Origin of the sequence: Plantimonas leprariae (assembly GCF_008802405.1) — a bacterium.
GTDB classification, from domain to species: Bacteria; Pseudomonadota; Alphaproteobacteria; order Rhizobiales; family Rhizobiaceae; genus Plantimonas; species Plantimonas leprariae.
The window spans coordinates 1-55155 of record NZ_VZDO01000003.1 but is presented as its reverse complement, the minus strand read 5'-3'; the positions used below and the strand labels follow the sequence as shown (position 1 = coordinate 55155).

The 55155-nt window shown below is 69.5% G+C and carries 59 protein-coding genes (1 of these 59 only partly in view); 22 read left to right on the top strand and 37 right to left on the bottom strand.

Annotation, left to right across the window (positions count from 1 at the left end; all coding sequences use genetic code 11):
* Nucleotides 1-297 carry the 3' portion of a flavin monoamine oxidase family protein gene (locus tag F6X38_RS04875; RefSeq protein ID WP_150968430.1) on the top strand. Its footprint begins 1365 nt before the window's first position, so the window shows 297 of its 1662 coding nt (coding positions 1366-1662); the start codon falls outside the window, past its left edge; it ends in the stop codon at nt 295-297.
* Between the two features lie 11 nt (nt 298-308).
* Here the strand turns inward: F6X38_RS04875 and F6X38_RS04870 are convergent, their stop codons facing one another.
* The 8 genes from F6X38_RS04870 to F6X38_RS04835 form a co-directional block, all read right to left on the bottom strand.
* Nucleotides 309-830, bottom strand: a complete 522-nt coding sequence (locus tag F6X38_RS04870) for an isoprenylcysteine carboxyl methyltransferase family protein (protein ID WP_202617931.1) — start codon at nt 828-830, stop codon at nt 309-311.
* Between the two features lie 16 nt (nt 831-846).
* Nucleotides 847-2676 carry a translational GTPase TypA gene (gene typA, locus F6X38_RS04865; RefSeq protein WP_150968429.1) on the bottom strand — a complete coding sequence of 610 codons (1830 nt, stop codon included), beginning with the start codon at nt 2674-2676 and terminating at the stop codon, nt 847-849.
* 114 nt (nt 2677-2790) lie between these two features.
* On the bottom strand, nt 2791-3246 hold the full coding sequence (locus tag F6X38_RS04860; RefSeq protein ID WP_150968428.1) for a cupin domain-containing protein: 456 nt from the start codon (nt 3244-3246) through the stop codon (nt 2791-2793).
* 238 nt (nt 3247-3484) lie between these two features.
* Nucleotides 3485-5272 (bottom strand): adenylate/guanylate cyclase domain-containing protein, encoded by a 1788-nt coding sequence (locus tag F6X38_RS04855; RefSeq protein WP_150968427.1) that lies wholly within the window; start codon nt 5270-5272, stop codon nt 3485-3487.
* Nucleotides 5273-5382: 110 nt separating this feature from the next.
* Nucleotides 5383-7020 (bottom strand): DNA recombination protein RmuC, encoded by a 1638-nt coding sequence (locus tag F6X38_RS04850; protein ID WP_150968426.1) that lies wholly within the window; start codon nt 7018-7020, stop codon nt 5383-5385.
* 120 nt (nt 7021-7140) lie between these two features.
* Nucleotides 7141-9168 carry a M3 family metallopeptidase gene (locus F6X38_RS04845; RefSeq protein ID WP_150968425.1) on the bottom strand — a complete coding sequence of 676 codons (2028 nt, stop codon included), beginning with the start codon at nt 9166-9168 and terminating at the stop codon, nt 7141-7143.
* Nucleotides 9169-9187: 19 nt separating this feature from the next.
* Entirely contained in the window at nt 9188-10198 is a 1011-nt protein-coding gene (locus tag F6X38_RS04840; RefSeq protein ID WP_150968424.1) for an LLM class flavin-dependent oxidoreductase, read from the bottom strand.
* Nucleotides 10199-10250: 52 nt separating this feature from the next.
* Entirely contained in the window at nt 10251-11471 is a 1221-nt protein-coding gene (locus F6X38_RS04835) for an argininosuccinate synthase (protein WP_150968423.1), read from the bottom strand.
* 71 nt (nt 11472-11542) lie between these two features.
* Between F6X38_RS04835 and F6X38_RS04830 the strand changes: the two genes are divergently transcribed.
* Together F6X38_RS04830 and F6X38_RS04825 are read left to right on the top strand one after the other, a co-directional pair.
* A complete protein-coding gene (locus tag F6X38_RS04830) occupies nt 11543-11968 on the top strand; it encodes an EamA family transporter (RefSeq protein WP_150968422.1) in 426 nt (141 codons plus the stop codon).
* Nucleotides 11969-12029: 61 nt separating this feature from the next.
* Nucleotides 12030-12671, top strand: coding sequence for a LysE family translocator (locus tag F6X38_RS04825; protein ID WP_150968421.1), 642 nt, complete (start codon nt 12030-12032; stop codon nt 12669-12671).
* On the opposite strand, the gene F6X38_RS04820 is transcribed toward F6X38_RS04825, so the two are convergent.
* The 7 genes from F6X38_RS04820 to F6X38_RS04790 all read right to left on the bottom strand — a co-directional run bounded on the left by F6X38_RS04820 (nt 12608) and on the right by F6X38_RS04790 (nt 17538).
* A complete protein-coding gene (locus tag F6X38_RS04820) occupies nt 12608-13090 on the bottom strand; it encodes a hypothetical protein (protein ID WP_202617930.1) in 483 nt (160 codons plus the stop codon). The genes F6X38_RS04825 and F6X38_RS04820 overlap by 64 nt on opposite strands.
* A 45-nt stretch (nt 13091-13135) precedes the next feature.
* Nucleotides 13136-13516: a DUF305 domain-containing protein gene (locus F6X38_RS04815; RefSeq protein WP_150968420.1), complete on the bottom strand. Its 381-nt coding sequence runs from the start codon at nt 13514-13516 to the stop codon at nt 13136-13138.
* Between the two features lie 87 nt (nt 13517-13603).
* Nucleotides 13604-14821: a dual-specificity RNA methyltransferase RlmN gene (gene rlmN / locus F6X38_RS04810; RefSeq protein WP_150968419.1), complete on the bottom strand. Its 1218-nt coding sequence runs from the start codon at nt 14819-14821 to the stop codon at nt 13604-13606.
* Between the two features lie 125 nt (nt 14822-14946).
* Nucleotides 14947-15447, bottom strand: a complete 501-nt coding sequence (locus tag F6X38_RS04805) for an invasion associated locus B family protein (protein ID WP_150968418.1) — start codon at nt 15445-15447, stop codon at nt 14947-14949.
* Nucleotides 15448-15601: 154 nt separating this feature from the next.
* Nucleotides 15602-16045, bottom strand: coding sequence for a YkvA family protein (locus F6X38_RS04800; RefSeq protein ID WP_150968417.1), 444 nt, complete (start codon nt 16043-16045; stop codon nt 15602-15604).
* Between the two features lie 41 nt (nt 16046-16086).
* Complete coding sequence (gene thpR, locus F6X38_RS04795) at nt 16087-16680, bottom strand: RNA 2',3'-cyclic phosphodiesterase (RefSeq protein WP_150968416.1); 594 nt, start codon at nt 16678-16680, stop codon at nt 16087-16089.
* Between the two features lie 201 nt (nt 16681-16881).
* Entirely contained in the window at nt 16882-17538 is a 657-nt protein-coding gene (locus F6X38_RS04790) for an arylesterase (protein WP_150968759.1), read from the bottom strand.
* Between the two features lie 74 nt (nt 17539-17612).
* On the opposite strand from F6X38_RS04790, the gene F6X38_RS04785 reads away from it, so the two are divergent.
* From F6X38_RS04785 to F6X38_RS04770, 4 genes are all read left to right on the top strand, one after another.
* Nucleotides 17613-18299: an ABC transporter ATP-binding protein gene (locus F6X38_RS04785; RefSeq protein WP_150968415.1), complete on the top strand. Its 687-nt coding sequence runs from the start codon at nt 17613-17615 to the stop codon at nt 18297-18299.
* Nucleotides 18300-18397: 98 nt separating this feature from the next.
* On the top strand, nt 18398-20893 hold the full coding sequence (locus F6X38_RS04780; protein WP_150968758.1) for an ABC transporter permease: 2496 nt from the start codon (nt 18398-18400) through the stop codon (nt 20891-20893).
* A gap of 235 nt (nt 20894-21128) precedes the next feature.
* Nucleotides 21129-21905 (top strand): Bax inhibitor-1/YccA family protein, encoded by a 777-nt coding sequence (locus F6X38_RS04775; RefSeq protein WP_150968414.1) that lies wholly within the window; start codon nt 21129-21131, stop codon nt 21903-21905.
* A gap of 100 nt (nt 21906-22005) precedes the next feature.
* Nucleotides 22006-22569: a GNAT family N-acetyltransferase gene (locus F6X38_RS04770; protein ID WP_150968413.1), complete on the top strand. Its 564-nt coding sequence runs from the start codon at nt 22006-22008 to the stop codon at nt 22567-22569.
* On the opposite strand, the gene F6X38_RS04765 is transcribed toward F6X38_RS04770, so the two are convergent.
* From F6X38_RS04765 to rplS, 5 genes are all read right to left on the bottom strand, one after another.
* Entirely contained in the window at nt 22559-23365 is an 807-nt protein-coding gene (locus tag F6X38_RS04765) for an amino acid ABC transporter permease (RefSeq protein ID WP_150968412.1), read from the bottom strand. The genes F6X38_RS04770 and F6X38_RS04765 overlap by 11 nt on opposite strands.
* Before the next feature lie 19 nt (nt 23366-23384).
* On the bottom strand, nt 23385-24179 hold the full coding sequence (locus tag F6X38_RS04760) for a transporter substrate-binding domain-containing protein (protein ID WP_150968411.1): 795 nt from the start codon (nt 24177-24179) through the stop codon (nt 23385-23387).
* A 68-nt stretch (nt 24180-24247) separates the two neighbouring features.
* Nucleotides 24248-25294, bottom strand: a complete 1047-nt coding sequence (locus F6X38_RS04755; protein WP_150968410.1) for a bile acid:sodium symporter family protein — start codon at nt 25292-25294, stop codon at nt 24248-24250.
* Nucleotides 25295-25379: 85 nt separating this feature from the next.
* Entirely contained in the window at nt 25380-26540 is a 1161-nt protein-coding gene (locus F6X38_RS04750) for a GGDEF domain-containing protein (protein WP_150968409.1), read from the bottom strand.
* A gap of 193 nt (nt 26541-26733) precedes the next feature.
* Nucleotides 26734-27189 carry a 50S ribosomal protein L19 gene (gene rplS / locus F6X38_RS04745; protein ID WP_343033189.1) on the bottom strand — a complete coding sequence of 152 codons (456 nt, stop codon included), beginning with the start codon at nt 27187-27189 and terminating at the stop codon, nt 26734-26736.
* Between the two features lie 239 nt (nt 27190-27428).
* Between rplS and F6X38_RS04740 the strand changes: the two genes are divergently transcribed.
* Nucleotides 27429-28184, top strand: a complete 756-nt coding sequence (locus F6X38_RS04740) for a sulfite exporter TauE/SafE family protein (RefSeq protein WP_150968408.1) — start codon at nt 27429-27431, stop codon at nt 28182-28184.
* Here F6X38_RS04740 and trmD read toward each other — a convergent pair.
* The 6 genes from trmD to F6X38_RS04710 all read right to left on the bottom strand — a co-directional run bounded on the left by trmD (nt 28166) and on the right by F6X38_RS04710 (nt 32353).
* Nucleotides 28166-28858 carry a tRNA (guanosine(37)-N1)-methyltransferase TrmD gene (gene trmD, locus F6X38_RS04735; RefSeq protein WP_150968407.1) on the bottom strand — a complete coding sequence of 231 codons (693 nt, stop codon included), beginning with the start codon at nt 28856-28858 and terminating at the stop codon, nt 28166-28168. The two genes, F6X38_RS04740 and trmD, sit on opposite strands and share 19 nt — an antisense overlap.
* Nucleotides 28855-29412: a ribosome maturation factor RimM gene (rimM, locus tag F6X38_RS04730; protein ID WP_150968406.1), complete on the bottom strand. Its 558-nt coding sequence runs from the start codon at nt 29410-29412 to the stop codon at nt 28855-28857. The genes trmD and rimM overlap by 4 nt, the downstream gene beginning before the upstream one ends.
* A 78-nt stretch (nt 29413-29490) precedes the next feature.
* The gene (gene rpsP / locus F6X38_RS04725) at nt 29491-29886 is read right to left on the bottom strand and encodes a 30S ribosomal protein S16 (RefSeq protein ID WP_150968405.1); all 396 of its coding nucleotides are present in this window, start codon (nt 29884-29886) and stop codon (nt 29491-29493) included.
* 58 nt (nt 29887-29944) lie between these two features.
* The gene (gene ffh, locus F6X38_RS04720; RefSeq protein WP_150968404.1) at nt 29945-31510 is read right to left on the bottom strand and encodes a signal recognition particle protein; all 1566 of its coding nucleotides are present in this window, start codon (nt 31508-31510) and stop codon (nt 29945-29947) included.
* 250 nt (nt 31511-31760) lie between these two features.
* Nucleotides 31761-32141 (bottom strand): type II toxin-antitoxin system VapC family toxin, encoded by a 381-nt coding sequence (locus F6X38_RS04715; protein ID WP_150968403.1) that lies wholly within the window; start codon nt 32139-32141, stop codon nt 31761-31763.
* A complete protein-coding gene (locus tag F6X38_RS04710; RefSeq protein ID WP_150968402.1) occupies nt 32141-32353 on the bottom strand; it encodes an AbrB/MazE/SpoVT family DNA-binding domain-containing protein in 213 nt (70 codons plus the stop codon). Before F6X38_RS04710 ends, F6X38_RS04715 begins: the two co-directional genes overlap by 1 nt.
* An 88-nt stretch (nt 32354-32441) precedes the next feature.
* Between F6X38_RS04710 and F6X38_RS04705 the strand changes: the two genes are divergently transcribed.
* The 7 genes from F6X38_RS04705 (at nt 32442) to F6X38_RS04675 (ending at nt 40443) form a co-directional block, all read left to right on the top strand.
* On the top strand, nt 32442-33458 hold the full coding sequence (locus tag F6X38_RS04705) for an MBL fold metallo-hydrolase (protein ID WP_150968401.1): 1017 nt from the start codon (nt 32442-32444) through the stop codon (nt 33456-33458).
* A 69-nt stretch (nt 33459-33527) separates the two neighbouring features.
* A complete protein-coding gene (locus tag F6X38_RS04700) occupies nt 33528-34955 on the top strand; it encodes an APC family permease (RefSeq protein ID WP_246191204.1) in 1428 nt (475 codons plus the stop codon).
* 48 nt (nt 34956-35003) lie between these two features.
* A complete protein-coding gene (gene dapF / locus F6X38_RS04695) occupies nt 35004-35906 on the top strand; it encodes a diaminopimelate epimerase (RefSeq protein ID WP_246191203.1) in 903 nt (300 codons plus the stop codon).
* Entirely contained in the window at nt 35903-37183 is a 1281-nt protein-coding gene (mtaB, locus tag F6X38_RS04690; RefSeq protein ID WP_150968400.1) for a tRNA (N(6)-L-threonylcarbamoyladenosine(37)-C(2))-methylthiotransferase MtaB, read from the top strand. The genes dapF and mtaB overlap by 4 nt, the downstream gene beginning before the upstream one ends.
* Entirely contained in the window at nt 37176-38909 is a 1734-nt protein-coding gene (gene ftsY, locus F6X38_RS04685) for a signal recognition particle-docking protein FtsY (protein WP_150968399.1), read from the top strand. The genes mtaB and ftsY overlap by 8 nt, the downstream gene beginning before the upstream one ends.
* 60 nt (nt 38910-38969) lie before the next feature.
* Complete coding sequence (locus F6X38_RS04680) at nt 38970-39629, top strand: septation protein A (RefSeq protein WP_150968398.1); 660 nt, start codon at nt 38970-38972, stop codon at nt 39627-39629.
* 64 nt (nt 39630-39693) lie between these two features.
* On the top strand, nt 39694-40443 hold the full coding sequence (locus F6X38_RS04675) for a tellurite resistance TerB family protein (protein ID WP_150968397.1): 750 nt from the start codon (nt 39694-39696) through the stop codon (nt 40441-40443).
* Here F6X38_RS04675 and F6X38_RS04670 read toward each other — a convergent pair.
* From F6X38_RS04670 to ccmA, 9 genes are read right to left on the bottom strand one after another with little or no spacing between them, the layout of a single operon-like run.
* Nucleotides 40440-41012, bottom strand: coding sequence for an NUDIX hydrolase (locus F6X38_RS04670; RefSeq protein ID WP_150968396.1), 573 nt, complete (start codon nt 41010-41012; stop codon nt 40440-40442). The genes F6X38_RS04675 and F6X38_RS04670 overlap by 4 nt on opposite strands.
* Nucleotides 41009-41305: a type II toxin-antitoxin system RelE/ParE family toxin gene (locus F6X38_RS24255; RefSeq protein WP_150968395.1), complete on the bottom strand. Its 297-nt coding sequence runs from the start codon at nt 41303-41305 to the stop codon at nt 41009-41011. The genes F6X38_RS04670 and F6X38_RS24255 overlap by 4 nt, the downstream gene beginning before the upstream one ends.
* The gene (locus tag F6X38_RS04660; RefSeq protein WP_150968394.1) at nt 41302-41610 is read right to left on the bottom strand and encodes a type II toxin-antitoxin system ParD family antitoxin; all 309 of its coding nucleotides are present in this window, start codon (nt 41608-41610) and stop codon (nt 41302-41304) included. Before F6X38_RS04660 ends, F6X38_RS24255 begins: the two co-directional genes overlap by 4 nt.
* Before the next feature lie 48 nt (nt 41611-41658).
* Nucleotides 41659-42246 carry a DsbE family thiol:disulfide interchange protein gene (locus F6X38_RS04655; RefSeq protein ID WP_150968393.1) on the bottom strand — a complete coding sequence of 196 codons (588 nt, stop codon included), beginning with the start codon at nt 42244-42246 and terminating at the stop codon, nt 41659-41661.
* Nucleotides 42243-42413 carry a heme exporter protein CcmD gene (gene ccmD, locus F6X38_RS04650; RefSeq protein ID WP_150968392.1) on the bottom strand — a complete coding sequence of 57 codons (171 nt, stop codon included), beginning with the start codon at nt 42411-42413 and terminating at the stop codon, nt 42243-42245. Before ccmD ends, F6X38_RS04655 begins: the two co-directional genes overlap by 4 nt.
* A gap of 1 nt (nt 42414) precedes the next feature.
* The gene (locus tag F6X38_RS04645) at nt 42415-43179 is read right to left on the bottom strand and encodes a heme ABC transporter permease (protein ID WP_150968391.1); all 765 of its coding nucleotides are present in this window, start codon (nt 43177-43179) and stop codon (nt 42415-42417) included.
* A gap of 47 nt (nt 43180-43226) precedes the next feature.
* Complete coding sequence (gene tam / locus F6X38_RS04640) at nt 43227-44000, bottom strand: trans-aconitate 2-methyltransferase (RefSeq protein WP_150968390.1); 774 nt, start codon at nt 43998-44000, stop codon at nt 43227-43229.
* 5 nt (nt 44001-44005) lie between these two features.
* Nucleotides 44006-44662, bottom strand: a complete 657-nt coding sequence (gene ccmB, locus F6X38_RS04635) for a heme exporter protein CcmB (RefSeq protein ID WP_150968389.1) — start codon at nt 44660-44662, stop codon at nt 44006-44008.
* Complete coding sequence (gene ccmA / locus F6X38_RS04630) at nt 44659-45318, bottom strand: heme ABC exporter ATP-binding protein CcmA (protein WP_150968388.1); 660 nt, start codon at nt 45316-45318, stop codon at nt 44659-44661. The genes ccmB and ccmA overlap by 4 nt, the downstream gene beginning before the upstream one ends.
* Nucleotides 45319-45626: 308 nt before the next feature.
* On the opposite strand from ccmA, the gene acnA reads away from it, so the two are divergent.
* On the top strand, nt 45627-48347 hold the full coding sequence (gene acnA, locus F6X38_RS04625; protein WP_150968387.1) for an aconitate hydratase AcnA: 2721 nt from the start codon (nt 45627-45629) through the stop codon (nt 48345-48347).
* A gap of 246 nt (nt 48348-48593) precedes the next feature.
* Entirely contained in the window at nt 48594-49373 is a 780-nt protein-coding gene (locus F6X38_RS04620) for a DUF1223 domain-containing protein (protein ID WP_150968386.1), read from the top strand.
* An 8-nt stretch (nt 49374-49381) separates the two neighbouring features.
* Here F6X38_RS04620 and F6X38_RS04615 read toward each other — a convergent pair whose 3' ends face one another.
* A complete protein-coding gene (locus F6X38_RS04615; protein ID WP_150968385.1) occupies nt 49382-50500 on the bottom strand; it encodes an NADH:flavin oxidoreductase in 1119 nt (372 codons plus the stop codon).
* Nucleotides 50501-50605: 105 nt separating this feature from the next.
* Here F6X38_RS04615 and F6X38_RS04610 point away from each other — a divergent pair, with 105 nt between their 5' ends.
* Together F6X38_RS04610 and F6X38_RS04605 are read left to right on the top strand one after the other, a co-directional pair.
* On the top strand, nt 50606-51004 hold the full coding sequence (locus F6X38_RS04610) for a winged helix-turn-helix transcriptional regulator (RefSeq protein WP_150968384.1): 399 nt from the start codon (nt 50606-50608) through the stop codon (nt 51002-51004).
* A gap of 132 nt (nt 51005-51136) precedes the next feature.
* A complete protein-coding gene (locus F6X38_RS04605) occupies nt 51137-51466 on the top strand; it encodes a DUF2794 domain-containing protein (RefSeq protein WP_425482824.1) in 330 nt (109 codons plus the stop codon).
* 2 nt (nt 51467-51468) lie between these two features.
* On the opposite strand, the gene F6X38_RS04600 is transcribed toward F6X38_RS04605, so the two are convergent.
* Nucleotides 51469-51918, bottom strand: coding sequence for a DUF2214 family protein (locus tag F6X38_RS04600; protein WP_150968382.1), 450 nt, complete (start codon nt 51916-51918; stop codon nt 51469-51471).
* 121 nt (nt 51919-52039) lie between these two features.
* Between F6X38_RS04600 and F6X38_RS24065 the strand changes: the two genes are divergently transcribed.
* From F6X38_RS24065 to F6X38_RS04590, 3 genes are all read left to right on the top strand, one after another.
* Nucleotides 52040-52165, top strand: a complete 126-nt coding sequence (locus F6X38_RS24065; protein ID WP_281353048.1) for a hypothetical protein — start codon at nt 52040-52042, stop codon at nt 52163-52165.
* 114 nt (nt 52166-52279) lie between these two features.
* Complete coding sequence (leuC, locus tag F6X38_RS04595; protein ID WP_150968381.1) at nt 52280-53695, top strand: 3-isopropylmalate dehydratase large subunit; 1416 nt, start codon at nt 52280-52282, stop codon at nt 53693-53695.
* A 137-nt stretch (nt 53696-53832) separates the two neighbouring features.
* The coding region (locus tag F6X38_RS04590) for a PDC sensor domain-containing protein (RefSeq protein WP_161992622.1) at nt 53833-55155 on the top strand (1323 nt) is incomplete at its 3' end.

The following is a 55155-nucleotide window of genomic DNA, read 5'->3' as shown; positions in this document are numbered from 1 at the left end:
TGGGAGGCGGACCCGAACTTCCTCGGCGCCTTCAAGGGCGCGCTGCCGGGCCACTATCGCTACAACACCCGGATGTACGGGCATTTCGTGCAGAAGGACTTCGCGCCGGCCGAGCGCGGCATCTTCCTCGCCGGCGACGACGTCTCCTTCACGCCGGCCTGGGTGGAGGGTGCGGTGCAGACCGCGCTGAACGCCGTCTGGGGCGTCCAGGCGCATTTCGGCGGCCGGACGCACCCCGACAATCCCGGCCCCGGCGACCGCTGGGACGCGCTGAAGCCGGTGGAACTCGGCGACTGAATGGCCTGCCGTCAGGTGTAGCCCGGAACGTCCGCTCGCATCACCCGCTCCTCCTCGCGGATGCGCCGGACGAGCGGCACGGCGTAGATCGCCATCCCGATCACCAGCGTCGCGAAGGCGTGCATGACGAGCGCGTAGCCGACGAGTTCGGGCAGGATGTTGAGGTAGTAGTTCGGGTGGCGCAGCACCCGGAACAGCGGGTGCGTGACCGCGACATGGTCCGGCGCGATCATGATCCGCACCGTCCAGAACCGGCCGAGGAGGGCGATCACCACGAAGAGCATCGCCGCGCCGAAGAGATAGAGCGCGAGGCCGAGACCGGACACCGCATCGAAGCGCGGCGCGCGGAAGAGCCCTTCCGCGAAGCCGGCGACGTAGTAGGCGACGTGCGTCAGCGCGAGGAGCCGCGTATTGGCGGCACCATGCTCGACCGCGCCGCCGGCGCGCAGCGCCTTCTCGTGCCGGAACGAGATCGCCAGCGTCAGGAGCCGGAACAGGACGGCTCCCGCAAAGAAGACGACGAGCGCCGTCACGTCCGGCCGCAATGGCTCAAGCGGCGTTGCGGGTCTTCTCGAAACGCTTGCGCTCGTTCGGATCGAGGTGGAGCTTGCGCAGGCGGATCGACTTCGGCGTCACCTCGACCAGCTCGTCGTCCTGGATCCAGGACAGGGCGCGGTCGAGGGTCATGCGGATCGGCGTCGTCAGCTTCACCGCCTCGTCCTTGCCGGCGGCGCGGATGTTGGTGAGCTGCTTGCCCTTCAGGACATTCACTTCCAGGTCGTTGTCGCGCGAGTGGATGCCGATGATCATGCCCTGATAGACCTTCACGCCGGGATCGATCACCATCGGACCGCGATCCTCGAGATTGAACAGCGCATAGGCCACCGCCTCGCCGGGCGCATTGGAGATGAGGACGCCGTTGATACGGCCCGCCAGCGCGCCCTTGAACGGCTGGTAGGAGTGGAACAGCCGGTTCATCACCGCCGTGCCGCGCGTGTCGGTCAGGAGTTCGGACTGGTAGCCGATGAGGCCGCGCGTCGGCGCGTGGAAGACGAGGCGCTGACGACCGCCGCCCGACGGGCGCAGCTCCTTCATCTCGGCCTTCCGTTCGCTCATCTTCTGGACGACGACGCCGCTATGCTCCTCGTCGACGTCGATCACGACCTCCTCGACCGGCTCCAGCGTTTCGCCGGTCGTCTCGTCCTTCTGCATCACGACGCGCGGGCGCGAGACGCCGATCTCGAAGCCCTCGCGGCGCATGGTCTCGATGAGGACTGCGAGCTGCAGTTCGCCGCGGCCCGAGACGTAGAACGAGTCTTTGTCGGCCGACTCCTCGATCTTCAACGCGACGTTGCCTTCCGCCTCCTTCAGGAGGCGGTCGCGGATGACGCGGCTCGTCACCTTGTCGCCCTCCGTGCCGGCAAGCGGGCTGTCGTTGACGAGGAAGCTCATCGTGACCGTCGGCGGGTCGATCGGCTGCGCGGCGAGCGCTTCCGTGACCGCCGGGTCGCAGAACGTGTCGGCGACGGTGCCCTTCGACAGACCGGCGATCGCGACGATGTCGCCGGCCTCGGCATGGTCGACCGGCTGGCGTTCGAGACCGCGGAAGGCGAGGATCTTCGAGATGCGGCCACTTTCCAGTTGCGTGCCGTCCTGCCCGAGCACCTTCACCGACTGGTTGGGCTTCAGTGACCCGGACTGGATCCGGCCGGTGATCAGGCGGCCGAGGAAGGGGTTCGCCTCGAGGATCGTGCCGATCATCTTGAACGGCTCGTCCTTGCCGGCCGTGTCCGGCTCCGGCACGTGCTTCAGGATCAGGTCGAACAGAGGCGCTAGGCCCTGGTCCTGCGGGCCCTCCGGCGCTTCCGCCATCCAGCCGGCGCGGCCGGAGCCGTAGAGCACCGGGAAGTCGAGCTGCTCCTCGTTGGCGTCGAGCGCGACGAAGAGGTCGAAGATCTCGTCCAGCACCTCGGTGTGGCGCTCGTCCGGCCGGTCGATCTTGTTGATCGCGACGATCGGCTTCAAGCCGACCTTCAGCGCCTTGCCGAGCACGAACTTCGTCTGCGGCATCGGGCCTTCGGACGCATCCACCAGGATCACCGCGCCGTCCACCATGTTGAGGATGCGCTCCACCTCGCCGCCGAAATCGGCGTGGCCGGGGGTGTCGACGATGTTGATCCGCACGTCGCGCCAGACCACCGAGGTGGCCTTGGCGAGGATCGTGATGCCGCGCTCCTTCTCGAGGTCGTTGGAGTCCATCGCCCGCTCTTCCGTGCGCTGGTTCTCGCGGAACGAGCCGGACTGCGCCAGGAGCTTGTCGACCAGCGTCGTCTTGCCATGGTCGACGTGCGCGATGATCGCGATGTTGCGAAGCTTCATGAATTCCACCGGTGCGGGAGCGCGTTCGGCGGACTTATGGGAGCGACAAGCCCATAGCCCGCGGATTTGCGCGCGTCCCTACACGATTTTTCGCAAGTGCGAAAGGGCGGGCGTTCAACGCCCCCGGCCGGGCCCGTCCTCTCGCGCTTTCCAGCGCTCCTCCAGTTCCGGCAGGAGGATCACGCTTTCCTGTTCGTTCGCGTCCGTGCGCGCGATCACGACGGTGCAGGGTTCCGTTTCGCTCGGATTGTAGGGCATATGGGGCACGCCGGCGGCGATATAGACGAAGGAGCCGGCGCGCGCTTCCTCGTGGTGCTCCAGTTCGTCGCCCCACCAGACGCGCGACGTGCCGCCGACGATGAAGATCGCCGTCTCGTGATCGGCATGCTTGTGCGCGCGTTCGATCGCACCGGGCGGGATCGTCAGCGTCTGCAGGTGGATCGCCTTGGCGCCCACCAGTTCGGCCGAGACGCCCTGCTCGTAGACCGGACCCTGCTTGCCGCGGATCCGCTTGGCGGCGCGAACGACGGCGAGCCCGGGCTTCGCTTCCGGCTCGGTTCTGTCGGTCATGTGGAACTCCGGCATCCGCTCGTCCGACCGTCGCCGCGGGCCGGTCGAACCGGGAGGGCTTTTCCCTCGAAGCGACGCAGGCTCTCGCGGCGGAGGATCACGACCCGTTACGACGGCCGGACGATGCGGGCAACCGGTTACCGGCGTGTTTCTCGGCGGTCGGACCGGGTTACCGTCGCAACAGGGGAGCGGTTCGGCAGGCAGCGGATCGCGAACCGAAGGGCGGCAGACCGACGCTTCAGTTCGCCGTCGCGCGGCGGCCGGCCGCGCGGTCGTCCGGCAGGCCGGCCGCGACGAGACCGTCGACGTAGCGCTCCCTCAGCGCGGCGTTCATGAAGCCCATCGCCTCGGTCGCGAGGCGCGCCGTCATGTCCGGCCGCCCCGCGGTGAAGCGGGCGAGGGCGTCGCGCGCGCCGGCGAGATCGCTCGCAGCGGCGGAAAAGGTCGCGACGTCGCGATAGGGCCAGGTCATGCCCGGTTTCTCGGCCAGCGCCCGGCGCGTCCAGGCCAGCGCCTCGCGCGGCCGCCCGCAGGCGAAATGGGCAAGGCCCATGCCGATGAACGAATTGAAGCTGAACGGGTCGCGCGGCGACAGCCGGATCGCGCGCTCGAAGCAGGCGAAAGCCTCCTCCGGCCGCCCGGAATAGGTGCGCGAGAAGCCGCGCCGCGTCCAGGCCCAGGCGTGGTTGACGTCGATGCCGAGCGCGCGGTCGATCAGCGCGTCGGCGCGCTCCACCGCGCCGTCGATCAGCATGATCGCGGTGGCGGCCGCCGTCAGCGCCAGCGGATCGTCGTCGATGAGCCCGGCGGCGCGTTCGATCAGGGCGCGCCCCGCCGCGCGTTCGGCCGCAAGATCGGCCGACCAGTTGTAGGCGATCTGCTGCGCCCGGGCCCAGGCGCCGATGGCGAGCGCCCGGCCGTAGCCCGGCTCCAGCGCCAGCGCCTCGTCGACGAGGGCGATGGCCTGCGGGTTCTCGTGCCGCCGGTGTGCCCAGAGATGCGGCAGGGCGCGCAGGACGAGGTCGTAGGCGGCGAGGTTCTCCGGCGCCTTGCGGCTGGAGCGCTCGATCTCCGCCTGCCGGATGGTCGGATGCAGCGCGCCCGCGACCATCTCGGCGATCTGGTCCTGCACCGCGAACATGTCGGTGGTCTGGGCATCGACCCGCTCGCTCCAGATCTGCACGCCCGACGCGCCGTCGACGAGGCCGAGCGTGACCCGCATCCGCTCGCCGGCGAACCGCACGCTGCCGTCGAGGATGTAGCGCACGCCGAGTTCGGCCGCGATGGTGCGCATGTCGACGGCGTGGCTCTTGTAAACGTAGGCGGAGTTGCGCGCGATCACCAGGAACTCGCGCACCCGCGACAGGCTGGCGGTGACCTCCTCCACCAAGCCGTCGACGAAGCCGTCGCGGGCCGCGTCGCCGGAAAGGTTCTCGAAGGGCAGGATCGCGATCGAGGGATGCGTCGCGGGGTCGGGCGCCGTCACGCGCCGGCGGCGCCGGACGCCGATCACCTTCGGATCCCAGGTCCAGATGCGGTGGCGCTCCGACAGCCCCTTCAGCGCCCGCTCGCCGATGTCGGTGAAATAAAGATCGGTCTTGCCGGCGAGATACTCGAACACGCCGCGCGAGATCGCGATGCCGCCCGGCGGCGACAGGGTCTGCACGCGCGCGGCGAGGTTGACGCCCTCGCCGAAGCGGTCGTCCTCCGTCACCACCACGTCGCCGACGACGATGCCGATACGCACCTTGAGGCGCAGGCCCTGCTCCAGGTCCTCGCCGCCCATGGCGCGCTGGAACGACGCGGCCCAAGCGACGGCGCTGACCGCGCTGGCGAATTCGGCGAGGCATCCGTCGCCGGTGTGCTTGAAGACCTGGCCGCCATAGTCGCCGACGGTCGCCTCGACGCGCTCGCTCATCCGCGCGACGGCGTCGAGCGTCCGCGCCTCGTCGGCCTCGACGAGGGTCGAAAACCCTTCGACGTCCATCGACAGGATCGCGGCCAGCCTGCGGCGCGATACGCTCATCGTCGAAATCCCCCGGCCTCCCCGATGGATTCCTAGCGCACGATCGCGGCGCCCGCCAAGGTGCGGGCCTGCAACATCAAGGCGATCGCTCCCCGTACGGCGTAGCTCCGCTACTGCGCCGCTTCCACGAAAGGCGAGTGCTGCCCGTCCTCGCCGTCCTCGTCGTCGACGCCGATGAAGTCGAGTGCCGCCGGGACGGTCGCGCCGATCTCGACCATCTCGATGCCGCGGAGCTTCCGATCGATGGCGCGCTTGCGGACGTCCACCGCGTCGATGTGGTTGGTGGCCTCCTGCAGCTTCTTCTTCACCTTCTCCAGCACCGGGCCGAACTTGCCGAACTCGGCCTTCACGCCGCCGAGCACCTGCCAGACCTCGCCGGAGCGCTTCTGGATTGCGAGGGTGCGGAAGCCCATCTGCAGCGAGGACAGGATCGCGGTCAGCGTCGTCGGGCCGGCCACCGTGACGCGGCAGGAGCGCTGCAGGTCGTCGCAGAGGCCCGGCCGCCGGATCACTTCGGCGTAAAGCCCTTCGGTCGGCAGGAAAAGGATGCCGAAATCGGTGGTGGTCGGCGGGTTGAGGTATTTCTCGCAGATGTCGCGGGCGCAGCCGCGGACCCGGATCTCCAGCGCCTTCGCGGCCGCTTCGACGGCGGCGAGGTCGCCGGAATCGGACGCCGCCTGCAGGCGCTCGTAGTCCTCGATCGGGAACTTCGCGTCGAGCGGCAGCAGCACCTCCGAGCCGTCCTCGTGCCCAGGCAGGCGGATGGCGTATTCGACCCGCTCGCCGCCCTTGCCGCCGGTGGAAACGTTCGTCGCGAACTGGCCCGGCGCCAGCATCTGTTCGAGCAGCGCCCCGAGCTGTACTTCGCCCCAGGTGCCGCGCGACTTCACGTTGGTGAGCACCCGCTTCAGGTCGCCGACGCCGGTCGCCAGCGACTGCATCTCGCCGAGGCCCTTGTGCACCGCTTCCAGCCGCTCCGACACGAGCTTGAAGCTTTCGCCGAGCCGCTGCTCCAGCGTGCCCTGCAGCTTCTCGTCGACGGTGGCGCGCATCTGTTCGAGCTTCGCCTCGTTCTCCTGCCGAAGGGTCTTCAACTGCGCCTCGATGCCGGTCTTCAATGCCTCGCCGGCCTTGGCGTTCGTCTCGTCGATGGCGGCAAGCCGCCGGCCGAAATCCTCCTGGCTCTCCTTGAGGCGCTGTGCCGACTCGGCCGCACCCTGCCGAAGCTGGGTCGCGAAGGCGTCGAGTTGCGTGCGCTGCGAGGCGAGCTGCGCCTCGACGCTGCCTTTCAAGGCCTCGCCAGCCTTGACGCTCGCCTCATTGATGAGGGCGAGGCGGCGGCCGAAATCCTCCTGCGTCTCCTTCAGCCGCCCGGCGGAGTCGGCCGCGCTCTGGCGAAGCTGCTCGGCGAAGCCTTCGAACTGGGTGCGCTGCGTGCCGGCGACCTCGGCCAGCCGACGCGTCAGCCCCTCGCCGAAGCGGTCGACGCTGCTCGACACCTCCTCGCGCAGCGCTCGCGCCACCTTGACGTTCTCCTCGCGCGCGGCGCGGAAATCCTCGCGGGCGGCACGCTCGGCGCGGGCATGCCCCTCGTCCAGCGACACGAGGCGCGCGAGCGTCGCATCCGCGTCCGCACCGCCGCCGAGGGCCGCTTCCAGCCGCCGGAGATGGCCGAGGACGAGCGCCGAGACGGCGAGCGCGCCGAGCGCGAGAAGGGCCGCAAGGGCGGGCAGGACGATGTCGAGCATGCGGTTCGTTCGCCGGGAATGGGACGCGAACAAACGTAGACGAAGCGCGAACAGTCGTCCATCCGCGCCGCCGGGCTTTCCACCAGCGGCGGCAAGCCTCGCGTCAGCGGCGGCGGCGTGTCAGGCGGCGAAGCCGCGCTTTCGGAGGAGCGCCGCCGAGGTCGGCATCCGGCCGCGGAAGGCCTGGTAGAGCTCGGCCGGGTCCTTGGTGCCGCCAGCCGCGTAGACGTTGGCGAGGAGCAGCGCCGCCGTCTTCGGGTCGAACGGGTCGCCCGTCTCGGTGAAGGCGTCGAAGGCGTCGGCGTCGAGCACTTCCGACCACATGTACGAGTAGTAGCCGGCGGAATAGCCTTCGCCCGCGAAGATATGGGCGAAGTGCGGCGAGCGGTGCCGCATGACGATCTCGCGCGGCAGCTTCAGCTCGGCGAGGATTTCCGCTTCCCGCGCCGCCGGATCGGCGGGTGCTTCGCCGCTCTCGTGCAGCGCGAGGTCGACCAGCGCCGAGGCAGTGTATTCCACCGCGTCGAAACCCGCATCGAAGGTGCGGGCCCGCTCCAGCTTCGCAGCGAGGTCCGGCGGCAGCGGCTCGCCGGTCTCGGCATGGAGGGCATGGCGCTGCAGAATGTCCGGTACAGTCAGCCAGTGCTCGAAGAGCTGCGAGGGCAGCTCGACGAAATCGCGTGAGACCGACGTGCCGGACAGGCGCGGCCAGGTGACGTCCGACAGGAGGCCGTGCAGCGCGTGGCCGAACTCGTGGAACAGCGTGCGGGCGTCGTCCATCGAGAGAAGCGCCGGCTGCCCTTCCGCCGGTTTGGCGAAGTTCATGACGTTGTAGATGATCGGCGTCTGATGGCTGCCCTCCAGCTTGTGCTGGTCGCGGAGCGCGCTCATCCACGCGCCGGAGCGCTTCGAGGAGCGGGCGAAATAATCGCCGAGGAACAGCCCGACCTCGCGGCCGTCCCGGTTCCGGACGCGCCAGACCCGAACCTCCGGCCGCCAGGCCTTCGCGTCGGGAAGGCGCTCGAAGGACAGGCCGAACAGGCGCGACGCCACGTCGAAGGCCGCCTCGATCATCCGTTCGAGCTGGAAGTACGGCTTCAACGCCGCCTCGTCGATCGCGAACTCGGCCCGGCGGCGCTTCTCGGCGTAGTAGCGCCAGTCCCAGGGCTCCAGCGGCTCGTTCGCGCCGCCGGTCGCGACGATGCCGGCGAGCGCGGTCGCGTCCCGGCCGGCGCGGGTGACGGCCTGTTCCCAGACTTCCGTGAGGAGCGCCCGCACCGCCGAGGGCGTCTTCGCCATCGTGTCGTCGAGCTTGTAGGCCGCATAAGTATCGTAGCCGAGGAGCCGAGCCTTCTCGGCGCGCAGCTCCAGCGTCTCCTTGATGATTTGCCGGTTGTCGGTCGGGCCCTCGTTCTCGCCGCGCGCGATCCAGGCCTTGAACGCGGCCTCGCGCAGGTCGCGGCGGTCGGAGAAGGTCAGGAACGGCACGACGATCGAGCGCGACAGGGTGAGGGCGTAGCCGTCGATGCCGCGTTCGCGCGCGGCCTCCCGCATACCGGAGACGACGAAATCCGGCAGCCCAGCGAGGTCGTCCGCCGTCAGGGGCAGGACGAAGCTCTTCTCGTCGGCAAGGACGTTCTGCGAGAAGGCGGTGCCGAGCTCGGACAGCCGGGCATTCACCGCCGCAAGGCGCTCGCGCGCCTCGCCTTCGAGCTTCGCGCCGCCGCGTACGAAGCCGATGTGGACGCGCTCCACCAGCCGCCGGTCCTCGCCCGTCAGGTCGTCCTTGCGCGAGAACACTGCGTCGATGCGCGCGAAGAGCTTGGCGTTCAGCGCGATTGCCGAGGAATGGCGCGACAGCTTCGGCGCGACCTCGCGCTCGATGGCCTGGATCGTGTCGTCGGTGTCGGCGCCGGCGAGGGCGTAGAAGGACGAGGCGGTGCGCTCGATCGCCTCGCCGGCCCGCTCCATCGCCGCGATCGTGTTCGCGAAAGTCGGTGGCTCGGGAGCATCGGCGATGGCGTCGATCTCGGCCCGGTGCGCCGCCATCGCGGCGTCGAAGGCCGGGCCGAAGCTGGCGCGGTCGAGCCCGTCGAAGGCCGGGATGTCGTAGGCCCCCAGCGGCGGAAACAACGCGTCCTCGCTCATCGGATACTCCCCTCTGATGTCATTCCGCCGCTTCGCGCATCGACCCCAGCGAACGGAACGCGTCCGCCGTGATCTCCAGCGAGCGCAGGCGCTTCGCGTGGTCGTGGATCGCCGAGGCGACGATCACCTCGTCCGGCCGGTATCGCGCGACGAGGCCCGCCAACTCGCGCCGCACGGTTTCCTGCGAGCCGACCGCCGCGACGGACAGGGCCTCGTCCGCGCCGGCGAGGAACATCGGATCGACGACGTCTTCGAGGTTCTCGACCGGCCGGGGCAGGGGCCCGGGCCGGCCGCTCCGAAGATTCGCGAAGCCCTGCGCGATGGAGGAGCGGAGGAACCGGCCCTCCGCGTCCGTCTCGCCGGCGAAGACGTTCATCGCCAGGATGAAATGCGGCTCGGCATGGAGCCGCGAGGGGCGGAACGTCTCGCGATAGACCTCGATCGCCTGGGACAGCATGCCGGGCGCGAAGTGCGAGGCGAAGGCGTAGGGGAGCCCCAGATGCGCGGCGAGTTGCGCGCCGTAGAGCGAGGAGCCGAGGATCAGCACCGGCACCTTCGTGCCCATGCCCGGAAAGGCGCGGACGCGCTGGCCGGGTTCCTCGTCCTCGAAGTAGTGGATCAGCTCCACCACGTCCTGCGGGAAGCTGTCGCCGCCCTCGAGGTTGCGGCGGAGAGCCCGGGCGGTCAGCATGTCGGTGCCGGGCGCGCGGCCGAGCCCGAGGTCGATGCGGCCGGGGAACAGGGTCGCGAGCGTCCCGAACTGCTCGGCGATGACCAGCGGCGCGTGGTTCGGCAGCATGATGCCGCCCGAGCCGACCCGGATGGTGGAGGTGGCGGCGGCGACGTGCCCGATCACCACGGCGGTCGCGGCCGAGGCGATGCCGGTCATGTTGTGATGCTCGGCAAGCCAGAAACGGTGGTAGCCGAGCCGCTCCGCATGGCGCGCGAGGTCGGCGGAATGCTTGAGCGCCTCCGCCGCCGTAGACCCTTCGCCGACATGGGAAAGGTCGAGAACCGAATAGGGGATCATGGACGGGCTCCTTCGCAAGCGAAGATGGGCTCGGCCGGACGCCCTTTCCAGCCTACTGCCGGTCGCGCTTCGCCAGCGTTCGGAGGCGCAGCGCGTTCAGCTTGATGAAGCCGGCCGCGTCCTTCTGGTCGTAGGCGCCCTGGTCGTCCTCGAAGGTGACGAGCTTGTCGGAATAGAGGGATTTCGGCGATGAGCGGCCCGTCACCATCACGTTGCCCTTGTAGAGCTTCAGGCGCACCGTGCCCTCCACGTGCTCCTGGCTCCGGTCGATCAGCGCCTGCAGCATCTCGCGCTCCGGCGAGAACCAGAAGCCGTTGTAGATCAGCTCCGCGTAGCGCGGCATCAATTCATCCTTCAGGTGCGCCGCACCGCGGTCGAGCGTGATCGATTCGATCGCGCGGTGCGCGGCGAGCAGAATCGTGCCGCCCGGCGTCTCGTAGACGCCGCGCGACTTCATGCCGACGAAGCGGTTCTCCACGAGGTCGAGCCGGCCGATGCCGTTGTCGCGGCCGAGGTCGTTCAGCCGTGCCAGGATCTCGTGGGGCTTCAGCACCTGCCCGTCGATCGAGATCGCGTCGCCCTTGGAAAAGCCGATCTCCACCGTCGTCGCCCGGTCGGGCGCGTCCTCCGGCGAAATGGTGCGCATGTGGACGTATTCGGGCGCCTCCTCGGCCGGATCCTCCAGCACCTTGCCCTCCGAAGAGGAGTGCAAGAGGTTCGCGTCGACGGAGAAGGGCGCTTCGCCCTGCTTGTCCTTGGCGACGGGGATCTGGTTCTTCTCGGCGAAGTCGAGGAGTTCGGTGCGGCTCTTGAACGCCCAGTCGCGCCAAGGCGCGATGATCTTGATGTCGGGGTTCAGCGCGTAGGCGGAGAGCTCGAAGCGGACCTGATCGTTGCCCTTGCCGGTCGCGCCGTGGGCGATGGCGTCGGCCCCGGTCTTGTGAGCGATGTCGACGAGGTACTTCGCGATCAGCGGCCGCGCGATCGAGGTGCCGAGAAGGTAGGTGCCTTCGTAGACCGCGTTCGCCCGGAACATCGGGAACACGAAGTCGCGGACGAACTCCTCGCGCACGTCCTCGATGAAGATCTCGCGGATGCCGAGCATCTCGGCCTTGCGGCGCGCCGGCTCCAGTTCCTCGCCCTGGCCGAGGTCGGCGGTGAAGGTCACGACCTCCGCACCGAGCTCGGTCTGCAGCCATTTCAGGATGATCGAGGTGTCGAGGCCGCCCGAATAGGCGAGAACGACCTTCTTCACGTCGCGGGGTGCCGGCATGGTCCTCTGGTCCGTCGCTCTTCCGTCCGGCCGGCTCTACATGATGCGAGGGCGGGCCGGAAGGGGTGGCGATGTCGGCTTCGTGGCAGTTCTGGGCGCTTCTGTCGGCGGTCTTCGCCGCGCTGACCGCGATCTTCGCGAAGGTCGGGGTCGCCGGCGTCGGCTCGGATTTCGCCACCTTTGTCAGGACCGTCGTGATCCTCCTCGCGCTCGGGCTGATCCTCACCGCGACCGGCGGCTGGCAAGGGCTCGGCACCATCTCCGGGAAAAGCTGGCTGTTCCTCGTGCTTTCGGGCTGCGCCACCGGGCTGTCCTGGGTCTCCTACTTCCGCGCCCTGAAGCTCGGCCGGGCGTCGGAAGTCGCGCCGGTCGACAAGTTGTCGGTGGTGCTCGTCGCGGTGTTCGGCGCGCTCTTCCTCGGCGAGCGGCTGGGCACGCTCGCCTGGCTCGGCGTCGCACTCATCGCGGGCGGGGCGGTGCTCGTCGCGCTCGGCTGAAATGCCTGTGGCGCGCGGCGGCGGCACCGGCTAGGAGTCCGGGCCGAGGAGGGGCGATCCCATGGACTTCATTCCCGCCGCCGGGCCGCTGGCCGCCTTCACGCTGGCCGCGATCGTCCTCGCGATCACGCCCGGGCCCGACATGACGCTCTTCGTCGGCCGGACGCTGGCGCAGGGGAAGCGCGCCGGCGTCGCCGCCTTCGCCGGGGCCTGCACCGGCTCGATGGTGCACACGACGCTCGCCGCCCTCGGCCTGTCGGCGCTGCTCGCCGCCTCGCCCACCGCCTTCACGGTGCTGAAGCTCGCCGGCGCGCTCTACCTCGCCTGGCTCGCCGTCCAGGCGATCCGCCACGGCTCGTCCTTCAATCTCGACGCGGCGCTCGACCGCGACCGGTCGATCGGAGCGAACGTCCTGACGGGCATCGGCATCAACCTCCTCAACCCGAAGATCATCCTGTTCTTCGTGACCTTCCTGCCGACGTTCATCTCGGCGAGCGATCCGCACGCGGCGGGCAAGCTGTTCTTCCTCGGCTTCTACTTCATCCTCGTCTCGGCGCCGATCTGCATCGGCATCATCTTCGTCGCCAGCCGCGTCGCGACGACGCTGAAGCGCCAGCCGCGCGTGATGCGCACGATCGACTACGTCTTCGCCTCGGTGTTCTCCGGCTTCGCCGTCTCGATCCTGCTCACGCCCTCGCGCTGAGGCGCGCGTGGCCGGCCGCCGGCGGCACGTCCCGCGACCAGCCAGTAGGTGAGCGCGTAGGCGAGGCCCGCGACGAGAAGCGCGATCTGGACGCTGCCGTGCGGCGGCTCCGCCCCGTAGGCGAGGCGGATCACCGCAATCGCGCCGGCGAGGCCCGCCAGCGCGTGGAGGATCAGCGAGCGGATCCGCAGCACTTCCGTCGCCACGACGAAGACGGCGAAAGGCAGGAAGCTCACGGTGCCGACCTGCACCGCCTCCAGCCCGAAGCCGATCCCCGCATGGATCCAGTAGACCGGATCGTCGCCGACCGCCGGGCGATCCGGACCGAGGAACGGCCAGATCAGCGCGAAGGCCGCCGCCAGGCAGGCGAGGAGGAAGCCGAGCGGGATCAGGAACAGGAAGCGGAAGACGGTCGCCATGCGGCGAAGATAGCGCGCGCGCCGCCCCGATCGCAGTCCGCCGGCCTACTTCGCCGCGCCTTCGTGCTCGGCGATCATCCGCTTCATCAGGTCGATCTCCGCCTCTTGGTCGGCGATGATCTTCCGGGCGAGCTCCTTGGCCTGCTCATCCTTGCCGTATTCGAGCTCGACTTTCGCCATGGCGACCGCGCCCTCGTGGTGCGGGATCATGTTGCGGAGGAAGTCGAGGTCGGCGTCGCCCGTCATCGACATGTTCGCCGACGCCATGCTCTGCATCGCCGCCATGAAGGCCTTCGAGGACGGCGCATCCATCCCGGCCGCATCGCCGTGACCCATGGCGGAATGGTCCATGCCGCCGCTTTCCTGCGCGAGCGAAGGAGAAGCGGCGAAGAGGCCGGCGGCGAGAAGCAGGGACAAGGTTTTCATGCGCGCATCTCCGGGGTCGGGAACCACGGCGAGGGAGATGGTCCTTCCAGCAAGGGGAAGGTCAAGGCATGCGCCTTCGCGATCCCCTCAGGCCGCGGCGTCCGCCGCGAGCCGTTCCTTCTTGCGCAGGCGCTCCGACTCCGACTTCAACTGCCCGCAGGCGGCGAGGATGTCGCGGCCGCGCGGCGTCCTGATCGGCGAAGCGTAGCCGGCCTCGTTGACGAGGGCCGCAAAGCGCTCGATCTGGTCCCAGTCCGAGCATTCGTAGGCCGATCCCGGCCAGGGGTTGAACGGAATCAGGTTGATCTTCGCCGGAATGCCCTTGAGCAGCCGCACCAGTTCGCGCGCGTCGGCGAGCGAGTCGTTGACGCCCTTCAGCATCACATATTCGAAAGTGATGCGCCGGGCGTTGCTGGCCCCCGGATAGGTCCGGCAGGCCTCTAGCAGGTCCTTCAACGGATACTTGCGGTTGATCGGCACCAGTTCGTCGCGCAACTCGTCGCGAACCGCGTGGAGCGAGATCGCGAGGCCGACGCCCATCTCCTCGCCGGTCGGCCGGATCATCGGCACGACGCCGGAGGTGGAGAGCGTGATGCGACGGCGCGAGATCGCGAGGCCGTCGCCGTCCGAGACGACGGCGAGCGCCTGTCTGACGTTGTCGTAGTTGTAGAGCGGCTCGCCCATGCCCATCATCACGACGTTCGAGACGAGGCGGCCTTCCGCCGGCACGATCGCCCCGTCGGGCGTATCCTGCGCCGGAAAGTCACCGAGCCGGTCGCGTGCCACCATCACCTGCCCGACGAGATCGTCGGGCGTGAGGTTGCGCACGAGGCGCTGCGTGCCGGTATGGCAGAAGGTGCAGGTAAGGGTGCAGCCGACCTGGCTGGAAACGCAGAGAGTGCCGCGGCCTTCCTCGGGGATATAGACCGTCTCGACCTCGACCGGCCGGCCCGCGCCGCGCGAGGGATAGCGCAGGAGCCATTTCCGCGTGCCGTCGGTGGAGATCTGTTCCTCGACGATTTCCGGCCGCGCGACGGTAAAGGCGGCGTCCAGCTTTTCGCGAAGGTCGCGCGAGACGTTGCGCATCGCCGCGAAGTCGGAGGCGCCGCGCACGTAGAGCCAGTGCCAGATCTGGCTCGTGCGCATCCGGAGCTGCTTTTCCGGCACGCCGACGCCGCGCAGCGCCTCGCTCAAGGCGTCGCGGTCCATGCCGACGAGATGCGGCTTCTCAAGGGACGCGGTCGCGGGGCGGGGCGGGGCCACGGAGCGCGCGAGCGGCGCAGCGAGGTCGAGCGTGACCGACATGGGCAAAGGCTCCGGCCTGCGGACGGCGAGTCTCGCGCCGCCGCCTTCATCGTCCGAACGGATCTGGATCGCCGTTCAGATGACGGTTTTCACCGCTTTTCGCAAGTCCGGAGCCGGAATCCGCTTTATTTGCAGGTGCGGATCGACTTCAGTGCCGCCGACACGCCGGCCAGCGAATAGGTGTAGTGGGTGGCCGTGCCGCGGCGCGACTGCGCGTCCACTTTAAGCGACTTGCCGCTCTGCAGCGCCTTGATGAACTGCGGCTCGTCGCCGGCATTCTCCATCCAGGCCGATTCGCCGCGGGTGAACAGCGAGTACTTCTTGCCGTCGACGTCGACGGTCACCTTCGAGCCGTCCTTCATCTGGTAGCCCATCACGGCCTGCGGCTCGTAGCTGTTGGCCTGGCCCGGCTTCTGCGAGATCAGGAAGAAGATGTCGCCGTGGTCGACGCTGGCCGGCTCCATGGTGAGCGGCGTCGACAGGATGTAGCAGACCTTGGTGCCGGAATTCGTGTAGGAATAGGTGCCCCACTTGTCGAACTGGCTGAGGCGGGTCGGCGTCTGGGCGCTCGCCGCGGCGGCGGACGCGATGAGCAGAGCCGCGGCGACCCCAAGAACCTTGTACATGAGGAGCTTCCTCCGTTTCGGCCGACGCCATGCCCTCGGCCGGCGTGGCCACGCCGCCCATTCGAGACGATTTGACTAAAGAAGTGTTGCGGCAGGGTAAATACGGGTCGAGGCGCGCCGCGCGCACACGTCCTCGTGAAGCTTGGCCGGGCTTCTATCCCTCGCTCGTCGCGTCCTCGCGCTTCGTCTTGCCGAGGGTCTCGCGGGCCTGCGCGTAGTGTTCCGGCTTGATGTTGGACTGCACGGCGCGGAAGGCCGCCCAGAGCACCGCCGCGTCGTCGGTGAAGCCGAGCCCGACGATGAAGTCCGGCACGATGTCGAAGGGGAGCACGAAATAGGCCAACGCCGCGAGCAGGACGCCCCTGGTCGAGGCCGGCGTCGTCGGATCAAGGGCGCAGTGGTAGGACGCCACCACGTCCTCCATGAACGGCACGTGCCGGAGCGCCCGGCGAACGGTGTCGAGGAAGGAGGAGCGGACGCGCCGCTCCTGCTCGGACTGCTCGTTCGCCGGCGCGGGCCGAAGGATCGCGTCGAGCTTCGCCTTCGCGATCTCGAAGCCCGCCCGCACCGGGCCCGTCTCGTGCTCGTTCGCCGTCATGCGGAGAAAATGGCCCGGCGGGGCCCGCGCGGCAAGCGCCCTCAGGCCCTCGATGCGGCGGCCGCGCTCAGCATGTGCCCCGCCGCACCCGAACGCGGCCTGCCGGCGAGGGCGAAGCTCTCCTCGGCAACGTAGGGGCCGCCGCCGACCGAGTCGCGCGACGAGAACAGGACGAAGCGCGAGGCGCGGAACGGCGGCGCGCGGAAAGAACCTCGCCCGCTCAGCCAGCGCGCCACCTCTTCCGCCTTCGGCTGGCGCAACCGCGCCAGCGTCACGTGCGGGGTGAACCGCTTCGCGTCGGGCGCGAGGCCGATGCGCCGGAGCGCCCGGTCGACGTCGGCCTGCAGCGTCTCAAGGGCAAGCGACGGCGCGACGGCGGCATAGACCGAATGCGGCTTCTTCGAACCGAAGGCGTCGAGGCCGCGCAGCTCCACGTCGAACGGCGCCGCCTCGATGCGGTCGAGCGCCGCCACCGCCTCGTCGGCCGTCCGGTGGTCGACGTCGCCGATGAAGCGCAGCGTCACGTGGTAGTTCTCGGGATCGATCCACCGGGCCGAGCCGAGCCCGCCGCGCAGCATGGAAAGCTGCACGGAGGCGTCGCGGGAGATTTCGAGGGCAACGAAGAGTCGCGGCATGGAGAAACTCCACTCGGCCGGAAGGGTGCGGTCGACGCCGCGCGGGAAGCGGGCTCCCCGGCAGAAGGCCCGCCAACGGGTCCGTTCGGGAGTTCCCCGACGAACTCTGGAGATGAGGCTAGGGCGAAGACGCCCGAGAGCGATAGCGCGAATTCGGCTGTCCACAGCTTCGCGTAACAGAGTGAACGGCGGACGACCCGCTCAGGTCGGCTTCGCGCCGAGCCCCGCCAGCGCCTTCTCCACGACCGGCAGCATCCGCTCGACGACGATCGCGACGCCGGCCTTCGTCGGATGCATGCCGTCCGGCTGGTTCAGGGCGCGATCGCCCGCGACGCCGTCGAGGAAGAACGGGTAGAGCGGGACGCCGTAGCGCTCGGCCAGCCGCCCGTAGATCGGGTTGAACGCCGCCGCGTAGTCCGGCCCCATGTTTGGCGGCGCCAGCATGCCGGCGAGGATCACGGCGGTGCCGCGCTCCTTCAGCCGCTTCAGCATCGCGTCGAGATTGCTCTCCGACACGCGCGGCGGAATGCCGCGCAGCGCGTCGTTCGCGCCGAGTTCGAGGATCACGAGCTTGGCCTCCGGCGGGATCGACCAGTCGAGGCGCTGCAGGCCGCCGGTGGTCGTGTCGCCGGAAACGCCGGCATTCGCGACCGCGACGTCGTAGCCCTTCGCCTTCAGCGCCGCCTGAAGCTGCTCGGGAAAGCTCTCGCCGGGGCCGACGCCGAAGCCCGCCGACAGGCTGTCGCCGAAGGCGACGACGCCCAGGCCCGGCTTCTCCTGCGCCGCCGCGCCGATCGTGCCGCCGGCGAGAAGACACGCGGCTATCACGGCGGCGCGAAAGGCTTGGAAGCGGTGCATCATCGGCCCATATCCGGTGCGGAGAGCCGATCCTTCCGGCCGGCTTATCCCCCGCATATAGGACGTCTTCCCGCTTGTCTGACCCGGCGATCCGCCTTCGCGACGTTCACCTGACGCTTGGGCAGGGGCGAACCGCCGTCCATGTCCTGAAGGGCGTGTCGCTCGAGGTCGCGCGCGGCGAGTCGGTCGGCGTCGTCGGCCCGTCCGGCTCCGGCAAGTCGACCCTCCTGATGGTGCTGGCCGGGCTGGAGCAGGCGGATTCCGGCACGGTCGCCATCGCGGGCACCGAGCTTGGAGCCTTGAGCGAGGACCAGCTCGCCGCCTTCCGGGGCCGCGAGGTCGGCATCGTCTTCCAGTCCTTCCACCTCATCCCGAACATGACGGCGCTGGAGAACGTCGCGGTGCCGCTGGAGCTTTCCGGCCGCCCCGACGCCTTCGAGCGGGCCGAGCGCGAGCTCGCCGCCGTCGGGCTTGGGCTCCGCGCCCACCACTATCCGGGCGAACTATCCGGCGGCGAGCAGCAGCGCGTCGCGATCGCGCGCGCGCTTGCTCCGGAGCCCGCGCTTCTCGTCGCCGACGAGCCGACCGGCAATCTCGACGGCGAAACGGGCCGGCAGATCGCCGACCTTCTGTTCTCCGAGCAGAAGCGGCGGCGGATGACCATGGTCCTCGTCACGCACGACACCGGCCTTGCGGCGCGCTGCGGACGCGAGGTGCGCGTCCGCTCCGGCACGGTGGAAGCGGAGGCGGCGTTCGCGTGACGGCGGTCGAAGCCGAACGGCGCGGCCGCGCGACGAGCGTGCCGGCGGGGCCGACCGCCGCGGGGCTCCGGCTGGCTTGGCGCTTCGCGCTGCGCGAGATGCGCGGGGGCCTGCGCGGCTTCGCGGTGTTCCTCGCCTGCATCGCGCTCGGCGTCGCGGCGATTGCGGCGGTGAATTCCGTCTCCGCCATGATGACGCGCGGCATCGAGAGCGAGGGCCGCGCCATCCTCGGCGGCGACGCGCGCTTCGGCCTCGTCCAGCGCACCGCGACGCCGGAGGAGCTGGACTATCTCGGCTCGCTCGGAAAGGTGGCGGCCGTCACCTCCATGCGTTCCATGGCCCGGACCGCGAGTGGCGAGGGCGACCCGACGCTGGTGGAGCTGAAGGCGATCGACGGCGCCTATCCGCTCTATGGCCGGGCGGAAACGACGCCGGCTGCGCCGCTCGCCGATCTGCTAGCCGAGCGGAACGGCCGCTTCGGCGCGCTCGCCGCCCCGGAACTCCTGGAGCGGATGAATGTCCGGCCGGGGGCTGTGCTGCGGCTGGGGAGCATCGAGGTCGAGCTGCGCGGCGTCCTCGACCGCGAGCCGGACGTCCTGTCGGACGGCTTCATCTTCGCGCCGCGCCTGCTGGTCTCCGCTGCGGCGATGGACGCGACGGGTCTCGTCCAGCCGGGCAGCCTCGTCGAGCACGACTACAAGGTCCGCCTCGACCGGACGGTGCGAGCCGACGACCTCACGGCGGACGCCAATGCGCGCTTCCCGCAGGCCGGCTGGAATGTCCGCACCGCCGACCGCGCCGCGCCGGCGCTCCAGCGCAACATCGAGCGCTTCGGCCAGTTCCTGACCCTCGTCGGCCTCGCCATCCTCGTCGTCGGCGGCGTCGGCGTCGCGAACGCGGTCAATGCCTATCTCGCCGGCAAGCGCCGGGTGATCGCGACCTTCAAAAGCCTCGGCGCGGGCGGTCCCTTCGTGGTGCGGGTCTACCTGATCCAGATCCTGATCCTTGCGACCCTCGGCGTCGCTCTCGGTCTCGTGCTCGGGGCGGCCGCGCCGTTCCTCGCGGCGGGCGCGTTGCGTGCCGCGCTTCCCGTCGCGGCCGAGCCTTCGGTCTATCCGCTGGCGCTGCTGGCCGCCGCCGCCTTCGGCTACCTGACGGCGCTCGCCTTCGCGCTCCTGCCGCTCGGAGCCACGCGCGACGTCGCGGCGACGGCGCTGTTCCGCGACGCGTCCGGCAACGGAACCGGCCGCCGGCCGCGCGCCGCCTATCTGGCGGTGGTGGCGGGCTTGGTGCTCCTCATCGCCGGGCTCGCGCTGCTCATGGCCGACGACCGCCGGGTGGCCGCGACCTTCCTCCTCGCCACCGCCGTCGCCTTCGTGGTCCTGCGCGGCGTCGGCTTCCTGGTCGGGCGGCTCGCCCGCGCCGCGCCGCGGGTCCGCAACGTGCCGCTGCGCCTGGCGCTTGGCAACATCCACCGCCTCGGCGCGCTGACACCGTCCGTGGTGCTCTCGCTCGGCCTCGGCCTGACGCTGCTCGTCGCGCTGGCGACGATCGACACCGACCTTCGCCGCGAGATTTCCGGCGAGCTCGCCCGCCGCGCGCCGGACTTCTTCTTCGTCGACATCCAGAACGGCGAGATCGAGCCGTTCCGCGCCCGCGTCGCGGCTCTAGCTCCCCGCTCGACGCTCGACGCCGCGCCGATGCTGCGCGGCCGGATCACCAAGCTGAACGGCGTCGAGGCGTCGGAGGCCAAGGTGCCGCCGGAAGGCGCCTGGGTGCTGCGCGGCGACCGCGGCATCACCTATGCCGGTACGCTGCCGGAGAACTCCCGCCTCGAAGCCGGCGAATGGTGGCCGAAGACTTACGAGGGCGAGCCGCTCGTCTCCTTCGCCGCCGAGCAGGCCGGCCAGCTCGGCCTCCATGTCGGCGACACGATCACCGTCAACGTCCTCGGCCGCGACATCACCGCGAGGATCGCCAACCTTCGCGACGTCGAATGGGAATCGCTGTCGATCAACTTCGTGATGGTGTTCTCGCCGAACGCCTTCCGCGGCGCGCCGCATGCCTGGCTCGCGACGCTCGATATCCCGAACACCACGATGGCGGTGGAGAAGGACGTGCTGCGCGGCATCGCCGACAGCTACCCGGCCGTCACCACGGTGCGCGTCAAGGACGCGCTCGACGCGGTGAACCGGCTCGTCGCGCAGCTCGCGATCGGCATTCGCGCCGCTGCGGCGGTGGCGCTCGTCGCCTCCGTGCTGGTGCTGGCCGGAGCGCTCGCCAGCGGCAGTCGCGGCCGCATCCGCGACGCCGTTGTCCTCAAGACGCTCGGCGGTACGCGGCGGACGCTGATCGCCGCCTATACGAGCGAATACATGCTGCTCGGCCTCGCGACCGCGCTGTTCGCGCTGCTCGCCGGCGGTCTCGCCGCCTGGTACGCGGTGGCGCGCATCATGCAGCTTCCCTTCCATTTCGACTGGCGGATCGCCGCCGCGACGATCCTGACCGCGCTCGTGGTGACGGTCGGAATTGGGCTCGCGGGAACCTGGCGCGTGCTCGGCCAGAAGGCGGCGCCGGTGCTGCGCGAGCTGTGACGGATGTCGCCCAGTAACGCGGTCGTGATCGTCGGCCGCGACGGATGACGCAAAATTAACCCAGGATACAGTCCGGCGAACGGGGCCGGGCTTGTGTGTCCCGCGCCGGCACCGCATATTTTCGGCAGGCAAGCTGGGCGTCCCGCCAGCGGCGCCTCGGTTTGACGCGGTGAGTTCCGTATTTCCGCGCGAGGCCGACACCGGACGGGACACGCAGAAAGGGAAAGTCACATCGATGGCTGACAACACACGTTGGGGCGCCGCGCGCGTCCCGGCAGCCGGGTCGAGGGTCGACGTCACGATCGACCAGGGCCTGCGCGCCTACATGCTTCGCGTCTACAACCTGATGGCGGCCGGCCTCGCGATCACCGGCATCGCGGCCTATGCGGTCTACGCCGCCTCGGTCAGCGCCGATCCGACCCCGTATCAGGTCGGCAACGGCATCTTCCTCACCGACTTCGGCTACACGGTCTTCGTGTCGCCGCTGAAGTGGCTGATCATGTTCGCGCCGCTGGCGCTGGTCTTCTTCCTGTCGTTCCGCATCGACAAGATGTCGACCTCGGCCGCGCAGACGACCTTCTGGGCCTATGCCGGCCTCGTCGGCCTGTCGCTCGCGACCGTGTTCCTCGTCTACACGCAGGAATCGATCGTGCAGGTGTTCTTCATCACGGCCGCCTCGTTCGGCGCGCTGTCGCTCTTCGGCTATACGACGAAGCGCGACCTGTCGGGCATGGGCAACTTCCTGTTCATGGGCCTGATCGGCGTGGTGCTCGCTTCGATCGTCAACATCTTCCTCGGCTCCTCCGCGCTTGCCTTCGCGATCTCGGTGATCGGCGTCCTCGTGTTCGCGGGCCTCACCGCCTACGACACGCAGCAGATCAAGGAGATGTACTACGAGGGCGACGGCGAGGCCGTGATGGGCCGCAAGGCGATCATGGGCGCGCTGCGGCTCTACCTCGACTTCATCAACATGTTCATGTTCATGCTGCAGTTCTTCGGCGACCGCCGCTAAGCGACAGCGAACATCGAGACGGGAAGGGGCGTCCTCCGGGGCGCCCTTTTCTTTTACGCGAACGCCTGCGAGGAAGGCCCCAGAGATTTGGGGAACCGGCATGAGTGCCTATACGATCCGCGACGCGACGGAGGCCGACGTTCCGGCGATCGCGCGCGTCTACGAGCATGCCGTCCTGCACGGCACCGCGACCTACGAGCTCGTGCCGCCGCCGGAGGCGGAGATGCTGACGCGCTTCCGGGCGATCAGCGGCGACGGCTACCCGTATATCGTCGCGGAAGACGCGGACGGCACGCTCCTCGGCTATGCCTATGGCAGCGCCTTCCGCACCCGGCCCGCCTATCGTTGGAGCGTCGAGGACTCGGTCTATCTGGAGCCATCGGCGCAGGGGCGCGGCATCGGCCTGGCGCTGCTCCTGCGCCTCGTCGAGCTCTGCGGCGAGCTCGGCTTCCGGCAGATGATCGCCGTGATCGGCGGCGGTGAACACAGGCCCTCGATCCGCATCCACGAGAAGGCCGGCTTCCGGCATCTCGGCGTGATGGAGGCGTCGGGCTTCAAGTTCGGCCGCTGGATCGACACCGTCCTGATGCAGCTTCCGCTCGGCGAGGGCAGGGACACCTTGCCCGACGAGGCGACCTATCCGGGCACCCTGTTCAGGGGGTGAGCCGCTCGCGCGCCAGCCGGCGCTCCAGCGCCCGCGCGCCGAGCGAGACGGACACGGTCATCAGGAGATAAAGGTAGGCCGTCACCGAATAGGTCTCGAAGAACCGGAACGAGCCGGCAGCGAAGACCTTGCCCATCTGCGTGATGTCGGCGACGCCGAGCACCGAGACGAGCGAGGAATCCTTCACCATCGAGACGAAATCGTTGGCGAGCGGCGGCAGGACGGTCCGCACCGCCTGCGGCAGGACGACGAGGCGCAGCCGCCGGAAGGGTCCGAGACCGAGCGCCTTCGCCGCCTCGACCTGGCCCGCCGGCACGGCCTCGATGCCGGCCCGGAAGATTTCCGCGAGGAAGGCCGAATAGGCGATGACCAGCGCCGCGACGGCTCTGGCGAGCAGCGACACGTCGCGCACCAGCAGCGGCTCGACGAGCCCGAGGTGCTGCAGCGGCAGGAACACGACGTTCCAGCCGGCGACGAAGGCGGGCGCGGCGACGAAGGCGATCCAGAACAGGAGCACGAGGGTCGGCACGCCGCGGACCACCTCGACATAGAAGCGAGCGGCGTTCCGCACGAAGCGGTTGGCCGACTGGCCGGCGAGGCAGACGAGGAGGCCGAGAAGGATCGCGCCCGCATAGGCGACGAGGGTGACAAGCACAGTGGTGGCGAGGCCGCCGAGCAGCACCTCCACGATCCGCCGCCAGCCGGGATCGAGCGCGAGGACCATCGCCACGGCGAGGGCGCAAACGCCGAGCGCGACCAGCCACCAGGGAAAGTCCGGGTCGGAGAGCCTTCTCATGCAGGCCGCGGAAGCGGCGTCACTGGCCCATCTTGTAGTCCCGGAACCACTTCTCCGTCAGGCGGTCGAAAGTGCCGTCGGCCTTCAGGCTGGCGATCGCGGCATTCACCGGCTGGACGAGGTCGGAGCCTTTCGGGAAGATGAAGCCGAAGTCCTCGGCCCCCAACGGACCGCCGACGAGTTTCAGCCCGCCGTTGGAGGCGTCGACATAGCCGCGGCCTGCCGTGCCGTCGGTCAGCACGGTGTCGACGTCGCCGGTCTTCAGCGCCTGCACCGAGGCGCCGAAGGTCTCGAACAGCTTGATGCGCGGGTTCTGCTCGTTGCCGTCGAGCACTTCGTAGACCGCGGTGTAGAACGGCGTCGTGCCGGCCTGCGCGCCAATCAGCCCCTTGTCGAAACCCTTGAACGAGGCCGCGTCCGCGAAGCGGCTCTCGTCGCCGCGCACCAGCATGAACTGCTCGGAGCGCATGTAGGGATCGGAGAAGTCGACCTGCGTCTTGCGGTCGTCGCGGATGGTGATGCCGGTCATGCCGATGTCGTACTGGCCGGCGTTCACCGCGCCGATCATCGCGTCCCAGGAAGCGTTGGCGTAGGTGACCTTGAAATCGAGGCGCTTGGCGATCTCGTTCATGGCGTCGTATTCCCAGCCGATCGCGCCGCCGCCCTTCGGGTCGACGAACTGCAGCGGCGGGTAGGCGTTCTCCGTCACCACCGTGACGGCGCGGCCCTTCAGGTCCGGCAGCGGCGTCTCTGCGAGGGCCGGCGAGGCGAGGCCGAGGGCGGCGGCGACGAGAAGGAGCTGGCGACGGTTCACGGGCGATTCGTTCCGAAAGAACAGGACGGCCGGCAAACTGTCACGCGGGCGCCGGCCTTGCAAAGCTTTCAGGCTTCCTTCTCCGCCGCCTCGCGCACCGTCTCAGCCGCTGCTTCCGGCGAAAGGCGGGCTTCCGGCGGCATCGCCGCCTTGGCGTAGTTCTGCGCGATCACCGCGCAGGCGAAGAGCTGGATCTGGTGAAACAGCATCAGGGGCAGCACCACCAACGCGACGGTGTGGCCCGGAAACAGGATGCCGGCCATCGGGATGCCGGTCGCCATCGACTTCTTCGAGCCGCAGAAGACGATGGCGATCTCGTCCTCGCGCGCAAAGCCCAGCCGGCGGCTGGCGAGCGTGGTCAGCGCCAGCGCGAGGAACAGGATCACGACGTCCGCGAGGACGACGAGAGCGAGCTCGGCCGCGCCGACGCTCGTCCAGACGCCGGAGACGACGCCTTCCGAGAAGGCCGCGTAGACGACGAGCAGGATCGAGCCGCGGTCGACCACGCTCGTCACCGGCCGGTGGCGCGCGAGCCAGTTGCCGACCAGCGGCCGGGCGAGCTGGCCGGCGAGGAACGGCGCGAGGATCTGCCCGGCGATCTTCAGCACCGGGTCGAGGCCGAAGGAGAGGTTGCCGCTGCCGCTCGCGAGGGCGAGCACGAGGAGCGGCGTCGCCACGATGCCGAGGAGATTCGACACCGACGCGCTGGTGAAGGCCGCCGGCACGTTGCCGCCGGCGATCGAGGTGAAGGCGATCGAGGACTGGACCGTGGACGGCAGGAGGCAGACGTAGAGGAGGCCGAGCGCGAGCTCCGGCGGCAGGAGATCCGCGGCGAGTGGGCGGAACAGGAGGCCGATCAGCGGAAACAAGACGAAGGTCGAGGCGAGGATCAGGCCCTGCAGCCGCCAGTGCTTCAGACCCTGCCAGACGGCGCCCGGCGACAGGCGCGCGCCGTAGAGAAAGAACAGGAGCGCGATCGCGGCGAAGGTGATCCAGTCGAACGCGGCCGCGACCTCTCCGCGCGCCGGAAGGAGGGCGGCGATCGCGACCGTTCCCATCAGCAGCAGCAGGAACCGGTCGACCGGGATGCGAGCAAAAAGGGTCTTGAAGGTCATCGCCTCCGCCGTCGCGCCCGCCGACCGCCTCGGGAAGCGCTGCCGTGCCGGCTTTACAGGCGGAGGGCAGCCGAAGCCAACTGTTTCAAGCCGCCAGCGCGGACGGGCGCGGCTGGGCGGCGAGAGAGGCGACGACGCGATTCCGCCCGCTCGCCTTGGCGGCGTAGAGGTGAGCATCGGCACGCGCCATCGCCTCGAATAGCGAGCTTTCGCCGCCTTCGACCCCCGCTATGCCGAAGCTTGCGGTGAGACGCCGCCCGGCGCCCTCCGCCCGCCAGTCGCGCTCGGCGAAGGCGATGCGCAGCACTTCCGCGATCACCGCGGCAACCTGGGGCGGACCGGGAAGGAACAGGATGAACTCCTCGCCGCCGAATCGGGCGGCCACGCCGTCCGGCGGCATGACGATCCCGACGATCTCGGCGAAGCCTTCGAGGATGCGATCGCCGGCGGCGTGACCGAAGGCGTCGTTCACCGCCTTGAAGTGATCGATGTCGCAGACGACGAGCGAGGCGGGGCGGCTCGGGTCCGCGGCGAAGCCCGCCGTCGCCCGCTCGAAGCCGCGCCGGTTGAGGAGGCCCGTCAGCGGATCGCGCTCGGCCGCGTCGCGATAGCCCGCCACCACCCGCAACGTCACGGCTGCGAGCGCCACCAGACCGCCGACGAGCCCGAGCGCGGCGCCCGTCATCTGCATCGCGAAGGCGTAAGGCGAGCCGGCGAAGGCGTCGAGGCTGGTTTCCGGTGCGAGAACGAGGTTGAACACCACCGTGCGCGTCAGGTTGTCGAGTACCACGAGGACACTGACGCCGACGAGAACCCGGTCGATCGCGGTCTGCGCGCGCAGCCCGATCGAGCCGAGCGCGATCAGCAGCAGAGCCGAACAGGCGAGGTCGTTCACCAGCGTCTCGGCACGCAGGTCTGCCATCCCGACGATCGTATAAGCCGCGCCGGCAGTGCTCGCCGCGACGAGAAACGCGAAGAGGCGCCGCCGGAGCGGGCGGCCGAAATAGTCCAGCAGCGCCTGCCCGAAGCACCAGAAGGCAAGGAGAAAGCCGATATCGGCGAGCAGCGCCTGCAACACGACGGGCACGTTCTCGGGCACCATCGGCACGAGATAGGCGCCGCCGGCCAGCGCGTAGCCGACGCTCCAGAGCCGCGCCGGCCGTGAGTTCCAGCGCGCCGCCACCGCGAAGGTCGCGGCGAAGCTCAGCATGACGAGCGGCAGGAGGAACGCGAACTTGTCGTCCATTCGCGCCTGTTCCCCGCAGACCGCTGGTGGCGCCGCGCCCTCGCGACGTTACGCACGGATACGACGCTAGCAGTTAACAAAGCATGGGAAGCAGCGTCAGCCGACGGGCTTCGTCGCCCGCAGCGAGATGGCCGAAACGAAAAAGCGGCCCCGAAGAGCCGCTTTCGTGCAAAACCGAATGAAGGGGCAGGTCTTACTCGGCGGCCTTCTGCGCCTTGGCGGCCTTTTCGCTGGCCGCCTTGTCGTTCGCGGCCTGGCGCGCTTCGTCGTTCAGCTTGCGGGCGCGCACGTTGGTCGCCTCGACGATGCGGGCCGACTTGCCGCGGCGGTCGCGCAGGTAATAGAGCTTGGCGCGACGCACGCGGCCGCGGCGCACGACCTCAACCGATTCCAGCATCGGCGAATAGACCGGGAAGACGCGCTCGACGCCCTCGCCGTAGCTGATCTTGCGGACCGTGAAGTTCTCCTGGATGCCGGCGCCGGAACGGGCGATGCAGACGCCCTCGTAGGCCTGCACACGGGTGCGGGTGCCTTCGGTGACGCGCACGTTCACGCGCACCGTGTCGCCGGGGGAGAATTCGGGGACGGTGCGGACGGCCGCGATGCGCGCGGCTTCCGCCGCTTCCAGCTCGGCGATGATGTTGCTCACGGGAGAAGCCTCTCTTGGTTTCATGCCGGCCTTGCCGGTCATGGCCGCGATGGTCCGCGGTCAAGTTATTCTGAGGAACCGGGCGCACATATACGCTCGAGCGCGCTTTGTCGAGACGGGCGAGCGGCTTGGCGGAGCTCGGCCGGACGCTTGGGGAAGCTGGGCGGGACGCTTGCGGGTGCGGATGGCGCCGCCTATGCAGCGCCGGTCGCCGTTTCCTCGCCCCGAGTCCGTTCTCCATGCCGATCCTCGAAGTCCTCGGCCTGTTCCTCGCGGGCTTCGTCACCGGCGCGGTGAACGCGGTGGCGGGCGGTGGCACCTTCATCTCCTTCGGCGCGCTGACGCTCGCCGGCGCGCCGCCGATCGTCGCGAACGCCACGTCCTCGATCACGCAGTTCCCCGGCTACGTCACCTCGACGCTGGCCTATTGGAGCGACATCAAGGCGATGTGGCGCGGCGCGCTGCTGCTGGTCGCCGTCTCGCTGGTCGGCTCGGGCGTCGGCGCCTCCGTCCTCCTCGCCCTCGACAACGTCCAGTTCCGCGCCCTCGTGCCCTGGCTGCTCCTCGCCGCGACCCTCCTCTTCGCCGCCGGACCCTGGCTGAAGCCGAGGCGCCGGCATGCCGAGGCGGCGCGGCAGGGACAGGGTCTCGCCGCGCCGCTCGTCCAGCTCCCCACCGCCGTCTACGGCGGCTTCTTCGGCGCGGGCATGGGCATCATGATGCTGGCGACGCTGGGCCTGACGCAAGGCGGCGACTACCACCGGCTGAACGCGCTGAAGAACCTTCTCGCCACCGTGATCGCGCTCGTCGCGATCGTGGTCTTCGTCGCGGGCGGCGTCGTCGACTGGCCGGCGGCCTTCGCAATGATCCCCGGCGTCGCGCTCGGCGGCTGGTCGGGCGTCTGGCTCGCCCGCCGCGTGCCGCAGACCGCGCTCCGGGCGGCGGTGATCGCCGTCGGCTTCGCGCTCGCCTTCTATTACTTCTGGCGCGGCTGAACGAGATCCGGCCGCCGCTCGGCGGTCAGCCGCTCGGCCTCGCCGCGCCGCCATCGGGCGATCGCGCCGTGGTCGCCGGAGGTGAGGACAGCCGGGATACTGCGCCCTTCCCATTCGGCGGGACGCGTGTAGTGCGGATGTTCGAGCAGGCCGTGCTCGAAGCTTTCGGTCTCGCCGGACTCCGCGTTGCCCATGACGCCGGGAATGAGGCGCACGACCGCGTCGAGGAGCGCCATCGCGGCGATCTCGCCGCCGGACAGCACGTAGTCGCCGACCGAGACCTCAAGGAGCCTGCGCGCCTCGATCACCCGCTCGTCGACGCCCTCGAACCGCCCGCAGACGACGACGACGCCGGGACCGCCGGCCAGTTCGCGCACGAAGCCCTGGCGGAGCGGCGCGCCGCGCGGGCTCATCAGCAGCCGAGGTCGGTCGTCGCCCGGCGGCGAGGCCGCGTCGATCGCGCTCGCGAGGACGTCGGCCCGCAGTACCATGCCCGCGCCGCCGCCGGCCGGCGTGTCGTCCACCGCGCGGTGGCGACCCAGGCCGAAGTCGCGGATCTGGCGGGTGTCGAGCGTCCAGTCGCCGCGCGCCATCGCCTTGCCGGCGAGCGAGAGGCCGAGCGGGCCCGGGAACATCTCCGGGTAGAGCGTCAGGACGCTGGCGCGGAAGCTCATGCCGCCGGCTCCGGTTCGTCCTCCTCGCCGCGCTCAGTAGAGGCGAGGCCCGCCGCGACGGGTTCCACTTTGATGCGCCCGGCTTCGAGGTCGACCTCCGGCACGGCGGCTTCGGAGAACGGGATCATCACGGTGGGGCCGCGTTCGGGGCGGATTTCGAGGACGTCGCCGGCGCCGAAATCGTGCGCGGCCACCACCTCGCCGACCGCTTCGCCTTCGAGCGTCACGACGGCGAGCCCGACGAGGTCCGCGACGTAGAAGTCGCCGGCATCGTCCTCCTCGGGCAGCGCGTCGCGGGCGACGAAGAGCTCCCGCCCGTTCAGCCGTTCGGCATGATCGCGGTCCCGCACTTCCGCGAACCGGACCACCACGACGTTCTTCTGCGGCCGGGCGGAGCGCACCGTGTAGCGATTACCGGCGGCGTCGAAGAGCGGGCCGTAGGCGCCGAGATCGCAAGGATCCGCCGTGAAGGACGAGACGCGGCACTCGCCCTTCAGTCCGTGCGCGCCGCCGACGATGCCGAGGAGGACGGGTTTCGCGCTGCTATCGCTCAAGAAGGGGCCTCGGCTATCCGGAAGATCAAACGCGAACGGCGCCCGGAGGCGCCGTTCGGCTCAAGCATGGCGGGGCGGTTATTCCGCCGCGGCGTCGGCGGCCGGGGCGGCAGCGGCTTCGGCGGCCTTCGCGGCGGCGTCTTCCTCGCGCTGGCGGCGCTCGGCGGCGCGCTCCTGCGCCTTCTTGCCGGGCTCGGCCTTCTTCGGGTTGCTCTTCGCCTCGCGCTTGGCGAGGCCCGCCTGGTCGAGGAAGCGGAGCACGCGGTCGGTCGGCTGCGCGCCGACTTCCAGCCAATGCTGGATGCGCTCGTTCTTCAGGGAAACACGCTCGGCGTCCTTCGGCAGCATCGGGTTCCACGAGCCGAGCGTCTCGATGAAGCGGCCGTCGCGGGGCGAGCGGGCGTCGGCGACGACGACGTGGTAGTAGGGGCGCTTCTTGGAGCCGGCGCGGGCGAGGCGGATCTTCAGGGACATTGCTTCTTCCTGTTTGGATTTGCGATTCTGGTTTGTGCGAAGCCGGCGACGGGCCGGCCTATTTCTTCTTCGGCGGCAGGCCGGGAAAGCCGCCGGGGCCACCGAGACCGGGCAGGCCGCCTGCTCCGAGGCCTGGCAGCCCGCCCTTCGGCAGGCCGGGCATGCCCCGCGCCTCGGCCATCTTGGCGAGCTGCTCCATCTGCTTCGGGTCCATCTTGGACAGGTCCGGCATGCCGCCCATGCCGCCGCCGAGACCGGGCGGCAGTCCCATCTTCGAGCCGAGGCCGCCCATGAGCTTCTGCATCATGCCGCCGCCCTTGCCGCCCTTGCCGGCCATGGACTTCATCATGTCCGCCATCTGGCGGTGCATCTTGAGGAGCTTGTTGATGTCGGCGGCGTCGGTGCCGGAGCCGGCGGCGATGCGCTTCTTGCGGGAATGCTTCAGGATGTCGGGGTTGGCGCGCTCGGCGGCGGTCATGGACGAGATGATCGCGAGCTGGCGTTTGAGCAACTTGTCGTCGAGGCCGGCGGCGCTGATCTGGTCCTTCATCTTCGCCATGCCGGGCATCAGGCCCATCAGCCCACCCATGCCGCCCATCTTCTGCATCTGGCCGATCTGTGCGGCCAGGTCGTTCAGGTCGAACTTCCCCGACTGCATCTTCTTCGCCATCGCCGCGGCCTTTTCCGCGTCGATGGTCTCGGCCGCGCGCTCGACGAGGGAGACGATGTCGCCCATGCCGAGGATGCGGTCGGCGATGCGCGCCGGGAAGAAGTCCTCCAGCGCGTCCATCTTCTCGCCGGTGCCGATCAGCTTGATCGGCTTGCCGGTGACGGCGCGCATGGACAGCGCCGCGCCGCCGCGCCCGTCGCCGTCGATGCGTGTCAAGACGATGCCGGAAATGCCGACCCGCTCGTCGAAGGAGCGCGCGAGGTTGACGGCGTCCTGGCCGGTGAGGCTATCGGCGACGAGGAGGATTTCGTGCGGGGCCGATCGAGCCTTGATCTCGGCCATCTCGGCCATCAGGGGCTCGTCGATATGGGTGCGGCCAGCGGTGTCGAGGATCAGGACGTCGTAGCCGCCGAGCTTCGCCGCCTGCGCCGCGCGCGAGGCGATCTCGGTCGGTCCCTGGCCCGCGATGATCGGCAGCGTCGCGACCGATACCTGCTCGCCGAGGATGCGGAGCTGCTGCTGCGCGGCCGGGCGGCGGGTGTCGAGCGAGGCCATCAGCACCTTGCGGCGCTGCTTTTCCGAAAGGCGCTTGGCGAGCTTCGCCGAGGTCGTGGTCTTGCCGGAGCCCTGCAGGCCGACCATCATGATCGTGACGGGGGCGGGGGCGTTGAGGTCGATCGCGACCTGATCGGAGCCGAGCAGGGCCACCAGCTCATCGTGGACGATCTTCACCACCATCTGGCCGGGCCGGACGGATTTGACGATCGTCGCGCCGACCGCCTGCTCGCGGACGCGCTCGGTGAAGGAGCGCACGACCTCCAGCGCGACGTCGGCTTCGAGCAGCGCGCGGCGGACCTCGCGCAGGGCCGCCGCCACGTCGTTCTCCGACAGCGCGCCGCGCCCGGTCAGGTTGTTGAGGATGCCCCCTAGGCGATCCTGCAGCGAATCGAACATCTTGCGTTCCAGCCTTTCGTGCTTGCGGGCGGGCGAGGCGGACGTGGGTCCGCGCCGCCCGTCCCGCAAGACGGATCGCGACGGCCCATGGCAAAGCCGCATCCGCGGGCGAGACTCGCTGGCGGATGTTGACCTCCGGCGCCCGAAAACGGGCACCCGGTCGGCGGCTCGCGGACAGGACTGTCGCGGTTTGGGTGCGGCTAAAGCACGGGAGGGCTGGCCAAGTCAAATGACCGCGGGGCTTTTGCCTTCAGGACGCGACCTTGCGGATGAAACGGACGCCGGGCAGATCGGCGAAGTGCGCGTCGCAGGTCAGAAGGCCGGCGCCATGGGCGCGGGCAGTGGCGTAGATCGCGGCGTCGGCCGTCGCGAGCTTGTGACGGCTGGCGATTTCGGCGGCGGCGAGGGCGAGCCGACTGTCGAGCGGCACGACGACGCATTTCTGCGCGAAGGCGAGCAAGTTCTGGAATTGCTTCTCGGTGCCTTCTCGCCGCGCCCATTTCGCCAGTTCGAGCTGAACCATCGTCGGAACCAGCCACTGATCGAGTGGGGGAAGCTCACTTCCGACGGCCATGCCCGTCGGGGTGTCGATCAACCATTCGATCCATGCCGACGTGTCGACAGCCAGCATCAGTAGCGATCGTTCCGGTCGCGGTAGTTCGTAGGGTCCGCACCCTTCATGCTGCCGGCGAGCTGTTCCCTTGTCGGAACGGGCACGAGCATCACGCCGCCATCGCTCGGAACGAAGGCGAAATCCTGGCCGACTTCCCAGCCGTATTCCGCGCGCACGGACTCCGGAACTGGGATCTTGTAGTCCGCTGAAAGCGTCGTGTCCTCGCGCATCGTCCTTGTCCTTCCGGTCCGTGCAACCAACCTTGCGGGAAGATAACGCTTGCCGGCCCGTCCCGCAGCCCCTCGTGCCCGAGTTCCGATGAAGTCCTTCCGCAACCCGTACTACGCCGGCCCGGTTTCCGATCATTTCGACGGGGAACGATTCTTCAATCCCGGCCAGCCGACCACCGATCGCGGCTTCCGCCAGGCGCTACGCTGGAAGCTGGCCGGCGGCGGCGCGCGCTGGCCGCGCACGGTGCTCATCCGGCCGGTGCGTCCCGAGCGCCGCGTCGAAGGGCTTCGCGTCACCATGGTCGGCCATTCGACGCTGCTCGTCCAGGCAGGCGGGACGAACCTCCTCACCGACCCCGTCTGGTCGGCGCGCGTCAGCCCGTTCAGCTTCGCCGGGCCGAAGCGCGTCACCGCACCGGGCATCGCCTTCGACGACCTGCCGCCGATCGACGCGGTGCTCGTCAGCCATTGCCACTACGACCACCTCGACCTCGCGACCCTGAAAGCGCTGCACCTCCGCGACGCCCCGCTCATGGCGATGCCGCTCGGCACCGACGCGATCGTCCGCCGCGCGATCCCCGACGCGCGCATCGCGGTCGGCGACTGGCACGACCGCCTCGACCTCGGGCACGGCCTCGCGACGGTGCTGACGCGGGCCAACCACTGGGCGAACCGCTGGACAACGGACGTCCGCGCGGCGCTCTGGTGCGGGCACTTCCTCACCACCCCGGCCGGGTCGGTCTGGTTCGCCGGCGACACCGGCTACGGCGACGGCTCGATCTTCCCGGACATCCGCGCCCGTCACGGCGCGCCCGACGTGGCGCTGATCCCGATCGGCGCCTACGAGCCGCGCTGGTTCATGGCGCCGCAGCATGTCGGCCCCGACGAGGCCGTGCGGATCTTCGAAGCGTTGGGCGCCCCCCGGGCGCTCGGCATCCACTGGGGCACGTTCCAGCTGACCGACGAGGCGCGCGACGCGCCGCCGCTCGCCTTGGCCGCCGAACTCGCCGCCGCCGGGATACCGGCGGACCGCTTCGTCGCCGCCGAGCCCGGCAGCGTCCACGATTTCGACATCGCAGGGGCGCTGCACAACGAAGTGGCTTGAGAGCCGGCTGCCCTTGCCGCGCTTGTCACCTGCGCGAAGTATGAAGACGGACACGGCTGGGAGGTGGCTATGGCGAGCGTGGCGGGTATCGGGCCGGCAGCCGAACCGGCGAGCGGCGGATCCCCGAGCCTCGTACGCGTCATGGGGCCGTGGCTGCTCCTGCTCTTTATCGTCGGCGACATTCTCGGCACCGGCATCTACGCCCTGACCGGCCAGGTCGCGAAGGAGGTCGGAGGCGTCGTCTGGCTGCCGTTCCTCGTCGCCTTCGCGGTGGCGCTCCTGACCGCCTTCTCCTATCTCGAACTCGTCACGAAGTATCCGCAGGCGGCGGGCGCGGCGCTCTATACGCACAAGGCCTTCGGCATCCACTTCGTCACCTTCATCGTCGCCTTCGCGGTGATGTGCTCGGGCATCACCTCCGCCTCGACGGCGTCCAGAGCCTTCGCGGCGAACTTCTCCTCCGCCTTCGGGCTCGGGCTGGATGGGGGCATCGGCGTCACGCTGGTGGCGCTCCTCTTCATGGCGGTGGTGGCGATCGTCAATTTCCGCGGCGTCGGGGAAAGCGTGAAGGCGAACGTCGTCCTGACGCTGGTCGAACTCACGGGACTCCTGATCATCATCGGGATCGGGATGTGGGCGCTGGGCTACGGGGAGGGCGACCTCAGCCGCGCCTTCCAGTTCAACCCGAACGCGGAGAAGGGCGTGTTCTGGTCGGTCGTCACCGGTACGACGCTCGCCTTCTTCGCCATGGTCGGCTTCGAGGATTCGGTGAACATGGCCGAGGAGTGCCGCGACCCGAGCCGCATCTTTCCGCGCGTCCTCCTCGCCGGCCTCGCCATCACCGGCGCGATCTACGTCCTCGTCTCGATCTCGGCGATCGCGCTGGTGCCGCCCGAGCAACTGGGCGAAGGCGAGACGCCGCTCCTGAAGGTCGTGTCGGCCGGCGCGCCCGGCTTTCCGCTTTGGGTCTTCGGCATCATCACCATGTTCGCCGTGGCGAACTCGGCGCTGATCAACATGCTGATGGCGAGCCGCCTCGTCTACGGCATGAGCCGCGAGCGGGTGCTGCCCGCCGCGCTCGGTCACGTCCACGCCGGCCGCCGGACGCCCTATGTCGCGATTCTCTTCACGACGCTGCTCGCCTTCGGCCTCATCACTTTCGTCGGCGGCGTGAAGGACCTCGGCTCCACCACGGCGCTCCTTCTCCTCTGCGTCTTCACCGTGGTGAACGTCGCCGTGCTGGGGCTCCGGAAGGACCGGGTCCCGCACGCGCACTTCCGGACGCCGACCGCGCTGCCGATCCTCGGCGCGCTTGCCTGCGCCTTTCTAGCCGGGCCTTGGACGGGGCGCGACCCGGTGCAATACGCCATCGCCGGCATCCTCGTCGCCATCGGCGTCGTGCTCTGGATCGTCACCGTCGCCGTCAACCGCGCGACGGGCCAGGCCCTCTCCACGGCGGAGCTCGAACATTCCCATCTCGGCGGCCCGGTGAACTGAGGGCGCGTCCGCTGGCGCATCGCGCCCCGATCCGCCATATACCGCCGCATGACGCATCCGGCGGCAACGCTCGTCCCCTTCGCGCGCATGAACGGCATCGGCAACGAGATCCTCGTGGTGGATCTTCGCGGCGTGGGCGGCCGCGTCACGCCGGACGCCGCCCGGGCGCTCGCGGCGCGCGCCGAGACGCGCTTCGACCAGATCATGGCGATCCAGGCGCCCCGCATGGAGGGAACGGACGCGCATATCCGCATCCTGAACTCCGACGGCTCGGAGGCCGAAGCCTGCGGCAACGGCACGCGCTGCGTGGTGCAGGCGCTCGGCTCGGAGACGGGGCAGAAAAGCTTCCGCTTCGAGATCGCCGGCCGTCTGGTGGCAGCCGAGGAGCATGGCGACGGCACGGTCTCCGTCGACATGGGCGCGCCCCTCTTCGGCTGGCGCGACATCCCCCTGTCGGAGGAGTTCGCCGACACCCGCGCGATCGAACTGCAGGTCGGGCCGATCGACGCGCCCGTGCTGCATTCCCCTGCCGTCGTCTCGATCGGCAACCCGCACGCGGTATTCTGGGTGGATAACGACGTGTGGTCCTACGCGCTCGACCGTTTCGGGCCGATCCTCGAGAACCATCCGCTGTTTCCCGAGCGGTGCAACATCACGATCGCCGCGGTGACGTCCCGGAACGCCATGACCATCCGCACCTGGGAGCGCGGCGCCGGCCTGACGCGCGCTTGCGGCTCGGCCGCCTGCGCCGCCGCCGTCGCGGCCGCGCGCACCCGCCGCACGGGCCGGGCCGTCGAGGTGACGCTGCCGGGCGGCCGGCTCCGTATCGACTGGCGGGAGGTGGACGACCACATCGTCATGACGGGACCGGCGGAGTGGGAATGGTCCGGCCGGCTCGACCCCGCGACCGGCGATTTCGAGCGCGACGCGCCGGAAGTCGCGAGCGCATGAGCGGCGGCGTCGAGGTCGTCTCCTTCGGCTGCCGGCTGAACGGCCTCGAAGCGGCGACGATGAAGCGCGCCGCCGTGGAAGCCGGGCTCGGCCGCGACCGGCCGGCGGTGCTGGTCAATTCCTGCGCGGTGACGGCGGAGGCGGTGCGCGACGCGAAACGCGCCGTCCGCCGCGCCAGGGCAGCGAACCCGGAGGCGCTGATCCTCGTCAGCGGCTGCGCGGCGCAGGTCCATCCGGAGGATTTCGCCGCGATGCCGGAGGCCGACGGCGTCGTCGGCAACCACGAGAAGCGTTTTCCCGGAACTTACGCCCGCGACTTCGGTCTGTCGGAAGGCGAGAAGATCCGCGTCGACGACGTGTTCTCGATTCGAGAGACCGCGCCGCACCTCGCCGAGGTCGTCGACGGGCGGACCCGTGCCGTGGTCGAGGTGCAGAACGGCTGCGACCATCGCTGCACTTTCTGCATCATCCCGTTCGGCCGCGGCCCCTCCCGATCGGTACCGATGGGTGCGGTGGTCGACGGCATCCGCCGGCTGGTGGACGAGGGCTGCGCCGAGGTGGTGCTCTCCGGCGTCGACCTCACCTCCTACGGCGCCGATCTGCCCGGCACTCCGCGCCTCGGCACGCTGGTGCAGGCGATCCTCGCCCATGTGCCGGGCCTCCGGCGCCTGCGGCTTTCCTCGATCGATTCCGTCGAGGCCGACGAGGCGCTCGTCGACGCGATGGCGACCGAGGCGCGGCTGATGCCGCACCTGCACCTGTCGCTGCAGTCGGGCGACGACCTGATCCTGAAGCGCATGAAGCGCCGGCACCGGCGCGCGGACGCGGTGCGCTTCTGCGAGGACCTCCGGGCGAAGCGGCCGGACATCTCGTTCGGTGCCGACCTCATCGCCGGCTTCCCGACCGAGACCGAGGCGATGGCCGAGAATACGCGCGCGTTGATCGCCGACTGCGGCATCGCCTTCCTGCACGTCTTCCCGTTCTCGGCCCGGCCCGGCACGCCGGCGAGCCGGATGCCGCCGGTGGCGCCGCCCCTGATCACCGCCCGCGCGAAGCGGTTGCGCGAGGCGGGCGCGGCGGCGCTCCGCCGCCATCTCGATGCGAAGGTCGGCAGCCTCGCCGCCGTTCTCGTGGAACGGAACCGCACCGGCCGGCTTCCGGATTTCACGCCCGTCGCGATCATGTCCGACGAACCCGGCCGGATCGTCGAGGCGCGGATCGTCGCGGTCGAGGGCGGCCGCCGTCTCATTGCCGAGAAAGCGAGCGACCATGGCTGAGGGCTTCTTCCGCCGCATCTTCTCCTTCGGCACCAACCGGGCCGAGACGCGTCCCGCCGAGACCGTGCCGAGCCCGGCACCGGCGGAGTCGATCGAGGAGCGGGCGATCGAGAACGCCGAAGCGCCGCTGCCGGAGGCCGGTTCGCTCGAGGCGCACGACGCGCCGCCCGTCGAGATCGCCGAGGCGGAAGCGGAGGAGCGGGAGGCCGAGCCGAAGCCGGAGCCCGGTGCCTCCGCCGCCGAGCCGACGCCTGAGCCCCCGCCGCCCGCCGTCGCCGACGAGCCGTCGCTAGCCCCCGCGGAGCCGGAGGCGACGCCCGCTTTCGAAGACGGCAAGGGTCCCGACGCCCCGGCCGATGCCGACGAGCCGGCCTGGCTCGTTTCGGACGCGCCGGAGCCGGAATCCGATTTCTCCTGGCTGGACGAGCCGAAGGAAGCGCCGCCGGCCGAGGAGGTGGCGCCGCTTACGCCTGCGCCGGCGGTGGGGCCGGACGAGATGCCGCTGGCCGCCACGTATCGACCCGAAGCCGAGCCGCTTCCGGCGCCCGTCGCGCCGATCCCGACCTCGCAGCCCGTCGCCGCACGGGCCAAGCGCGACGAGTTCGGCTGGCTCGACGCCGACGCGCCCCTGCCGTCGGAGGACGACGAGGAGGAGGAGGCCGACTTCTCCTTCCTCGATGCGCCCGCACCGCGCGAGGCGGCCCCCCGCGTTTCCACCGGCGAGGCCGGCTGGCGGCTGCGCGAGGCGGAGGGGGAAGCGCCCGCGCCCGCCGCACCGGCGCAGGCGCGCCTGTCCTGGGGCGAGCGCGTGCGCGCCGGTCTCCAGCGCTCGTCGGGCCAGCTTTCCAACTCGATCACCGCGCTCTTCACCAAGCGCCGGCTCGACGAGACGACGCTGCAGGACTTCGAGGACGTGCTGATCCAGGCCGATCTCGGCGTCGAGACGGCGATGCGGATCACCGACCGCCTCAGCCAGGGCCGCTTCGGCCGCGAGGTGTCGGGAGCGGAGGTGCGGGCGATCCTGTCGAGCGAGGTCGAGGCGACGCTCCGGCCAGTCGCGCTGCCGCTGGAACTGGACCTCGAGAAGAAGCCGCATGTCATGCTGGTGGTCGGCGTCAACGGCACCGGCAAGACCACGACGATCGGCAAGCTGACCGCGAAGCTGACCCGCGCCGGCCTGAAGGTGACGCTCTGCGCCGGCGACACGTTCCGCGCCGCCGCGATCGAGCAGCTGAAGATCTGGGGCGAGCGGACCGACTCGCCGGTGATCGCCAAGGCGATCGGCGCGGATGCGGCGGGCCTCGCCTTCGAGGCCTACGACGAGGCGGTGGCGAACGGCTCCGACGTGCTGATCATCGACACGGCCGGCCGGCTGCAGAACCGCACGGAGCTGATGGACGAACTGGCCAAGATCGTCCGCGTCCTCCAGAAGCGCGAGCCCGACGCGCCGCACACCGTGCTCCAGACGCTCGATGCTACCACCGGCCAGAACGCGCTGAGCCAGGTCGAGATCTTCCGCAACGTCGCGGGCGTCAACGGCCTCGTGATGACCAAGCTCGACGGCACGGCGCGCGGCGGCATCCTCGTCGCCATCGCGGCGAAGTACCGGCTGCCGGTCTATTTCATCGGCGTCGGCGAGGGGATCGACGACCTGGAGCCGTTCCGCGCCAGGGACTTCGCCGAAGGCATCGCCGGCACCGCGCCGGCCCCCGCGCCCGTCGCCTGAAATCCGTCGCCTTCGCCGGGTAGCCGCCGGTCGTCCACCAGAACGAGCCAGCCCCTCGCCATGACCGAACGCATCATCGAAGCGCGGCCGAACTCGCCGGAACGGCGCGAAATCAACCCGGCGCTGAAGTTCGCGCTGGAACTCGGGCCGCTGCTCGTCTTCTTCTTCGCGAACTATCGCGGGCCCTGGCTCGCCGGGCATTTCCCGGCGCTGGCCTCGCTTGGCGGCCCGATCTTCGTCGCGACCGCCCTGTTCATGGCGGCGACCGTCGCGGCGCTGGCGGCGTCCTGGGCGCTGACGCGTACCCTGCCGATCATGCCGCTCGTTTCTGGCCTTTTCGTCGTCGTCTTCGGCGGCCTGACGCTCTGGCTGCAGAACGACGTGTTCATCAAGATGAAGCCGACGATCGTCAACGGCATCTTCGCCGCCATCCTGCTCGGCGGCCTGTTCCTGTTCAACCGGCCGCTGCTCGGCTACGTCTTCGACCAGGCTTTCAAGCTGGACGATGCGGGCTGGCGCAAGCTGACGCTGCGCTGGGGCGTGTTCTTCGTCGTGCTCGCTATCCTCAACGAGGTGATCTGGCGGAACTTCTCGGAAAGCTTCTGGGTGAGCTTCAAGGTCTGGGGCACGATGCCGATCACCATGGCCTTCATGCTCTTCCAAGTGCCGCTCCTGAAGCGCCACGCGATCGAGGAAGGCTCGCGCGATCGTCAGGACTGACGGGGATGCGGCGTCGGCGCCGCCTTCCCATATCCGTTGGAACCGCCAACGGAGAGACAAGCGCTTGATCGACGTCCAGAAGCTTCTCGGACAATTCCTCGGCCAGCAGGGCCAGACCGACCGGCCCGGCGGCGCATCGCCCTACCCGCCGCAGGCGCGCGGCGGCAGCGGCATCGAAGCGCAGCTCGGCAAGCTGATGGGCGGCCCGGCGGGTGCCGCCGTTTCCGGCGCGCTGGCGAGCGGATTGGCGAGGCAGCTCTTCAAGGGCAAGGGTCTCGGCAAGATGGGCGGCTCGGCCGTGAAGCTCGGCGGCGCCGCGCTCGTCGCCGGTCTCGCCTATAAGGCGTGGCAGAGCTATCAGGCGAACGGGCAGGGCGGTGCGCGCCTGCCGTCGGGCGGTCAGGGATCGCACGAGCTGCCCTCTCCCGTCGGCACGCCCTTCCTGCCGGAGGGCCACGAGGACCATCGGGCGCGGCTGATGCTGTCCGCCATGATCGCGGCGGCGAAGGCCGACGGCACTATCGACGCCGCCGAACAGGAGGCGATCTTCGGGCGGCTGGACGAAGCCGGGCTCGACGCCGAGGAGAAGGGCTTCCTCATGGACGAGATGCGGCGTCCCCTCTCGATCGATGAGCTGGCCGCCAAGGTTGGCGGCCCGGAGGAGGCGGCGGAGGTCTATACGGCCTCGGTGCTGGCGATTGATCCCGACCACCCGGCGGAGCGCGCCTATCTGGAGGCGCTCGCGCGGCGGCTCGGCATCGACCCGGCGCTGGTGGCCGAGATCCGCCGCACGACGGACGCCGCGACGGCCTAGAGGGCGTCGTCGGCGAGGCGCTGGCCGGAGGGCAGCACGTCGCCGGCCTGGCCGTCCGGGTTGCCGAACGGGATCGGCGGCGCGCCGGCTTCCGCCTCCGCGTCGTGGCGGAGCGCCCAGTGGACGGATGGGAAGGCGAGCTCGTCCCAGGGGATTTCGTCGAACCCGAAGAAGCGCAGTTCCAAGGTCTCGATGCCGGGCCGCGCCTCGCCGTCCGGCAGGTCGGCGCGGAAGATGAGCTGCACCTGGCTGATGCGCGGCACCGAATAGACGGCGAGGAGCCGCCGGATCGCGATCGCCGCGCCGGCTTCCTCCCGCGCCTCGCGCCGGGCGCCGTCCTCCGGCGTCTCGTTCAGCTCCAGATAGCCGGCGGGGATCGTCCAGAAGCCGCGGCGCGGCTCGATCGCGCGGCGGCAGAGCAGGATGCGGCCCGAGGCGCGCACCACCGAGCCGACCACGATCTTCGGGTTCCGGTAGTCGACGAAGCCGCACCGGTTGCAGACGCGACGCTCCCGCTCGTCGCCCTCGGGAACGCGGATGGTGAAGGAGGGCGGGGCGAGCGTACTCATGCGCCCGGAAGGTGACGCCGGACGTCTTGGCTTCCGTGCAGGACGCGGACGATGGTCAATTTGTCTCTCGCGAGCCGGAAGTATATGAAATGGGAGCCGGCTCGGAACTTCAGCATGTCCGGCAGTGCCTCGTCCGCGAGGCGTCCGACGGCTTGGCCGTTGGCCAACCGTTCGCAAGCTTCCTCGATCCTCGCGACGTATCGCTTGGCCTGCCGCGATCCGAAGCGCTCGAACGTCCATCGCAAAATGCCATCTAGATCCCGGATGGCCTTGCGGCTGACGATCAGTCTCATTGCGCGGCTTTGCCGCTCGCCCTGTCGAGCCGATCGATCTCCTCATAGAGATCCGAAAACTTGAAGTCCTCGACGTAGCCGCTTTCCTCGCCTTCGCGAAGGGCGTGCAGCAACGCTTCGCGCGTCCGGATAGGAGCGGGGCCGAAATCGAGCCTGTCGAGCTCGTCCTCCTCGACCCGACCTTCCAAGAGGGCGAGACCCGCTTCGACCACCTCCTCGGCGGACGAATAGCGGCCGGACGCCGTCTGCCGTTCGACGAAGTCGGCGAAATGGTCCTTGAGTTGTACGGAAGTCGTCCGTGGCATTGCCGGCCATCCGTTGAGAGGCGCAATCTATCTAGCACAGGCGGCCGACTACGGCGACGCCTTGCCGGCCAAAGCCTTTTCCAGCGCGGGATAAAGCCCGTTCCGCACCGCCTCCGGCGTGAACGGGCCGGTCTGCTTCCAGAGGATGCGGCCGTCCGTGCCGACGAGGAAGGTTTCCGGCACGCCGTAGACGCCCCAGTCGATCGTGGCGCGCCCGGCCGCGTCGGTGCCGATCGCGGCATAGGGGTTGCCGAGCTGGCGGAGGAAGCCGAGCGCCGCTTCCGGCTTGTCCTTGTGGTTGATCGCGACGAGCCGGAAGCGCGGGTCCTTCGCGAGCTCGGTCAGGATCGGATGCTCCTCGCGGCAGGGTCCGCACCACGATGCGAAGACGTTGACGAGGGTCGGCTTGTCCGGTGGCGCGGAAAGGTCGAGGCCGGGGCGCCCGGCGCCTTCGAGCGCCGGCAGCACGGTGCGCGGCGCAGGCGCGCCGATCAGGGCGGAGGGCACCGTCGCCGGATCGCGGCCGGAGCCGAGTTGAACGAGGAACACGCTCGCGAGGCCGAGAAAGGCGAGGAGCGGCAGGAGGACGAGGACGGGAAAGCGCCGCCGCGGCCCCGTTTCCGCATCGGCGCTCATCGCGGCGGGGCCGCCGATCGGCGTCGCGCGCCGCCGGCTTCCAGTCCTTGCAGCTCGCGGCGGCGGGCACGGGCGTCCACGACGAGCCAGAACCCGACGAGGGCGAGCACCAGCGCCGAGATGCCGTAGGCCGCCAGCACGAAGGTGGAGTAGTCGTGGGCGTTCATCTTAGTCCGTCCCGCGCGCGACCTGCAGACGCTTCAGCGCCCTGACGCGCCGACGCAACACTTCGGTCCGCATCGCGGTGAGGTGCATGGCGAGGAAGAGCAGCGTGAAGCCCAAAGCGGAAAGCAGGAGCGGCGTCAGGTACGCCGCCGGCATGGTCGGGCCGCCGGCCCGCATCACGCTCGCCGGCTGGTGCAACGTGTTCCACCATTCCACTGAGAACTTGATGATCGGGATCATCACGAAGCCGGTGAGCGCCATCACCGCGACCGGCCGGGCCGAGCGGCCGGGATCGTCGAAGGCACGGGCGAGCGCCATCAGGCCGAGATACATCAGGAACAGGATGAAGACGCTGGAAAGCCGCGCGTCCCATTCCCACCAGGTGCCCCAGGTCGGCCGGCCCCAGATCGAGCCCGTCACCATCGCGAGGAAGGTAAAGGCGCAGCCGAGTGGCGCAGCGCTCTTCAGCGAGACGTCGGCGATCGGGTGCCGCCAGACCAGCGTGCCGAGGCCGGACAGCGCCATCATGGTCCAGGCCAGCATGCCGAGCCAGGCGAAGGGCACGTGGACGAACATGATCCGCACCGTGTCGCCCTGCTGATAGTCGGCCGGCGCGGTAAGCCCAAGCCAGAGCGCCGGCGCGAGCACGGCGGCCGCAGCCAGGTAGGCGAAAGGCTGCACCCGGCCGGAGAGCTGGAGGAAGCGCGTCGGGTTGGCGAGGACGCTCCAGCGGCCCGGGCGGCCGGAAACGGCGGCGATGTCGGTCATGGCGATATTCTAGAACGGCTGGAAACCGGCCGCAAACTCGACGCCCCTCACTTTCGCGCCACGAGGAAGAGGCGCGGGAAGCGGAGGAGCCGCCTGCCGTCGGCGAGCGGCGGATAGGCCGCGTCGATCCGCGCCGTGTAGGCCGCGACGAAATCCGCCCGCTCCCGCTCGTCCAGCGGCTCGAGGAAGGGCCGCAGCCCCGTCGCGCTGACCCATTCGACGATGGCTTCGGCGCTCTTCATCACGTGATGGTATGTCGTGCGCCAGATGTCGACCGCCGAGGCCTCCCGCGCGAGGAGGTCGTAATAGCGCTCCGCCGGCAGGATGCGCGCCCGCACCTTGTCGGCGTCGCCGATCTTCGACGCCCACGCGCCGTCCTTCGCCGTCTCGCGCATGGCGGAGTGCGAGGGCTCCTCTTGGTTGTCCGGCATCTGCATCGCGAAGGCGCCGCCCTCCGCCACGAGCGCGAAGAGGCGCGGAAACAGCATCTCGTGGTCCGGCACCCATTGCAGCGCGGCATTCGAATAGACGAGGTCGAAGCTGCGGTCGGCCGCGAGCGTGCCGATGTCGGCGCGTTCGAAACGCGTCCCCGGCAGCCGTTCGCGCGCCTGCGCCAGCATGGCGTCCGACGTGTCGAGCCCGAGCACCGTCGCATCCGGATAGCGCTCGGCGACGAGTTCGGTCGAGTTGCCCGGTCCGCAGCCGAGGTCGACGGCGCTCGCCGCCCGCTCCAGCGGCACGCGGGCGAGAAGCTCGCGGGCGGGGCGCGTGCGCTCGTCGGCATAGCGCAGATACAGTGACGGGTTCCAGTCGGTGGCCATCAGGATCAGTCTCCCGCCGAGCGAAGCGCGAGCGCCGCCGCGAGCGGTCCGACGACGCCGGTGAACAGGGTGATCGCGCCGAGGATCGCCAAGGGCGCGGCGAAGGGCGCGGCATCGCTGACAGTGCCGTAGGCGGCTGACACGCCGAAAATGAGGACGGGCAGGGCGAGGGGCAGCACTAGCACCGAGACAAGCAGCCCGCCGCGCGGCAGCGCCACGGCGACCGCCGCCCCAACCGCGCCGAGACAGGTGATCGCCGGCGTGCCGACGAGGAGCGTCAGCACGGTAGCGACGGTGGCTTGGAGTCCGAGGCCGACGACGAGGCCGAGAAACGGCGTGGCGAGCGCGAGCGGCAGGCCCGTCGCGCACCAGTGCGCGGCGCACTTCACGAGGACGACGAGGAAAAGCGGCCGGCCGCCGGCGACGAGAAGGTCGAGCGTCCCGTCGTCGCGATCGGCCTGGAACAGCCGGTCGAGCGTCAGGAGCGAGGCGAGGAGCGCCCCGATCCAGAGGATCGCCGGGCCGAGCCGCGCCAGGAGCCGCATGTCGGGGCCGAGCGCGAAGGGCATGGCTGCGACCACGGCCAGGAAGAACACCAGCCCCAGCACCGCGCCGCCGTTCGCGAAGCCGAGGCGCAGGTCGCGCAGGAACAGCGCGCTCACGCCCAGACATCCGCGAGGTCGGCGACGGGGTCGGCGGCTGCGGCCGGTGGCTCCAGCCGAAGCTCACGCGCCGCGATGCCGAGGGGAGCGTGCGTCGCGGCAATCACGATGCCGCCGCCCGCGAGATGCCGCGCGGCGAGGTCGGCGAAAACCGTTTGCGAGGCCACGTCCAGCGCCGCCGTTGGCTCGTCCAAGAGCCAGACCGGCCGGTGCGCGACGAGGAGGCGCGCGAGGGCCGCCCGGCGCTGCTGTCCGGCCGACAGGAAGCCGAAGGGAAGGGCAGCCGCATGCGACAGGCCGACCGCGCCCAGCGCGTCGCCGACCTCCATCGCCGGAGCGCCGAGGAAGCGCTGCCAGAAACGGAGGTTCGCCTCCACCGTTTCCGCCGGTTTCATCGCGTTGCGGTGGCCGAGATAGTGCGCGGCGTCCGAGAGATGGCGCGCCGGCTCGCCGTCCGGCGCCGCCACGCCCTCGATCGAGAGCGTGCCGGCGGCCGGGGGCAGGAGGCCGAGGAGAGTGCGGAGCAGCGTCGACTTGCCGGCCCCGTTCGCGCCGGTGACCGCCAGCGCCTGCGTTTCCCGCAGCTCGATGTCGAGCGGTCCGGCGAGCACGTTCGTGCCCCTAGCCACGACGAGGCCGGCCGCGATCAGGCGCATCGGACGGGTTTCGCTTGTCGCGATGCCGATTTGATCCGATGCCGCACGCCAACGCCCTTTATAGCGATTCAAAACTTGCCTATAAGGCGAACCAACCACGCCAGCGACCGGAGTGGGATCTTCAAGCCCGACGGACGGAGCCGAAGCCTCAAATCTTAAGGATCGAGCCTTAAGGGAGAAGTTCGGCAGACGTCGAGGCGGACGACGCGCGGAAATGGTCGTACCCGCACTTTCCTCATGCCGCCGCGGCGCGAGGATCGGGCGTTCGCCTTCGGACGGAACCGGTTCGAAAGGAACGACTAGACCCCATGGCGCAGACACAATCCCATCCCGACAGCTTCAAGAGCCGCAAGGTCCTCACCGTCGACGGCAAGGACTACACCTATTTCGACCTGAAGGCAGCGGAAGCCAACGGCCTCGCCGGCGCCTCGCGCCTGCCCTTCTCGATGAAGGTGCTCCTGGAGAACCTGCTCCGCTTCGAGGACGGCCGCACCGTCAAGGCCGACGACATTCGCGCCTGCGTCAAGTGGCTGGAAGACAAGGGCGCGGCCGGTCACGAGATCGCCTATCGCCCGGCCCGCGTCCTGATGCAGGATTTCACCGGCGTGCCGGCCGTGGTGGACCTCGCCGCGATGCGCGACGCGACCGCGAACCTTGGTGCGGACCCGAAGAAGGTGAACCCGCTGGTGCCGGTCGACCTCGTGATCGACCACTCGGTGATGGTCGACTATTTCGGGCAGGCAGACTCGGCGAAGAAGAATGTCGACGTCGAATACGACCGCAACGGCGAGCGCTACACCTTCCTGCGCTGGGGCTCGAAGGCCTTCGAGAACTTCCGCGTCGTGCCGCCCGGCACCGGCATCTGCCATCAGGTGAACCTCGAATACCTCGCCCAGACCGTCTGGACGAAGGAGGAGGACGGCGAGACCGTCGCCTATCCCGATACGCTGGTCGGCACCGACTCGCACACGACGATGGTCAACGGCCTTGCCGTGCTCGGCTGGGGCGTCGGCGGCATCGAGGCCGAGGCCGCGATGCTCGGCCAGCCGGTGTCGATGCTGCTGCCGGAGGTCATCGGCTTCCGTCTGAACGGCAAGCTGCCCGAGGGCACCACCGCGACCGACCTCGTGCTCACCGTCACGCAGATGCTGCGCAGGAAGGGCGTGGTCGGCAAGTTCGTCGAGTTCTTCGGGCCGGGCCTGTCGAACCTGACGCTGGAGGATCAGGCGACGATCGCCAACATGGCGCCGGAATACGGCGCGACCTGCGGCTTCTTCCCGATCGACAAGGACACGCTGAACTACCTGGAGGCGACCGGCCGCGACAAGCACCGCATCGCGCTGGTCGAAGCCTACGCCCGAGCGCAGGGCATGTTCCGCGAGGACGGCGCGGCCGATCCGGTCTTCACGGACACGCTGGAACTCGACCTTTCCACCGTCGTCCCCTCGCTCGCCGGCCCGAAGCGCCCGCAGGACCGCGTCGCGCTGACCGACGTCGCGCCGGAGTTCAGGAAGGCCCTGCCGGAGATCAAGGCGGGTTCCAAGAAGGCGGGTGGCGCGTCCGGCCAGTCGCCGGAGGGGACGCGATTCGACGTCGAAGGCGAGACGCACGGCATCGCGGAAGGCGACGTGGTGATCGCCGCGATCACCTCCTGCACCAACACCTCGAACCCGAACGTCCTCGTCGCCGCCGGCCTGCTGGCGCGGAAGGCCGCGGCGAAGGGCCTGAAGGCGAAGCCCTGGGTGAAGACCTCGCTCGCCCCCGGCTCTCAGGTCGTGACGGAATATCTGGAGAAGGCCGGCCTCCAGCAGGACCTCGACGCGATGGGCTTCAACCTCGTCGGCTACGGCTGCACGACCTGCATCGGCAATTCGGGGCCGCTCCCCGAGCCGATCTCGGAGGCGATCAACAGGAACGACCTCGTCGCCTGCTCGGTGCTCTCGGGCAACCGCAACTTCGAGGGCCGCGTCAACCCGGACGTCCGGGCGAACTATCTCGCCTCGCCGCCGCTCGTCGTCGCCTACGCCATCGCCGGCTCGCTCTTCGTCGACATCACGAAGCAGCCGCTCGGCAAGGGCTCGGACGGGCAGGACGTCTATCTGAAGGACATCTGGCCGACGACGCAGGAGATAGCCGAGATCGTGCGGAAGACGGTCACCCGCGACCTGTTCGAGAGCCGCTACTCCGACGTCTTCAAGGGCGACAATCACTGGCAGGGCATCGCGGTTTCCGGCGGCCTCACCTACCAGTGGGATGACCGCTCGACCTACGTGCAGAACCCGCCCTACTTCGAGGGCATGACGATGGAGGCCAAGCCCGTCACCGATATCGAAGGTGCGCGCGTGCTTGGCCTGTTCCTAGACTCGATCACCACCGACCACATCTCGCCGGCGGGCTCGATCAAGGCCAACGGCCCGGCGGGCGAGTACCTCGTCGGCTATCAGGTGCGCCCGGCGGACTTCAACTCCTACGGCGCGCGGCGCGGCAACCATGAAGTCATGATGCGGGGCACCTTCGCCAACATCCGCATCAAGAACCAGATGGTGCCGGGCATCGAGGGCGGCATCACCAAGCACTTCCCGTCGAACGAGCAGATGCCGATCTACGACGCGGCGATGCGCTACAAGCAAGAGGGCGTGCCGCTGGTGATCTTCGCCGGCAAGGAATACGGCACCGGCTCGTCGCGCGACTGGGCGGCCAAGGGTACCGTGCTCCTCGGCGTGCGGGCGGTGATCGCGCAGAGCTTCGAGCGCATCCATCGCTCCAACCTCGTCGGCATGGGCGTCGTGCCCTTCGTCTTCGAGGAAGGCACGAGCTGGCAGACGCTCGGCCTCAAGGGCGACGAGACCGTCACGATCGAGGGCCTGACCGACGTGAAGCCGCGCCAGAAGATGGAGGCGGTGATCACACGGGCGGACGGCGAAGTGGTGAAGGTCCCGCTCCTCTGCCGCATCGATACGCTGGACGAGCTCGAATACTTCCGGGCCGGCGGCATCCTGCACTACGTGCTCCGGCGCCTCGCGGCCTGACCGGCATTTCACGACGAATGGAGAAAGGGCGGTGCCTGGTGCGCCGCCCTTTTCCTTGCGGGAAGCTTGCGTGCTCACCCGCAATTGAATGGTGGATGATCGGGGGCGTCGCTAGCTTCCCGGCTCTCGCGAACCAGCTTCGCACCAACGACGGACCCCTCGAGGACGCGCGACATGCGGACAAAGGCTCATGCGACGGTTCGGAATGCGGCCGCTGACGTCTCGCGCCCGCGGGACTGAGAACCGGTGTTCCGCTGCCTCGCCGCCGCCCTCGCCGCGGTTCTCGCCTTCGCCCCGTCGGCGCCCGCTCTGGCAGGCGAGCGCGAGGCGTCGAGCCGCGACGTCGCGGGCGTCGTGGAACTCTTCACCAGCCAGGGCTGCGCGTCCTGTCCGCCGGCCGAAGGCGTCCTGGCGAATCTGGCGCGCGATCCGAAGCTCGTCGTCCTCGCCTACCATGTCGACTACTGGGACTATATCGGCTGGCGCGACACCTACGGCTCGCGCGACAATACCGAGCGCCAGCGCGGCTATGCCGACGCGCTGCGGACCGGCTCGGTCTACACGCCGCAGGTGGTGGTGAACGGCCGGCGCGACGTCGCCGGCACGCGCGAGAGCGAAATCCGCCGGGCCGTCGCGGAAAGCCCGCTCGCCGACAAGGCTTCGCCCGCACCGACCGTGACGCTGACGCTCGCCGGCGACCGGCTCCGCGTGTCCGCCGAGGGGCCCGCGCCGGCGAACACGGGCGGACCCGCGCCGCTGCTCGTGCTCGTCACCTTCGAGGGATGGAGCGAGACCGCGATCGACCGCGGCGAGAACCAGGGCCGGACGCTCGGCTCGACCAACGCGGTGCGGAGCTGGCGCGTCCTCGGCATGTGGGATGGCCGCCCGCTCGCCGTCGACCTGCCGGCCAACATGCTGAGCGAGGACGGCGCACCGGTCGGCTGCGCCGCCCTGCTCCAGAAGCCGACCGCCAGCGGCGGGCCCGGCCCGATCCTCGCCGCGGCGACGCTCCTGCCGCCGCGCTGAGCGCGGGTTCAGACGAGTTCCGCGAGCGCCTTCGGATCGAAGTCCCGCAAGGACGCAGCGTCGCCGGCGCGCACCTTGCGGACCCAGTCCGGGTCGCCGAGGATGGCGCGGCCGACCGCGATGAGGTCGAACTCCTCGCGCTCCAGCCGGCGCGTCAGCTTGTCGAGGCTGGCGGGCTTCGAGCTTTCGCCGCCGAACGAGGCCATGAACTCGCCGTCGAGCCCGACCGAGCCGACGCTGATCGTGGCAGTGCCCGTCAGCTTCTTCGCCCAGCCGGCGAAATTCAGGCCGTCCTCGCCGTCCTCCTCCGGGAACTCCGGTTCCCAGAAGCGGCGCTGCGAGCAGTGGAACGCGTCGACACCGGCTTCCGCCAGCGGCAGCAGCCAGTCCCGCATCGCGTCCGGGGTTTCCGCGAGGCGGAAGCCGAAGTCCTGCTGCTTCCACTGGCTGACGCGCAGGATGATCGGAAAGTCCGGGCCGACCGCCTCGCGCATCGCCCGCACCACCTCGGCGGCGAAGCGGGAGCGCTCGCGCAGTGTCGCGCCGCCGAAGCGATCCTCGCGCCGGTTCGTGCCGGCCCAGAAGAACTGATCGATCAGGTAGCCGTGCGCCCCGTGAATCTCGGCGACGTCGAAGCCGAGGCGCTTCGCCTCCGCCGCCGCCTTGGCATAGGCCGCGATCGTGTCCGCGATGTCCTCGTCGGTCATCGCTTGCCCACGCGGCTGATCGGGGGCGACGAGGCCGGACGGGCTCTCGATGCCGCGCTCCGGCTCCCACTCCGTCTGGAAGCTCTTCACCGAGCCGACGTGCCAGATCTGCGGACCCATCCGGCCGCCGGCCGCGTGCACCGCGTCGATCACCTTTGCCCAGCCGGCGAGCGCCGCCTCGCCGTGGAAGACGGGAATGCCCGGATCGTTGCGCGCCGCCGGCCGGCGGATCGCCGTGCCTTCCGACAGGATCAGGCCGACATCCGATTCGGCGCGGCGGCGGTAGTAGGCGGCGACGTTCCCGCCCGGCACGCCGCCCGGCGAGAAGGAGCGCGTCATCGGCGCCATGACGATGCGGTTCTTCAGCTCCACGCCCTTCAGGCGGAACGGCTGGAACAGGATGTCGGTCGAGGCGAGCATGCGGGGACTTGGCTCCGTTGCGAAGGGAGCGCCAGAAGTATACATCGGAAACCTAGCGTCAATTACGCACTTTCCGTCGCCTAAGTATCCGGAAGGAAACCGCGCATGCCCGACGATGCCTCCGCCGCCGTCTTCGCCGCCGATTGCCCGAGCCGCTTCCTGCTCGACCAGATCGCCGACAAATGGTCGGTGCTGATCCTGGCCGCGCTCTGCGACGGGCCGCTCCGGTTCAACGCCGTGAAGCGGCGGCTGAACGGCATCACCCAGAAGGCGCTGACGCAGGCGCTGCGGCGGCTGGAGCGCAACGGCATCGTCGCCCGGCGCGTCGTGCCGGTCTCGCCGATCGCGGTGGAATATTCGGTGACGCCGCTCGGGCGCACGCTGCGGGAGCCGTTCGGCGCCCTCTATGCCTGGACGCTCAAGCACGCGGCGGAGGTGGAAGCCGCGCGGCGCGCCTTCGACGGGCGCTTGGGGGAGGCGGTCGAAGCCGGCCTGGCGGCTTGAAAAGCTTTTGCCGGGCTTCCAGTTTCATGTCACGATCATGACGCGGCGGCGATCCTCGGATCGCTCGCCGTCGATAGCGGAAGGGGCTGTCCATTGGTGGAACGCGTGACGGGCGAGGCCGAAACGGCGACGCTGATCGAGTTTCCCCGCTCACCACCTTCCCGCCAGAGCGTCGTCGCCTTCGACCGGCGGGAACTGTCCGAGATCCTCAACGTCTACGGCCGCATGGTCGCCGCCGGCGAATGGCGCGACTACGCCATCGACATGCTGAAGGATCAGGCGGTGTTCTCGATCTTCCGGCGCACCAGCGAGATGCCGCTCTACCGGATCGAGAAGAACCCGAAGCTCGCCCGGCGGCAGGGCGCCTTCTCGGTGGTCGCCGCGGGCGGCCTCGTGATGAAGCGCGGCCACGACCTCGGCCAGGTGCTGCGCGTCTTCGACCGGCAGTTGAAGCTGGTCTAAGCCTAGCCGATTCCCCGCGCCATCGCGGCGGCGAAGATCGGGATCAGGGCGAAGAACAGGGCTTCCGCGTGCATGATGCGCTTGGCGCTCCTCACTTCCGCGTCAGGCGGCGCGAAGGCCGGGTCGGCGGCAAGCGCCTTCCGCCACCGCGCGAAGCGCAGGGACGGCGGCACCGACAACGCGCCGACCACGGCGAAGGCCAGCATCTTGCCCCAGAAGGAATGGTTGGCGGCGTAGTAGTCCCAACCCTTCAGGCCGAAGACGACGCGGGCGATCCCGACGACGATTACCGCGACGGCGAGCCCGCCGTAGACGGCGTCGTAGCGCGCGAGCTTCGTGAGGTTCGGCCCCGCGATGCCGGGCCGGAGCAGCGCCAGTTCGACCAGGAAGACGCCGAACAGCGCGAAGACGCAGAGATGGTGCAGCGAGGCGAGAACGAAGTCGAGAAGCATGCGCGGATCCGGTCGGGCGGTCGGGTGCGGGCAGCTTAGCCGAGCCCCGTCCCGGCGCAATCGGCCTGGAACGGTTCCAAGGTTGCGATGGCGGCCAGCGGTTGCTATTTTCTCAGCCGTCATGTCGTGCCGGACGCATAGCCACGCGCATCTGCCGTCCACCCTCGGCTTCTCGCCGGTGGACGACCGCACGCGCCTGCCCGGCCGCTTCTTCTATCGCCTCATCGTCGGCCGCAAGCTCGGCTGACGGCAGGTCGCGCGCCGCCGTTCTCATCCGCGCATCCCTCACATTCCGTTTCCTTCCCGATCGCGAGGCCCGGAAATGCGCGGCCCGATCGACGCTCGCCCAAGGACGATTCACATGATTCAGGATCAGCCCCGCACCCTCTACGACAAGATCTGGGACGATCACCTGATCGAGACCGGCGAGGGAGGCGACAGCCTCGTCTACATCGACCGCCATCTCGTCCACGAGGTGACGAGCCCGCAGGCCTTCGAGGGCCTGCGCGCGAGCGGCCGGCGCGTCCGGCATCCGGAAAGGACCCTCGCCGTTGTCGACCACAACGTGCCGACCTCGCCGGACCGCCTGCTCGGCATCCGCAACGAGGAAAGCCGCGTCCAGGTCGAGACGCTGGAGGCGAACGTCGCCGAGTTCGGGCTCGAATACTATTCCGCCGCCGACCGCCGGCAGGGCATCGTCCACATCATCGGGCCCGAGCAGGGCTTCACGCTGCCCGGCACCACCATCGTCTGCGGCGATTCCCATACCTCGACGCACGGCGCCTTCGGGGCGCTCGCCGTCGGCATCGGTACGTCCGAGGTCGAGCACGTGCTGGCCACGCAGACGCTGATCCAGAAGAAGGCGCGGAACATGCTCGTCGAGGTGACGGGCGCGCCGCCGGCGGGCGTCGGCGCGAAGGACATCATCCTCGCGATCATCGGCAGGATCGGCACGGCCGGGGGCACCGGGCACGTCATCGAATATGCCGGCGAGGCGGTGCGCGGCCTCTCGATGGAAGGCCGGATGACGATCTGCAACATGTCGATCGAGGGCGGCGCGCGCGCCGGCATGGTCGCGCCGGACGAGACGACCTTCGCCTACCTGAAGGACCGCCCGCGCGCGCCGAAGGGCGAGCACTGGGAGAAGGCCGTCGCGTGGTGGCGGACGCTCGGCTCGGACGAGGGCGCGCATTTCGACAAGGTCGTCCGGCTCGACGCGGCCGACCTGCCGCCGATCGTCTCCTGGGGTTCCTCACCGGAAGACGTCGTCTCGATCGACGGCGTGGTGCCGGACCCGGACGAGATCCTTGATGAGAACAAGCGCCTGTCGAAGAAGCGGGCGCTGGAATATATGGGCCTCACCCCCGGCACGAAGATGACCGACATCCGGCTCGACCGGATCTTCATCGGCTCCTGCACGAACGGGCGGATCGAGGATCTCCGGACCGTCGCGAAGATCGTCGAGGGCCGCCGGATCGCGGACGGCGTCTCCGGCATGATCGTGCCGGGCTCCGGCCTCGTGAAGGCGCAGGCGGAAGCCGAAGGCCTCGACGTGATCCTGAAGGGCGCCGGCTTCGACTGGCGTGAGCCCGGCTGCTCGATGTGCCTCGGCATGAACGAGGATCGCTTGTCGCCGCTGGAGCGCTGCGCCTCGACCTCGAACCGCAACTTCGAGGGCCGGCAGGGCTTCAAGGGCCGCACGCATCTCGTTTCGCCGGCGATGGCGGCGGCGGCGGCGATCGCCGGACGCTTCGTCGACGTGCGGACCTGGAGTTAGCGCGAAAAGCCGCTACGGCAGGATTTCATGTTTGAAAGGAGATGGATCGCCGGGCCCGCAAGGTTCGGCGTCATCGCTACTTCTTAAGGATCGTCGCTTACTCTCGCTTCAGTTGCTACCACGTCTTCGAGGCGACGATGCCCCTGCGCAATTCCGTGAACACGAAAGTTCTCGTCGCCGGCGGTGGAACGATCGGCATTCTCCTCCTCCTCGGTTCGTTTCTCGTCACGCATCAGGTGGGAGGCATGGTTTCCGACCTTTCGGAGAGCTATGCGACGCAGCTGAGCGAAGCGACGGCCAATTCGATCGCGACCGATCTGGCGCGGGTGGAGTCGACCGGCCGGTCGATGACCTCGGCGCTCGCCGCCCTGCATGCAAAGGGCGCGCGCGACCGCCAGCTCGTGCTGGATGTGCTGAAGCCGAACGTCGAGTCCTCCGACTACGTCATGGGAAGCTGGTATTTCGAAGCGCCCAACGCCTGGGACGGCCAGGACAGCGCGATGGCCGGCCAGAAGGCCCTCGGCTCAAACAGCACCGGCACCTTCATGCCCTACTGGGCAAGGATCGATGGCAATATTTCGATGGAGCCCGCGGAAGACAACCAAGTCTATCCGGAAGCGTTCTACACGGCCCCGGCGCAAACCGGGAAGCCGGCGATGATCGACCCCTATGCCTACGAAGTCGGCTCGAAAACCGTGCTCATGACGTCGGTGGCGTTTCCGGTCATGTCGGGCGGAAAACTGATCGGCACGGCCGGCCTCGACATCGCCCTCGACAACCTGACGGAGCATCTTTCCACCGATCGTCCGTTCGGCGACGGGCGCATCATGCTGCTCTCCGGCAACGGCAAGTGGGCGGCCCATCCCGACGCGAAGCTGCGCACGCAGCCTTATGACGGTCCCGGCGCGGATGCGGTCCGCAACGCCCTTGCCGAGAGGAAGCCCGTTCAACTCCCGTCGTTCGATGTGGACGGCGTCGAGACGCTGCGCACGATCATGCCCTTCGCTCTGAAGGGGATGAACTCGACCTGGGCGGTGGTGATGGACGTTCCTGCGTCGACCGTCGGCGCGCCCGCCCGCACCCTCGCCAAAGGCATGGCGATCGGCGGAGGACTGATCACCCTCGCGGTGCTGGCCGTCCTGTTCGGATCGCTTCGCGCCTTCGTGGTGAGGCCGCTCGGCGGATTGACGAAGGCGGTCGATGCCCTGAGCCGGGCCGACTATACGTCTGCGGTCGAAGGCATCGAACGGAAGGATGAGATCGGCGTCGTCGCGAAGGCGCTGGAGGCCGTGCGGGGCGAGCTCGCAGCCGGTCAGCGGCTGCGGATCGAACAGGACGAGCTCCAGCAGTCGACCGAACAGCAGCGCCGGCAGCAATCCGTTCTGGACAATGCGAAGGCCGAGGATTTGCGGGTATTCGTGCATGCGGTGGAGGCGGGGTTCGCGGGTCTGGCGCAGGGC

Coding starts and splice junctions, on each gene's coding strand:
- typA (WP_150968429.1), bottom strand. CDS start 2,676: ATGAAGCTTCGCAACATCGCGATCATCGCGCACGTCGACCATGGCAAG.
- F6X38_RS04860 (WP_150968428.1), bottom strand. CDS start 3,246: ATGACCGACAGAACCGAGCCGGAAGCGAAGCCCGGGCTCGCCGTCGTT.
- F6X38_RS04855 (WP_150968427.1), bottom strand. CDS start 5,272: ATGAGCGTATCGCGCCGCAGGCTGGCCGCGATCCTGTCGATGGACGTC.
- F6X38_RS04850 (WP_150968426.1), bottom strand. CDS start 7,020: ATGCTCGACATCGTCCTGCCCGCCCTTGCGGCCCTTCTCGCGCTCGGC.
- F6X38_RS04845 (WP_150968425.1), bottom strand. CDS start 9,168: ATGAGCGAGGACGCGTTGTTTCCGCCGCTGGGGGCCTACGACATCCCG.
- F6X38_RS04840 (WP_150968424.1), bottom strand. CDS start 10,198: ATGATCCCCTATTCGGTTCTCGACCTTTCCCATGTCGGCGAAGGGTCT.
- F6X38_RS04835 (WP_150968423.1), bottom strand. CDS start 11,471: ATGCCGGCACCCCGCGACGTGAAGAAGGTCGTTCTCGCCTATTCGGGC.
- F6X38_RS04830 (WP_150968422.1), top strand. CDS start 11,543: ATGTCGGCTTCGTGGCAGTTCTGGGCGCTTCTGTCGGCGGTCTTCGCC.
- F6X38_RS04825 (WP_150968421.1), top strand. CDS start 12,030: ATGGACTTCATTCCCGCCGCCGGGCCGCTGGCCGCCTTCACGCTGGCC.
- F6X38_RS04820 (WP_202617930.1), bottom strand. CDS start 13,090: ATGGCGACCGTCTTCCGCTTCCTGTTCCTGATCCCGCTCGGCTTCCTC.
- F6X38_RS04815 (WP_150968420.1), bottom strand. CDS start 13,516: ATGAAAACCTTGTCCCTGCTTCTCGCCGCCGGCCTCTTCGCCGCTTCT.
- rlmN (WP_150968419.1), bottom strand. CDS start 14,821: ATGTCGGTCACGCTCGACCTCGCTGCGCCGCTCGCGCGCTCCGTGGCC.
- F6X38_RS04805 (WP_150968418.1), bottom strand. CDS start 15,447: ATGTACAAGGTTCTTGGGGTCGCCGCGGCTCTGCTCATCGCGTCCGCC.
- F6X38_RS04800 (WP_150968417.1), bottom strand. CDS start 16,045: ATGACGGCGAACGAGCACGAGACGGGCCCGGTGCGGGCGGGCTTCGAG.
- thpR (WP_150968416.1), bottom strand. CDS start 16,680: ATGCCGCGACTCTTCGTTGCCCTCGAAATCTCCCGCGACGCCTCCGTG.
- F6X38_RS04790 (WP_150968759.1), bottom strand. CDS start 17,538: ATGCACCGCTTCCAAGCCTTTCGCGCCGCCGTGATAGCCGCGTGTCTT.
- F6X38_RS04780 (WP_150968758.1), top strand. CDS start 18,398: ATGCGCGGGGGCCTGCGCGGCTTCGCGGTGTTCCTCGCCTGCATCGCG.
- F6X38_RS04775 (WP_150968414.1), top strand. CDS start 21,129: ATGGCTGACAACACACGTTGGGGCGCCGCGCGCGTCCCGGCAGCCGGG.
- F6X38_RS04770 (WP_150968413.1), top strand. CDS start 22,006: ATGAGTGCCTATACGATCCGCGACGCGACGGAGGCCGACGTTCCGGCG.
- F6X38_RS04765 (WP_150968412.1), bottom strand. CDS start 23,365: ATGAGAAGGCTCTCCGACCCGGACTTTCCCTGGTGGCTGGTCGCGCTC.
- F6X38_RS04755 (WP_150968410.1), bottom strand. CDS start 25,294: ATGACCTTCAAGACCCTTTTTGCTCGCATCCCGGTCGACCGGTTCCTG.
- F6X38_RS04750 (WP_150968409.1), bottom strand. CDS start 26,540: ATGGACGACAAGTTCGCGTTCCTCCTGCCGCTCGTCATGCTGAGCTTC.
- F6X38_RS04740 (WP_150968408.1), top strand. CDS start 27,429: ATGCCGATCCTCGAAGTCCTCGGCCTGTTCCTCGCGGGCTTCGTCACC.
- trmD (WP_150968407.1), bottom strand. CDS start 28,858: ATGAGCTTCCGCGCCAGCGTCCTGACGCTCTACCCGGAGATGTTCCCG.
- rpsP (WP_150968405.1), bottom strand. CDS start 29,886: ATGTCCCTGAAGATCCGCCTCGCCCGCGCCGGCTCCAAGAAGCGCCCC.
- ffh (WP_150968404.1), bottom strand. CDS start 31,510: ATGTTCGATTCGCTGCAGGATCGCCTAGGGGGCATCCTCAACAACCTG.
- F6X38_RS04715 (WP_150968403.1), bottom strand. CDS start 32,141: ATGCTGGCTGTCGACACGTCGGCATGGATCGAATGGTTGATCGACACC.
- F6X38_RS04710 (WP_150968402.1), bottom strand. CDS start 32,353: ATGCGCGAGGACACGACGCTTTCAGCGGACTACAAGATCCCAGTTCCG.
- F6X38_RS04705 (WP_150968401.1), top strand. CDS start 32,442: ATGAAGTCCTTCCGCAACCCGTACTACGCCGGCCCGGTTTCCGATCAT.
- F6X38_RS04700 (WP_246191204.1), top strand. CDS start 33,528: ATGGCGAGCGTGGCGGGTATCGGGCCGGCAGCCGAACCGGCGAGCGGC.
- dapF (WP_246191203.1), top strand. CDS start 35,004: ATGACGCATCCGGCGGCAACGCTCGTCCCCTTCGCGCGCATGAACGGC.
- mtaB (WP_150968400.1), top strand. CDS start 35,903: ATGAGCGGCGGCGTCGAGGTCGTCTCCTTCGGCTGCCGGCTGAACGGC.
- ftsY (WP_150968399.1), top strand. CDS start 37,176: ATGGCTGAGGGCTTCTTCCGCCGCATCTTCTCCTTCGGCACCAACCGG.
- F6X38_RS04680 (WP_150968398.1), top strand. CDS start 38,970: ATGACCGAACGCATCATCGAAGCGCGGCCGAACTCGCCGGAACGGCGC.
- F6X38_RS04670 (WP_150968396.1), bottom strand. CDS start 41,012: ATGAGTACGCTCGCCCCGCCCTCCTTCACCATCCGCGTTCCCGAGGGC.
- F6X38_RS24255 (WP_150968395.1), bottom strand. CDS start 41,305: ATGAGACTGATCGTCAGCCGCAAGGCCATCCGGGATCTAGATGGCATT.
- F6X38_RS04660 (WP_150968394.1), bottom strand. CDS start 41,610: ATGCCACGGACGACTTCCGTACAACTCAAGGACCATTTCGCCGACTTC.
- F6X38_RS04655 (WP_150968393.1), bottom strand. CDS start 42,246: ATGAGCGCCGATGCGGAAACGGGGCCGCGGCGGCGCTTTCCCGTCCTC.
- ccmD (WP_150968392.1), bottom strand. CDS start 42,413: ATGAACGCCCACGACTACTCCACCTTCGTGCTGGCGGCCTACGGCATC.
- F6X38_RS04645 (WP_150968391.1), bottom strand. CDS start 43,179: ATGACCGACATCGCCGCCGTTTCCGGCCGCCCGGGCCGCTGGAGCGTC.
- tam (WP_150968390.1), bottom strand. CDS start 44,000: ATGGCCACCGACTGGAACCCGTCACTGTATCTGCGCTATGCCGACGAG.
- ccmA (WP_150968388.1), bottom strand. CDS start 45,318: ATGCGCCTGATCGCGGCCGGCCTCGTCGTGGCTAGGGGCACGAACGTG.
- acnA (WP_150968387.1), top strand. CDS start 45,627: ATGGCGCAGACACAATCCCATCCCGACAGCTTCAAGAGCCGCAAGGTC.
- F6X38_RS04615 (WP_150968385.1), bottom strand. CDS start 50,500: ATGCTCGCCTCGACCGACATCCTGTTCCAGCCGTTCCGCCTGAAGGGC.
- F6X38_RS04610 (WP_150968384.1), top strand. CDS start 50,606: ATGCCCGACGATGCCTCCGCCGCCGTCTTCGCCGCCGATTGCCCGAGC.
- F6X38_RS04600 (WP_150968382.1), bottom strand. CDS start 51,918: ATGCTTCTCGACTTCGTTCTCGCCTCGCTGCACCATCTCTGCGTCTTC.
- F6X38_RS24065 (WP_281353048.1), top strand. CDS start 52,040: ATGTCGTGCCGGACGCATAGCCACGCGCATCTGCCGTCCACCCTCGGC.
- leuC (WP_150968381.1), top strand. CDS start 52,280: ATGATTCAGGATCAGCCCCGCACCCTCTACGACAAGATCTGGGACGAT.